The sequence below is a fragment of the Undibacterium sp. Ji42W genome, from assembly GCF_049340405.1.
Classification (GTDB): Bacteria; Pseudomonadota; Gammaproteobacteria; order Burkholderiales; family Burkholderiaceae_D; genus Undibacterium.
Genome location: NZ_JBMPOV010000016.1, coordinates 57672 through 115342 on the forward strand (window position 1 = coordinate 57672; position 57671 = coordinate 115342).

55 protein-coding genes, 1 tRNA gene and 1 other RNA gene (2 of these 57 cut by a window edge) are annotated in these 57671 nt (G+C 50.8%); 36 read left to right on the plus strand and 21 right to left on the minus strand.

Translation table 11 applies throughout. The features are described 5' to 3' along the window. The 10 genes from ACO0LG_RS26665 to ACO0LG_RS26710 all read left to right on the plus strand — a co-directional run. Positions 1-145: the 3' end of a PD-(D/E)XK nuclease family protein gene (locus tag ACO0LG_RS26665; RefSeq protein WP_423031162.1), read on the plus strand. The gene continues 2606 nt to the left of window position 1, outside the view; 145 of the gene's 2751 nt are visible here — the last part of the coding sequence; its start codon lies beyond the left edge, outside the window; its stop codon occupies positions 143-145. An 11-nt stretch (positions 146-156) separates the two neighbouring features. Then, entirely contained in the window at positions 157-3474 is a 3318-nt protein-coding gene (locus ACO0LG_RS26670; RefSeq protein ID WP_423031164.1) for a UvrD-helicase domain-containing protein, read from the plus strand. 57 nt (positions 3475-3531) lie between these two features. Beyond that, positions 3532-3750 (plus strand): DUF904 domain-containing protein, encoded by a 219-nt coding sequence (locus ACO0LG_RS26675; RefSeq protein ID WP_423031166.1) that lies wholly within the window; start codon positions 3532-3534, stop codon positions 3748-3750. Positions 3751-3761: 11 nt separating this feature from the next. Then, on the plus strand, positions 3762-4073 hold the full coding sequence (locus ACO0LG_RS26680; RefSeq protein ID WP_423031275.1) for a cell division protein ZapA: 312 nt from the start codon (positions 3762-3764) through the stop codon (positions 4071-4073). Positions 4074-4140: 67 nt separating this feature from the next. Then, positions 4141-4321, plus strand: a non-coding RNA gene (ssrS, locus tag ACO0LG_RS26685) — 6S RNA. Positions 4322-4456: 135 nt separating this feature from the next. Further along, positions 4457-4912, plus strand: coding sequence for an EVE domain-containing protein (locus ACO0LG_RS26690; RefSeq protein WP_423031168.1), 456 nt, complete (start codon positions 4457-4459; stop codon positions 4910-4912). Positions 4913-4914: 2 nt separating this feature from the next. After that, positions 4915-5916 (plus strand): DNA-binding protein YbiB, encoded by a 1002-nt coding sequence (gene ybiB / locus ACO0LG_RS26695; RefSeq protein ID WP_423031170.1) that lies wholly within the window; start codon positions 4915-4917, stop codon positions 5914-5916. Positions 5917-5926: 10 nt separating this feature from the next. Then, the gene (locus ACO0LG_RS26700; protein ID WP_423031172.1) at positions 5927-6463 is read left to right on the plus strand and encodes a hypothetical protein; all 537 of its coding nucleotides are present in this window, start codon (positions 5927-5929) and stop codon (positions 6461-6463) included. 100 nt (positions 6464-6563) lie between these two features. After that, the gene (locus tag ACO0LG_RS26705; protein ID WP_423031174.1) at positions 6564-7151 is read left to right on the plus strand and encodes a hypothetical protein; all 588 of its coding nucleotides are present in this window, start codon (positions 6564-6566) and stop codon (positions 7149-7151) included. A gap of 277 nt (positions 7152-7428) precedes the next feature. Beyond that, complete coding sequence (locus ACO0LG_RS26710) at positions 7429-7833, plus strand: hypothetical protein (protein WP_423031176.1); 405 nt, start codon at positions 7429-7431, stop codon at positions 7831-7833. Positions 7834-8106: 273 nt separating this feature from the next. Here ACO0LG_RS26710 and ACO0LG_RS26715 read toward each other — a convergent pair whose 3' ends face one another. The 3 genes from ACO0LG_RS26715 to ACO0LG_RS26725 form a co-directional block, all read right to left on the minus strand. Further along, on the minus strand, positions 8107-10377 hold the full coding sequence (locus tag ACO0LG_RS26715; protein WP_423031178.1) for a TonB-dependent receptor: 2271 nt from the start codon (positions 10375-10377) through the stop codon (positions 8107-8109). Positions 10378-11015: 638 nt separating this feature from the next. Continuing rightward, the gene (locus tag ACO0LG_RS26720; RefSeq protein ID WP_423031180.1) at positions 11016-11882 is read right to left on the minus strand and encodes an SDR family oxidoreductase; all 867 of its coding nucleotides are present in this window, start codon (positions 11880-11882) and stop codon (positions 11016-11018) included. A 49-nt stretch (positions 11883-11931) separates the two neighbouring features. Further along, positions 11932-12591: an O-methyltransferase gene (locus ACO0LG_RS26725; RefSeq protein WP_423031182.1), complete on the minus strand. Its 660-nt coding sequence runs from the start codon at positions 12589-12591 to the stop codon at positions 11932-11934. Positions 12592-12992: 401 nt separating this feature from the next. Here ACO0LG_RS26725 and ACO0LG_RS26730 point away from each other — a divergent pair, with 401 nt between their 5' ends. The 8 genes from ACO0LG_RS26730 to ACO0LG_RS26765 all read left to right on the plus strand — a co-directional run bounded on the left by ACO0LG_RS26730 (position 12993) and on the right by ACO0LG_RS26765 (position 22986). Further along, a complete protein-coding gene (locus ACO0LG_RS26730; protein ID WP_423031277.1) occupies positions 12993-13625 on the plus strand; it encodes a TetR family transcriptional regulator in 633 nt (210 codons plus the stop codon). A 77-nt stretch (positions 13626-13702) separates the two neighbouring features. Further along, positions 13703-14902, plus strand: a complete 1200-nt coding sequence (locus ACO0LG_RS26735) for an NAD(P)/FAD-dependent oxidoreductase (protein ID WP_423031184.1) — start codon at positions 13703-13705, stop codon at positions 14900-14902. A 283-nt stretch (positions 14903-15185) separates the two neighbouring features. Beyond that, on the plus strand, positions 15186-15398 hold the full coding sequence (gene rpsU, locus ACO0LG_RS26740; RefSeq protein ID WP_005877634.1) for a 30S ribosomal protein S21: 213 nt from the start codon (positions 15186-15188) through the stop codon (positions 15396-15398). A 231-nt stretch (positions 15399-15629) separates the two neighbouring features. After that, positions 15630-16076 carry a GatB/YqeY domain-containing protein gene (locus ACO0LG_RS26745; RefSeq protein WP_423031186.1) on the plus strand — a complete coding sequence of 149 codons (447 nt, stop codon included), beginning with the start codon at positions 15630-15632 and terminating at the stop codon, positions 16074-16076. Positions 16077-16119: 43 nt separating this feature from the next. Next, positions 16120-17913: a DNA primase gene (gene dnaG / locus ACO0LG_RS26750; RefSeq protein ID WP_423031188.1), complete on the plus strand. Its 1794-nt coding sequence runs from the start codon at positions 16120-16122 to the stop codon at positions 17911-17913. A 573-nt stretch (positions 17914-18486) separates the two neighbouring features. After that, on the plus strand, positions 18487-21243 hold the full coding sequence (gene rpoD, locus ACO0LG_RS26755) for an RNA polymerase sigma factor RpoD (protein WP_423031190.1): 2757 nt from the start codon (positions 18487-18489) through the stop codon (positions 21241-21243). 166 nt (positions 21244-21409) lie between these two features. Next, positions 21410-21486 (plus strand) — tRNA-Ile (locus tag ACO0LG_RS26760). Positions 21487-21492: 6 nt separating this feature from the next. Further along, entirely contained in the window at positions 21493-22986 is a 1494-nt protein-coding gene (locus ACO0LG_RS26765; RefSeq protein WP_423031192.1) for a DEAD/DEAH box helicase, read from the plus strand. A 248-nt stretch (positions 22987-23234) separates the two neighbouring features. Here ACO0LG_RS26765 and ACO0LG_RS26770 read toward each other — a convergent pair whose 3' ends face one another. Continuing rightward, positions 23235-24173, minus strand: coding sequence for an ornithine cyclodeaminase family protein (locus ACO0LG_RS26770; protein WP_423031194.1), 939 nt, complete (start codon positions 24171-24173; stop codon positions 23235-23237). A 386-nt stretch (positions 24174-24559) separates the two neighbouring features. Between ACO0LG_RS26770 and ACO0LG_RS26775 the strand changes: the two genes are divergently transcribed. Further along, positions 24560-24892 (plus strand): DUF3579 domain-containing protein, encoded by a 333-nt coding sequence (locus ACO0LG_RS26775; protein WP_423031196.1) that lies wholly within the window; start codon positions 24560-24562, stop codon positions 24890-24892. 40 nt (positions 24893-24932) lie between these two features. On the opposite strand, the gene ACO0LG_RS26780 is transcribed toward ACO0LG_RS26775, so the two are convergent. Continuing rightward, the gene (locus ACO0LG_RS26780) at positions 24933-25844 is read right to left on the minus strand and encodes a LysR family transcriptional regulator (RefSeq protein WP_423031198.1); all 912 of its coding nucleotides are present in this window, start codon (positions 25842-25844) and stop codon (positions 24933-24935) included. 101 nt (positions 25845-25945) lie between these two features. Here ACO0LG_RS26780 and ACO0LG_RS26785 point away from each other — a divergent pair, with 101 nt between their 5' ends. From ACO0LG_RS26785 to ACO0LG_RS26805, 5 genes are all read left to right on the plus strand, one after another. Next, on the plus strand, positions 25946-26677 hold the full coding sequence (locus tag ACO0LG_RS26785) for a histidine phosphatase family protein (RefSeq protein WP_423031200.1): 732 nt from the start codon (positions 25946-25948) through the stop codon (positions 26675-26677). A 29-nt stretch (positions 26678-26706) separates the two neighbouring features. Next, the gene (locus ACO0LG_RS26790) at positions 26707-27471 is read left to right on the plus strand and encodes an SDR family oxidoreductase (protein ID WP_423031202.1); all 765 of its coding nucleotides are present in this window, start codon (positions 26707-26709) and stop codon (positions 27469-27471) included. Positions 27472-27495: 24 nt separating this feature from the next. Beyond that, positions 27496-27945 carry a PaaI family thioesterase gene (locus ACO0LG_RS26795; RefSeq protein ID WP_423031204.1) on the plus strand — a complete coding sequence of 150 codons (450 nt, stop codon included), beginning with the start codon at positions 27496-27498 and terminating at the stop codon, positions 27943-27945. 58 nt (positions 27946-28003) lie between these two features. Next, a complete protein-coding gene (locus ACO0LG_RS26800; RefSeq protein WP_423031206.1) occupies positions 28004-29230 on the plus strand; it encodes an acyl-CoA dehydrogenase in 1227 nt (408 codons plus the stop codon). A gap of 136 nt (positions 29231-29366) precedes the next feature. After that, complete coding sequence (locus ACO0LG_RS26805) at positions 29367-31067, plus strand: long-chain-fatty-acid--CoA ligase (protein WP_423031208.1); 1701 nt, start codon at positions 29367-29369, stop codon at positions 31065-31067. Between the two features lie 84 nt (positions 31068-31151). On the opposite strand, the gene ACO0LG_RS26810 is transcribed toward ACO0LG_RS26805, so the two are convergent. The 5 genes from ACO0LG_RS26810 to ACO0LG_RS26830 form a co-directional block, all read right to left on the minus strand. After that, entirely contained in the window at positions 31152-31328 is a 177-nt protein-coding gene (locus ACO0LG_RS26810; RefSeq protein ID WP_423031210.1) for a hypothetical protein, read from the minus strand. 75 nt (positions 31329-31403) lie between these two features. Further along, entirely contained in the window at positions 31404-31856 is a 453-nt protein-coding gene (locus tag ACO0LG_RS26815; protein ID WP_423031212.1) for a hypothetical protein, read from the minus strand. 40 nt (positions 31857-31896) lie between these two features. Further along, on the minus strand, positions 31897-33357 hold the full coding sequence (locus ACO0LG_RS26820) for a TIGR01777 family oxidoreductase (RefSeq protein ID WP_423031214.1): 1461 nt from the start codon (positions 33355-33357) through the stop codon (positions 31897-31899). Beyond that, positions 33354-34001, minus strand: coding sequence for a DUF4166 domain-containing protein (locus tag ACO0LG_RS26825; RefSeq protein WP_423031216.1), 648 nt, complete (start codon positions 33999-34001; stop codon positions 33354-33356). Before ACO0LG_RS26825 ends, ACO0LG_RS26820 begins: the two co-directional genes overlap by 4 nt. Beyond that, entirely contained in the window at positions 33998-34468 is a 471-nt protein-coding gene (locus tag ACO0LG_RS26830; protein ID WP_423031218.1) for a cell division protein, read from the minus strand. Before ACO0LG_RS26830 ends, ACO0LG_RS26825 begins: the two co-directional genes overlap by 4 nt. Positions 34469-34620: 152 nt before the next feature. Here ACO0LG_RS26830 and ACO0LG_RS26835 point away from each other — a divergent pair, with 152 nt between their 5' ends. From ACO0LG_RS26835 to ACO0LG_RS26855, 5 genes are all read left to right on the plus strand, one after another. Beyond that, entirely contained in the window at positions 34621-35298 is a 678-nt protein-coding gene (locus tag ACO0LG_RS26835; protein ID WP_423031220.1) for a response regulator, read from the plus strand. Then, a complete protein-coding gene (locus ACO0LG_RS26840; protein WP_423031222.1) occupies positions 35295-36620 on the plus strand; it encodes an ATP-binding protein in 1326 nt (441 codons plus the stop codon). Before ACO0LG_RS26835 ends, ACO0LG_RS26840 begins: the two co-directional genes overlap by 4 nt. 178 nt (positions 36621-36798) lie before the next feature. Next, entirely contained in the window at positions 36799-37329 is a 531-nt protein-coding gene (pal, locus tag ACO0LG_RS26845) for a peptidoglycan-associated lipoprotein Pal (RefSeq protein ID WP_423031279.1), read from the plus strand. Between the two features lie 234 nt (positions 37330-37563). After that, on the plus strand, positions 37564-38343 hold the full coding sequence (locus ACO0LG_RS26850) for a serine hydrolase (RefSeq protein ID WP_423031224.1): 780 nt from the start codon (positions 37564-37566) through the stop codon (positions 38341-38343). A gap of 100 nt (positions 38344-38443) precedes the next feature. After that, on the plus strand, positions 38444-38785 hold the full coding sequence (locus ACO0LG_RS26855; protein WP_423031226.1) for an NIPSNAP family protein: 342 nt from the start codon (positions 38444-38446) through the stop codon (positions 38783-38785). 51 nt (positions 38786-38836) lie between these two features. Here the strand turns inward: ACO0LG_RS26855 and ACO0LG_RS26860 are convergent, their stop codons facing one another. After that, complete coding sequence (locus ACO0LG_RS26860; RefSeq protein WP_423031228.1) at positions 38837-39226, minus strand: winged helix-turn-helix transcriptional regulator; 390 nt, start codon at positions 39224-39226, stop codon at positions 38837-38839. A gap of 115 nt (positions 39227-39341) precedes the next feature. Here ACO0LG_RS26860 and ACO0LG_RS26865 point away from each other — a divergent pair, with 115 nt between their 5' ends. The 3 genes from ACO0LG_RS26865 to ACO0LG_RS26875 all read left to right on the plus strand — a co-directional run bounded on the left by ACO0LG_RS26865 (position 39342) and on the right by ACO0LG_RS26875 (position 42285). Further along, a complete protein-coding gene (locus ACO0LG_RS26865; RefSeq protein WP_423031230.1) occupies positions 39342-39875 on the plus strand; it encodes a nuclear transport factor 2 family protein in 534 nt (177 codons plus the stop codon). A gap of 49 nt (positions 39876-39924) precedes the next feature. Then, on the plus strand, positions 39925-40782 hold the full coding sequence (locus ACO0LG_RS26870; protein ID WP_423031232.1) for an SDR family oxidoreductase: 858 nt from the start codon (positions 39925-39927) through the stop codon (positions 40780-40782). A 207-nt stretch (positions 40783-40989) separates the two neighbouring features. After that, positions 40990-42285: an alpha/beta hydrolase family protein gene (locus ACO0LG_RS26875; RefSeq protein WP_423031234.1), complete on the plus strand. Its 1296-nt coding sequence runs from the start codon at positions 40990-40992 to the stop codon at positions 42283-42285. A gap of 92 nt (positions 42286-42377) precedes the next feature. Here ACO0LG_RS26875 and ACO0LG_RS26880 read toward each other — a convergent pair whose 3' ends face one another. The 9 genes from ACO0LG_RS26880 to ACO0LG_RS26920 all read right to left on the minus strand — a co-directional run bounded on the left by ACO0LG_RS26880 (position 42378) and on the right by ACO0LG_RS26920 (position 52028). Next, entirely contained in the window at positions 42378-42857 is a 480-nt protein-coding gene (locus ACO0LG_RS26880) for a NuoB/complex I 20 kDa subunit family protein (protein ID WP_423031237.1), read from the minus strand. Positions 42858-42905: 48 nt separating this feature from the next. After that, positions 42906-43784, minus strand: coding sequence for a helix-turn-helix domain-containing protein (locus ACO0LG_RS26885; RefSeq protein ID WP_423031239.1), 879 nt, complete (start codon positions 43782-43784; stop codon positions 42906-42908). A gap of 58 nt (positions 43785-43842) precedes the next feature. After that, positions 43843-44349: a hypothetical protein gene (locus ACO0LG_RS26890; RefSeq protein WP_423031241.1), complete on the minus strand. Its 507-nt coding sequence runs from the start codon at positions 44347-44349 to the stop codon at positions 43843-43845. A 160-nt stretch (positions 44350-44509) separates the two neighbouring features. Beyond that, positions 44510-45115: a response regulator transcription factor gene (locus ACO0LG_RS26895; RefSeq protein WP_423031243.1), complete on the minus strand. Its 606-nt coding sequence runs from the start codon at positions 45113-45115 to the stop codon at positions 44510-44512. Beyond that, a complete protein-coding gene (locus ACO0LG_RS26900; protein ID WP_423031245.1) occupies positions 45112-46227 on the minus strand; it encodes a sensor histidine kinase in 1116 nt (371 codons plus the stop codon). Before ACO0LG_RS26900 ends, ACO0LG_RS26895 begins: the two co-directional genes overlap by 4 nt. A gap of 37 nt (positions 46228-46264) precedes the next feature. After that, positions 46265-48085 (minus strand): CIA30 family protein, encoded by a 1821-nt coding sequence (locus ACO0LG_RS26905; protein ID WP_423031247.1) that lies wholly within the window; start codon positions 48083-48085, stop codon positions 46265-46267. Positions 48086-48290: 205 nt separating this feature from the next. After that, positions 48291-50147 (minus strand): signal peptide peptidase SppA, encoded by a 1857-nt coding sequence (sppA, locus tag ACO0LG_RS26910; RefSeq protein ID WP_423031249.1) that lies wholly within the window; start codon positions 50145-50147, stop codon positions 48291-48293. A gap of 31 nt (positions 50148-50178) precedes the next feature. Then, entirely contained in the window at positions 50179-51192 is a 1014-nt protein-coding gene (locus ACO0LG_RS26915; protein ID WP_423031251.1) for a S1/P1 nuclease, read from the minus strand. Positions 51193-51281: 89 nt separating this feature from the next. After that, positions 51282-52028 (minus strand): hypothetical protein, encoded by a 747-nt coding sequence (locus tag ACO0LG_RS26920; protein ID WP_423031253.1) that lies wholly within the window; start codon positions 52026-52028, stop codon positions 51282-51284. A gap of 217 nt (positions 52029-52245) precedes the next feature. Between ACO0LG_RS26920 and ACO0LG_RS26925 the strand changes: the two genes are divergently transcribed. The 4 genes from ACO0LG_RS26925 to ACO0LG_RS26940 all read left to right on the plus strand — a co-directional run bounded on the left by ACO0LG_RS26925 (position 52246) and on the right by ACO0LG_RS26940 (position 56412). Then, a complete protein-coding gene (locus ACO0LG_RS26925) occupies positions 52246-53922 on the plus strand; it encodes a peptide chain release factor 3 (RefSeq protein ID WP_423031255.1) in 1677 nt (558 codons plus the stop codon). A 285-nt stretch (positions 53923-54207) separates the two neighbouring features. After that, positions 54208-54522: a hypothetical protein gene (locus ACO0LG_RS26930; RefSeq protein ID WP_423031257.1), complete on the plus strand. Its 315-nt coding sequence runs from the start codon at positions 54208-54210 to the stop codon at positions 54520-54522. A gap of 280 nt (positions 54523-54802) precedes the next feature. Next, positions 54803-55609 carry a transporter substrate-binding domain-containing protein gene (locus ACO0LG_RS26935; RefSeq protein WP_423031259.1) on the plus strand — a complete coding sequence of 269 codons (807 nt, stop codon included), beginning with the start codon at positions 54803-54805 and terminating at the stop codon, positions 55607-55609. 143 nt (positions 55610-55752) lie between these two features. Continuing rightward, the gene (locus ACO0LG_RS26940; protein ID WP_423031261.1) at positions 55753-56412 is read left to right on the plus strand and encodes an amino acid ABC transporter permease; all 660 of its coding nucleotides are present in this window, start codon (positions 55753-55755) and stop codon (positions 56410-56412) included. A gap of 19 nt (positions 56413-56431) precedes the next feature. Here the strand turns inward: ACO0LG_RS26940 and ACO0LG_RS26945 are convergent, their stop codons facing one another. Next, positions 56432-57671, minus strand: the 3' portion of a protein-coding gene (locus ACO0LG_RS26945; protein WP_423031263.1) for a M48 family metallopeptidase. The gene runs 218 nt beyond the window's last position; only the last 1240 of its 1458 coding nucleotides appear in the window; the start codon falls outside the window, past its right edge; the stop codon is at positions 56432-56434.

A 57671-nucleotide genomic window follows, 5' to 3' on the forward strand; every position in this document is an offset into this window, starting at 1 on the left:
TGACCGCTGGGTTTCAGAGCTGGCGCTGGCGATTAAAACCAGCATGTCCGCGATACAGCAAGGCTCTGGTTTGCCAGCCCATGGTGTAGAAGCAAATTGCCAGTATTGTGAAATGCGTGGCCTGTGCCGCAAGGGTGCATGGTGATGACAGAGTCCATGCAATATCCTCAACAATACTCACAGGCCTATGAAGTCAATGGCCAGGCTGTCAGCCATGCGCACTTTACGGCAACTGCCTGTGACCCCCGTCATAGCGTCGTCGTCGAAGCCTGTGCCGGTAGTGGCAAGACCTGGTTGCTGGTCTCGCGCATGTTGCGGCTCTTGCTGGCAGGTGCTGAACCGGCAGAATTATTGGCGATTACCTTTACCCGCAAGGCTGCGCAAGAGATGCGTGAACGCCTCATGGATTTGCTGCATGAACTGGCGCTGGCAGATATCGCTCATGTGCGGCAATTGCTGACTGAGCGCGGCATTGCAGAAGCAGATTTGCAGAGTGTCGTGCCGCTGGCGCGTGGCTTGTACGAAAAGGTCTTGTCCAGCCCGCAGTCATTATCACTTGACACCTTCCATAGCTGGTTTGGCCGTTTGATACAACTGGCACCGCTGGCATCTGGCGTTCCGCATGGCTTTACGCTAGTCGAGGCCAGTGGGGACATACAGCGCGAAGCCTATGGCCAGCTCATGCAGATGCTGGCACAGGAAGAACATGCCCACATCAAAGAGTCACTGCTATTCCTGTATCAGGAAATTGGCGATTTCAATGCACGCGAAATGCTGGACGCCTTCCTCGACAAGCGTGCAGAGTGGTGGGCCAGTAACCAGCAAATTGAACTGGGTGGCCCGCTGGACTGGTTGCGTGATTTATGCGGTGCAGACCTGTATCAGGATGCTCGGCTCAGCATTTGGGAAGACGTCCAGCTATACCAGCGCATTGCCCACATGGCCCTGGTATTGGGCCAGGGATCAAAGAATAACCAGACTAATGCCAGCAAGATAGAGCAAGGCCTGACGGACGGCCCCAGCCTGGAGGCTTTTGCCATGATTTGTGATGGCTTCATCAATGGGCAAGGCAATAGCCGCTCGCACAATGTCAAAGTCAAGGCGCTGATTGCATCCATAGAAAAGCACCTGGGCCCGGACCAGATCAATGCCTTTGAAGATGAATGCGAAGCGATAGTACAGGCGCTCAATCAACTGCAAAAACGTAGCGCCGAAAAAATGGTCATGCAAGTCAATGAGGCTCTGTTTTCTGTCGGCACGGCCTATCTTGAATGCTATCAAAGCCTGAAGGCAGACCAGCGGGTATTTGATTTTGCTGACCTGGAATGGCAGGCATATAGACTGCTCAGTAATGAAGAATATGCAGCTTACCTGCATAGCCGTCTTGATGCGCGTTACAAGCATATCTTGCTGGATGAATTTCAGGATACCAATCCCCTGCAATGGGGCATAGTACAAGCCTGGCTGGAAGCTTATGGTGACGATGCTGCCAAGCCTAGCGTGTTTGTGGTGGGCGACCCTAAACAATCTATCTATCGTTTTCGCCGAGCCGAGCCCAGAGTTTTTACTGCTGCGCAAAATATGCTGGCAGGACAGGGCGCACGGGTTTTGCGTACCAATCAGACACGCAGGAACGCGCCAGCAATTGTTGATGTGCTTAATGTCAGCATGCATGGTAATCCGCTGTTTCATGCGCAGACAACGGCTTCTGATGCCGATGGTGTGGTCTGGCGTTTGCCATTGATAGGTGTGAAGGTATCCGATGCGACTGAGGAGATAAGCGAAGAAGAAGCTGCACCTGCACGTTTTCCTCTGCGTAATCCGCTGACGACTCCACTGGAAGAAGTAGAAAACCAGCAACGCTATGAAGAAGGCAGGCAAGTCGCACAAGTTTTGCTGGGCATACGCGCCGGGCAGGGCGCAGACAGCTTTCACTGGAGTGATGTGATGTTGCTGGTTAAGCGGCGCACGCATTTATCTGCCTATGAAAAAGCCTTGCGCGAAGCAGGCATCCCCTTTGTATCCAGTCGCCGTGGTGGCTTGCTGGATGCGCTGGAAGTGCTGGATTTGATCGCACTATTAAATTTCCTGATGACGCCGGGTGACAGCCGTGCATTGGCGCATGTGTTAAAGTCCCCCATCATGGCGGTCAGTGATGACGATCTCATTGCGCTGGCTATGCGTGATGAAGCGACATGGTGGAAGCGTTTGCAAGCTTTAGGTTTGGCCTCGGAGCAGGATGGGTCTTATCCATTTCTGCAACGCGCTGCAAAACTGTTGCAACAATGGATGGAAGCGTCTTATTATTTACCTGTGCATGATTTGCTCGACCGCATCCTGCATCAGGGCGAAGTCTTGCAGCGTTATGCACAAACGTCTTCTGTCGCACAGCGTAGCCAGGTCATGGGCAATATCCATAGTTTTACTGAATTGGCTTTAAATCTGGATGCCGGGCGTTACCCGAGCCTGCCAAAGTTCATCGCTGCCCTGGGTGCCTTGCGCCGCGGCGGTGATGGTGATGCACCTGATGAATCGGCAGTTGATAGTGCGGCTGATGCCGTACGCATATTGACCATTCATAGCGCCAAGGGGCTGGAAGCAAAGATCGTCGTCATGCTTGATGCTAATCATAGTGAGTCGATGAAGGACAGGATAGGCGTCTTGTGTCAGTGGTCTTTGCAAGCAGGTGAGGAAAGGCACTTTTCTGTATTCGGTAAAAAAGACCAGCGTGGTGCAGCGCGTGACCGTTTTTTTGCCCAGGAAGAAGCCCAGGCCGCGCAAGAGAACTGGAATCTCTTGTATGTAGCGATTACCCGTGCCAAGCAGGTATTGATACTTAGCGGTGTGCAAAATGGGAAAAAGCAGCTTATCCCCAGTTGGTATGGGTATCTGGACCATGTAGAAGAAAAATTGCCAGATGCTGCTCATATCGAGAATGAGGTACAGCAGAACCAGTCATTCAGCATGGCGGTTTTCGAACCACCTGCCTTGCCTGCTGAAGAGATCATGCTTGAAGTAAGCAGTGATGAACAACTGGAAGGCATAGCCCTGCATACCCTGATGGAGCGTTTGAGTAATAACGCAAAGACCTGGCCGCTTGCAGTGCCAGATACCGAGACTATTGCAGCCTGGCTGCCCTGTTCCAGCACCATGGCGGCGGCTATACGCAAACAGGCTGAGTGTATATGCAGTAATTCTGCATTGCAGAAATTTTATGATCCAGCCGCATATGCATATGCGCGCAATGAAATGGATGTGCTGGTTGATAAAAAATTATTGCGCCTGGACAGGGTTGTGGTTTTTTCGCAGGAAGTCTGGGTACTGGATTACAAACGTCAGCTTTTACCCGGGCAAGAGGCGGGCTATCGCCAGCAACTGCTGGAGTATGTCCTGGCCTTAAAGCAGGTATTTTCTGATAAAACTGTCCATGCTGCACTTATTTTGAGTGATGGCCGCTTGATAGACCTGCTGTGACAGAAAATTTACTCGTATAATTAACGACTGCGCCGTATACCCCTAAACTGAGACATGATGATTTCCGAATTCGAATTGCTGACTGAAAAAGTGAAGCAGCTTGCCGTATTGGCACACACCTTGCGAAGTGAAAACGCCAGGTTGCGTAATGACGTGGTGTCGCTGGCGACACAAAATACAGACTTGCAGCAACGCATGCACCAGGCCCATGACCGTGTCTCTGCCTTGCTGGCACAGTTACCGGCAGAAGCATTGACCGACAAGGAAGCAGCATGAGTGAAGTAAAAGTGATACAGGTCGACGTCAATATCATGGGGCAAAGCTACAAACTCAGTTGCCGCGAGGGTGAGGACCGTGCCCTGCGCGAGGCTGCTGCCTATCTTGATGGCAAGATGTCTGCCATACGCGATGCGTCAAAAGTCAAGGGCACAGACAGGATCGCAGTCATGGCAGCACTGAGTATGACGACAGAGTTATTGGCGACCAAATCACCGGAGGGGCCTTTATCTGGTTTGTCTCTTGCAGAAGTAAAGCAAAAGATCTATGAGATGCATGAAATCATGGATGATGCATTGACGCCACAAGAAAAACTATTTTGATCCGCGACCTTATTATTTAATTTAATCAAAAAAAGTGGCGACGCGCAGTCATTTCGGGGTACACTTTAGATCCCTGCCGTGTTCGCCAATGTCATATATTCCTTGAACCATTTTAGTGCATAGGCCGTGGAACATTATTCGATGGGTGTGAGCGTCGCTAGTCCGATGAACCCGAAATTGAATTGACCGTGGCCAACTTGAACCGCTCAGGTTCAGGATGCCGGCATAGCGGCATCGGTGGGGACTTATTCTGAACGGCTGTCATTTTTATGGCGGCCGTTTTTTTATGGTTGATCAATCCACGATGCTTATCGTGCTCACGTCTTGGTGTCGTAGCGACATAAATGTGCGACAATTTCTTTTTGACTTTGCAGGTGTTCACCATGGCATATTGGTTGATGAAGTCTGAACCAGATGAGATCAGTATCGACGATGTACTGGCCTTGCCCAGCATTCCCTGGTTTGGCGTGCGCAATTACCAGGCGCGTAATTTCATGCGTGATGGCATGAAGGTAGGCGATGGCGTCCTGTTTTACCATTCCAGTTGCGCTGAACCTGGCATAGCTGGTTTGGCAGAAGTAGCCAGCACTGCTTACCCGGATCATACCCAGTTTGAAAAAGACAGTAAATACTTTGATCCCAAAGCTACCCAGGAAACGCCGCGCTGGATGATGGTGGATGTCAAGGCCAAGCGCAAGACCCGCTTGCTCAGTTTGGCAGAACTCCGGACTTACCCTGAACTCGCAGATATGACGGTTTTGCAAAAAGGCAGCCGCCTGTCGATTACACCAGTCAAGCCAGATGAGTGGCGCTTTATACAGAAACTGTTGAAGGAATAGGTTTGAAATTTACTCCGTTCACTGCAAATTCTGCGACATGCTCGACTGAGCCTCTGGCAGCAGCTAAATTCATCAAGGAAATAGGGCGTGGCAAAGATGGTGCGCGCAGCCTGACGCAGGCAGACGCCGCGATGTTGTATACCGCCATGCTAGCCGGGCGGGTTTCTGACCTGGAGTTGGGCGGCATCTTGCTGTCCATGCGTATCAAGGGTGAATCCATAGAAGAAATTTCGGGTTTCCTGCAAGCCGCGCAACCTTATATCTTGCCTTTGCAGGCGGCTGCTGACAGTCAATATGCACCGGTAGTCATACCCACTTATAACGGTGCCCGCAAGAAAGCCAATCTGACACCCTTGCTGGCCTTGTTGCTGGCTCGGCGTGATGTACCTGTCTTGGTACATGGTGTGCGCACAGATGCTGGGCGTGTTGCTACGGCAGAGATATTCCAGGCGCTGGGCTTGCCAATGGTGACCACACCAGAGCAGGCGCTGGAACAGATGCAGCAAAAGCAGCCTGCCTTTATGCCCATCGACGCTTTATCGCCCGCAATGGCGCATTTGCTGAGCCTGCGCCGTATTCTCGGCGTGCGCAATTCTACTCATACCCTGGTCAAGCTCTTGCAACCTTTTGCCGTGCCTGCCTTGCGCCTGAGTTCTTACACCCATCCTGAATATCTGATGATGTTGCAAGATTATTTTACCCGCTGCGCACCGGCTGAAGCAGGGGATGTGTTTCTCATGCGTGGTACCGAAGGAGAGGCCGTTGCCAGCACGGGTCGTGCCCAGCAGATAGACTGGTTTCATGCAGGCCAGGGCACTACCCTGGTACCTGCGCAGCAAGAACCTTTGGCTGAGGTGCCAGCAGTACCTGACAGTATAGATGCGGCTACGACTGCTGCGTGGATCAGATCAGTGCTGGCGGGTGATATTGCCGTACCTGAGAATATTGCCGCTCAGGTTGAGCATTGCGTCAGCGTTGCCCAGCGTTTGCAACAACAAAGCTAAGGCTGAATCCATGATGGAAACTGGTTTGGCAGAAATTAATCCCAGTGTGCGCGATGATCCGCGTCTGGATAAGGTATTGAATTTTCTTGGCAAGATAGGTATTGCGGTTATTGAGCGCGAGCTGCAACACGCCACGTTTTTGCCCGGCCTTGATCTGGGACCTGGCTGCATTTATGTCGATTATGGCAAACTCAAATATCCCGGCGATATGGTGCATGAAGCGGGGCACCTGGCAGTAACACCATCTGCCAATCGTGTACTCATAGGCAGTGATCAGCAAGACAAGGACTGGCCACCACAGGGTGAAGAAATCGCCGCGATTTTATGGTCACTGGCAGTGGCAAGAGAACTTGATTTACCACTGGATTTTGTGTTTCATCCGAATGGTTACAAGGATGATTCCAGCTGGTTGATAGAGACTTTTGAATCAGGTAATTTTATTGGCCTGCCGTTTCTGGAATGGGCGGGTCTGAGTTTGGGGGCGGTGCGGGCGGAGAAAGAAGGTAAGCCTGCTTTTCCCCGCATGCTCAAGTGGATGCGGGAGTAGCTCTGATATAAGCGTGCAGGCGCGCACATGGCATTGAACGACGAAGTCGGGATCGGTTTGCAAATACATATAAATAAATGTAAATTTTATGGGGATGAGAATGAAGGCTTCGGTGCTAACGATTGTTTTTTCCGCTGCAGTGCTGGCGTGTGGTGTGAGTTATGCTGCTGACTGTGTGTCGATCAAGTCTCAAAAAGAGCGCTTAAAGTGTTTCGATGCTTCAGCCAAACAAGCTGACATAGACTCCCCAAAAAAGAAAGAGTTGGACGAGAAGGCTGATCCGGACAAGCTTGAGTCAGCGCGGCTATCCCAAAAAAAACTGGACAACGAAAAAGCAAACAAGGCGGCGACTGAGAGCTTTGTCAATAGCCGTATAGTGAGTCTGTCGATTGTGACCTTGAGTTGGAAGAATTTCATGTCTAACCCTGGCGATGTGGATGAGAGGCTGAAGACGGTCGAATGGGCCAAGCAAGAGACATTCAATGAATATGACAAATTGCTTGCCATGGAAGAGTATAGCCCCATGCTAAGGGGGAAAATCAAGGACTTGGTCGCTTCGTGGTTGCAGGCGGTGGAGGATGCGCGGCCCACTTCAAGTGATAGTGTGCGTAGCCACAGTGCGCGAGTGGATGTGGCGGTTAGCCTGTTTCAGGCACAGGTTGACCGTTTAAAGCTTGATATCAGATGACTCGCTTCCTTGCTCTCATGATGACTGTGCTCGCCATTGAAGCATTCGCTGCGCAAGCCCGCAGCTCAACCGTCAAGCGTGCCTTCCAGCGCTAGAATCCGTGCCCCAGTACCGGCAAGACATTCTTGCTTTGGGAGCGTGAGTAATGCGATTGTTCTTTTTACGGACTGGCAATTGCGTTGATCGTATGTGGTGCGACGTTTGGAAGAATCGTTTCACTTGCTGACCGGTGGCCCTATTTTGAGGCCATGAGAACAACCAGCCCCATTGTTTTTGTGTGATGGGTGCGCTGCTTGCTGTGGTTTATCCAGAGGTCGTAAAGTCAGGTTTTCGCAGAGTTAAAGATGATGATGTAGGGGCAGCAGGAAATGTAGAAAAGATCGTTTCGCCGCTGGCGCATTCTGCTGTTCTGATAATTGTGTTGGTCGCACTTGGCCCACTATTTTCATCGATAAAGACTTTCTTTCCGTATGATGTAATTCTTAAGACGTTGCAATCGACATCAGTTGTTATAGCTCTGGGCATTATGTTTGGGTTGCTGTGTACGCTTTCCCTGTGGCAGATTTATATTTTAATTCGCGTCTTGCTGCCGTTAGATGTTTTGCAAATAAACACCCAGTCTAGGCAGCTTAGAGAAAAAGCAAGGGCTGGATTGCGACCCGTTAAAACGATGGATAAATAGAGTTGTTCTTTTGTCGCTTGTGGCGCAAAGTCATGAGCCGAACAAACTTCACCAGAGGCGGCGACATGCTGCCCGCGTCCGGTATTACAATTGAAAACGCAATGGACAGCTAAACCAGCTAGGTTTACTTTTGAACTGTTTATGCCCCTTGGATTCGCTCACGGAAGGTGGCAGTGGGTAGCCATCCTTCCCGCCATAACCGTATCTGTTTTAACGTGCCACCCATAAAAAAACGCCGGATCACTCCGGCGTTTTTATCAGCTTAACAAGCTATCAGAAGTTAGCCTTAAACTGTACGCCGTAGTTGCGTGGTTCGTTCAGGATACCTGTCAGGTTGTTGAAGTCGATGGCGGCGATGACTTGTTGCTTGTTGGTGATGTTGCGACCATAAGCAGCGAGTTCATATTTGCCGTCAGCCCACATATAAGCCAGGCGCAGGCCGCCTTCCAGCATGGATTTGGCTTTGTATTCCTTGGCTTCATACAAAAACATATTGTAGGAATCTTTGTAAGACCAGTCTGTGCTGGCGTACAAAGTGCCTTCGCCGATTTGCGTGGAATAACGCAGCGAGAAGTTGCCTACCCATTTAGGTGCGCGTGGCAGTGGGTTTCCACCGATCAGCACAGTACCGGCAACTGGGCCTGCAGGGTTGGTGACTGTACAGCCGTTACCGCATGGCGCGACGAACAGTTTGCCATCTCTGATTTCTGTATCGTTATAGCTGACACCTACTGTGGTTTTCCAGTTGCGGTTCAGGTTGGCTTGCAATTCCATCTCAAAGCCTTGGCCAACAGCCTTGTCTGCATTGACCAGTTTGTTCTGGTTCACGCCACCGCTACCCGCAGTCAACTGCAAGTCTTTGGCTGTGTACTGGAATACTGTCGCGCTGATACGTGCTGTGTTATCCAGGATGTCTTTCTTGATACCGGCTTCGAAAGACAGGGTTTTTTCTGAATTGGCAACAGAGATGCTGTCACCAAATAAAACGCGGCCCTGGATACTTGGTGCACGGTAGCCAGTAGCGATACGGGCAAACACGGATGTTGCTTTATCCAGTGTGTAGTTCGCCCCCAGATCCCAACTGATGTTGGTGGCAGATGGGTTGGCTCTGAACAACGGTGTGCCAGGCGTGCCCAGGGCTGTGCCTGGTGTCCAGGTACGTTGTGCATCAAAGTCTTTTTTATCGCTGGTATAACGCAAGCCGCCGCGCAGTTTGAATTGCTCAGTGACTGCATAGTTCACAGTACCGAAGGCTGCCCAGGATTTTGCACTTTGATGTTGAACTGCATAACCGTCTTGTGGATTACCTGGTGCCAGGGAATTGAAGTCGAAGCTGTCAACTTGCAGTTCTTCACTGAAGTAATACAAGCCAGCTATCCATTGCAGTGCGTCTTTAGTATTGGATTCAACGCGGAACTCTTGTGTGATCTGCTTCAGGCTAGGCAAGCCATCTGCTGTTTCGGATGGGAATGGGATAAAGCCCGGCCCCATGGAAGAAGCGAACGACGCACCATAACCGCCGTCAACGTCAGCGCGGCTATAGAATTTTGCCTTGTCATACGCAGTGATGGAATGCAGGCTGATGCCTGGCATATCCCAACGCAAACGGACGCTGCCACCGGAAGATTGCAGTTTCTGGCTGTTCAACCCATCCGTAGGGTAACTGGCATAGTCAAAGCCTGGAACAATATTGTTCGTTCCTTTTTGGATTATATTGGCGCGGAACAATGTGGCATTGCCAGACATGTCGCGGCCATGCAAATTCACCAGAGCACTGAAGTCGCCATTTTTATACGAGAATTGCAAGCGTGCTGCATCGTCACGGTAACCCTCGAGATTTTTCTCACCAGTGGAACGTGGATTGGTCACGCGGTCATCGCGTGTCTGAGATTGTGCCGAGAAGCGCATTGCCCAGTCTTGATTCAACGGGACATTGATGGCACCTTCCAGATTGATCGCTTTGTAATTACCAAAGCCGATATTGCCGTAACCTTCAAAACGACGGGTAGGTTTGGCAGAATCAAACTTCAATACACCAGCGGGCGAGTTGCGGCCGAACAGCGTGCCTTGAGGGCCACGCAGAATTTCTACCTGGTCTACGTCAAATACCGGAAAACCTTTCAACATGGGGCTTTCTTGTACGACGTCGTCATACACCAGGCCAACCGGCTGGGATGCATTCAGATCGAAATCAGTATTGCCCAGACCGCGGATATAGAAGCGTGGGAAAGAACGGCCAAAGTCGGATTCAACGTTCAAACTAGGTACGCGTGCTGCCAGGAAGCGAATATCCTGGCCACTGGCGTTGTAAGTATCGAGTGCTTCGCCTTTGATGGCAGAAATGGACATCGGTACTTCCTTGATGTTTTCTGCACGGCGGTTAGCTGTAACGATAACGGTTTCCAGTTGTGTGCCGTCATTTTTGGCAGCAGGCGTAGCATCCTGAGCCCAGGCAGCTTGCATGGGGAAGGCCGCAGCGACCGCCAGAGCGATCACGCTCAGGCTGACTCCCTTGTGCCATTGCTGAGAAATAGTTTTGCGCATGTTAAGTTCCCAAATTGATGTTAATCGGTGATGTTCTGAAATGGTGCACTTGCACCATCCCTGAAATGGGGCGTGGTGAAATAGATAATTTCGCTACGCGCACCACCGCAAACGTTTGCGTAATCGTTTGCGTGGCGGCAAATCCGTTATCTCTCTAGCCAGCAAACAAGTCAAGAATTACTTAAATCCAAATAAGGAAATACGGTTTTTGCTGCAGGAATGTTGCTAATTTCAAACAATATCGTTGCTTGGCAGAATTCTTGTTTAACCGATTTTTATGCCTGAAAATGGGGCGTTGAAAAAGCTAGCTTTGCCAAGTGGACTTGTGGCGCCCAAGAAATGCCATGAAAATTTTCATGACATAGTCCTTGGTTGAAAAAACTGGTCTGGTCATGTGCCAAGTTCCTGGACATAAAATGAGCTGGAGCAGGAACGTATGTCTTGCGCCGGAACATCCAATACAAGTCTGCTATTGGCGCTCACCTATATGGCATATTGCATGTATGTGTTGAATTGGGCAGGCGACTGAGACGATGGGTAACCCCATCAATAAGGACTACCCGATGGGGTGTAAAGAAAAAAACCTGGCATCCATAAATGCCAAGGCCGGGTGAAAAAATAGTGCGTTTCATGCTTAGTCAGGCAGCGTAGTAGCCCGCTTGATCCAGGTCTACGAGCAGGGGGGGGCCTTCAGGTTTCCAGCCTAGCAGTTCTCTCGTCCTCAAACTCGTGGCAGCCATGTCCGTCCCTGCCATTTTTGCGAACCAGCCAAAGTGATCCGCTTCCCGCGATTCTACTGGCAAGCCCAGGTGGCGGCCTATCATTTCGGCGATCGCCTTGAAGGGAATACTCTCATCAGCGATTGCATGATAGGCCAACTCGGTCACACCTTGTTCCAGCGCGAGACGGTAGATGCGCGCAGCATCTTGCCGGTGCACGCCAGACCAGCAGTTCTGACCATCGCCAAGATAGGCTGATACTCCCCTTTCCTTTGCCAGGCGTATCAGCAGGGGGACGAAGCCATAATCACCAAGGCCGTGAACCGATGGTGCCAGCCGCACGGTCGCCGCGCGTATGCCTCGTTCAGACAAGGCGCGGGCGGTTGGTTCGGATTTGCGTGGAGAGCCAGGATTGGGCAGGTCCAGTTCGCTTGCTCCGCGTGCCATGCCCAGCAAGCCCGAGGTCACAATCAATGGACGATCAGATCCTTCCAGTGCGCTTCCCAAGGCTTCTATGACAAGACGGTCTTGCTCGCAATTCTCGATGAATTTTGAAAAGTCATGATTGAACGCGGTGTGAATGACGGCGTCAGCCTTGTCTGCAGCCTCACGCATGGTATCAAGATCTTCCTGCCTGGCGAGCAAGACTTTTGCTCCAGTTGCAGCGAATGCCGTCGCCTTTTCGGCAGAGCGGGCAAGTCCAGTTACCAGGTGACCTGCGTTGATCAATTCCTGAACTACGGCAGAGCCTACCCAGCCAGTGGCTCCAGTAACAAATACGTGCATACTATTTTCCTTAAATTTAATTGTGATTTGTTTGAGGGCTTGTGAGAATTCAGCCCAGCCACATCGATACTTCTACATCGTCGCCAAATGGCAGAGACAGATAGCCGCTACCTGGCGCACGTATCTGCGCGAGATAATCAGGGCTGTAATCCGCGTTGTCAGCGATGATCAGCGCGCCTGGGCGCAAGTGCTTTTCAATCAGCATCAGGACATCGCTATAGAGCGCCTTAGCACCGTCGAGTAATAACAGGTCAATGGATGCAGGAAGACCTGTTGCCAGCGTCTGCAATGCATCGCCTTCACGTATCTCGACCAGATCAGCCAGGCCTCCTTCATCCAGGTGTTTTTGCGCTTGCACCACCTTCGATGGCTCAAACTCGCTGCTGATCAGGCGGCCGCCACCGTTATCACGCAATGCGGCTGCCAGGTGCAGGGTGGAAATGCCGAAGGAGGTGCCAAATTCAACGATGTTGCGGGCATTGCTGCTGCGCGCCAGCAAGTAGAGCAGTACACCAGTTTCACGCGAGACTGGCAGCCAGAGGTCCTTCAGCAAACTATAAAAATCCAGGTACTCGGTTTTGCTGTGCATAAGGCGCTCGCGTTCTTCGCGCGAAATGCTGGCAATGGCCGGGCTGGTCGCAGCATCGGCTTGCTTGAACAGACGGTCGAGCAAAGCCGCCAGCGTGGTAGAAGTAAGTGTTGTTGTCATAGATGTTTTCGATTCGAATGTGAATGCCACCTGCCATGCAGGTGATTAAAAATAAAACGCGATTAATTCGTCGCATTGGTGAAAAATGATACGGGCAATGATTCACCTTGACTAATCGCATTGGGCCTCGCGTTTTTTCACGGACTTCGTTAATGGATAAGTCTTTGATTCACTATGAGAATGTGTGTGTCAGATCGCGAAAATTGGAATCTTGAATGACATGTCATCAGATCAAAGCTCAGGTTTTGCTTTGGCGTGAAATTGCTTTCATTGCAATGATTCAGGCGAGTTGCAAGCTGATTGAGGGATGACACAGCTTAGGTTAAGATGTGACGGATTCATCGCATTACCACAGGATGGATTTCCCGTTTCCTTGCTCTCTTTCTATGGTTTCTTACACGATGACCACCCGCCGCCGACCTCAGGTTTCCACCCGCAAGCAACCACAACAGGTGCGCTCTGCCGGGTTGGTAGCGGCAATCCTGGAGGCGGCCGTTCAGGTGTTGGCGCAAGAAGGCGTGACGCGTTTTACTACGGCCAGAGTGGCAGAGCGGGCAGGGGTCAGCATAGGCTCGGTTTATCAATATTTCCCGAACAAGGCCGCGATTCTGTTTCGGCTGCAAACCGATGAGTGGCAACAGACTTCCGAGATGTTGCGCCGCATTCTTGAAGACGCCAGCAAGCCACCGCTTGAACGCCTGCGCACACTGGTTCATGCTTTCATACGCTCGGAATGCGAGGAAGCAGAAACGCGTCTTGCGCTCAGTGATGCCGCACCGCTCTACCGTGACGCGCCTGAGGCGCAGGAGGTAAAGGCGTCCGCAGACTGTACTATCGACTTATTTATGGCAGAAGTACTGCCGGGGGCATCTGCGGCCACGCGCACGCTTGCTGGTGATTTGGTCACCACGACCCTGAGTGCAGTAGGCAGCAGTTTTTCTAGCACCCGACGCACTCAGGCAGAGATCAAAATCTATGCCGATGCCATGGCGGATATGTTTTGTGCCTATCTCAAGGGTATTCAGCAAGATTGAGCCGGACTGTGGATTCATTGCGCCTGCCATAAGCTACAATCTCGCTTGAATTTTTGAAAGTACCGAAAGTAAATACCATGAGTAATCAATTTGACCTTGCCGTGATAGGCGCAGGCGCAGCCGGAATGATGTGTGCTGCTGTTGCAAGCCAGCGTGGCAAGCGCGTGGTATTGATTGACCATGCCACCCGCCTGGCAGAAAAAATCCGTATCTCAGGTGGCGGGCGATGTAATTTCACTAACCTGCATGCAGGGCCTAACAATTTTCTTTCCGAGAACCCGCATTTTTGTAAAAGTGCCTTGTCGCGCTATACGCCGCAAGATTTCCTGTCCCTGATGAAGCGTTATCAGATTGCCTGGCATGAGAAGCATAAAGGGCAATTGTTTTGCGACGACAGCGCTGAAGATATCATCCGTATGCTCAAGGCTGAATGTGATGCAGGTAAAGTTGACTGGCGCATGGGATGCAAGGTTGATGATGTGCAAAAACAGGAGCAGGGCGGTTTTCTGTTGCAAACCAGCGCGGGTGTAATTCGCGCAGCGCAAGTGGTGATTGCTTGCGGAGGCTTGTCTATCCCAAAAATTGGCGCGACTGATTTTGCCCATAAAGTGGCGCGTCAATTTGGCTTGAAAATCATAGAGCCACGTCCTGCTCTCGTGCCTTTGACTTTTGATGCCAAAGCCTGGGAGCCTTTCGTGCCCTTGTCTGGTATTTCACTGGAAGTAGATATAGAGACGGGTGAGAAAAAATCCCGCACGGTATTCCGTGAAGATTTGCTGTTCACCCACCGTGGCTTGTCCGGCCCGGCAGTATTACAGATATCCAGTTTTTGGGAGCCGGGCAAGGCCATGCGCATCAATCTCTTGCCAGAAGTCGATGTGGCAGAAGACCTGGTTGGCAATAAATCCACGATCAAAAAGAATCTTGCCAATCATTTATCGCAATACCTGCCTGCACGGCTGGTTGATGGGCTATTGACTGCACATGGTTTTGTGGGGGACGCCAGAGTGGCTGATATGCAGGATAAGCGCTTGCGTCTGCTAGGTGAGAAACTGAATCGATGGGAGCTGATACCTGATGGTTCTGAAGGTTACCGCAAGGCTGAGGTCACCCGTGGCGGTGTTGATACGCGCGAGCTATCTCAGCAAAGCATGATGGCAAACAAAGTGCATGGCCTGTATTTTATTGGTGAGGCAGTTGATGTGACGGGGTGGCTGGGTGGCTATAATTTCCAGTGGGCCTGGGCCTCGGGTACTGCCGCTGGGCTGGCGATATAAATGTGGTAAGCGCGGTGTTGTCAGGGCGTTGTATTTTTGCCTGTTATAATACCCGATAGCAGTATGCTGAATTGCATCTCATTTTTTACTCTGTAAGGAATGATATTTAGAGGCATACCCCTGTAAATATCGAAATTTCCAGGTAAATGTAGGTGGGGATTTGTTGATTTTGTTGCGCCTTGCACAGGTTTTTGCGCAAGATTTAATCATCTTTCTTCCATTAATTTAATTTTCCTGTTAATATCTCGGTCTTCCTATAAATCTTTCCATGGTTTGAACTTACATGACCACAATTCGCCTTAAAGAAAACGAGCCGTTCGAAGTTGCCATGCGCCGCTTCAAGCGCACTATCGAAAAGACCGGTCTGTTGACCGAATTGCGCGCTCGCGAGTTCTACGAGAAGCCAACAGCAGAACGCAAACGTAAGTTGGCTGCCGCTGTTAAGCGTCACTACAAACGTATTCGTAGTCAGCAATTGCCTAAGAAGATGTACTAATCCAGTTATTGTGTCTGGCAATTTGCCGGGTACATAGCTGCCAGTTCATTAAAGCTTGGGTTTGCATGCCCGCTCCGGTCAGCCGCAGCGGGCTTTGTTGTCTTTGTCTCGGGCATTGTATGTGCCATTTTGCATATGTCTGGATTGATTGCAAGATTGAAGTGTGAGATTGATACCTAATTCCTGTGCAAATTTGCGCGGAATTCATTTGAATAATTTCAGGAGTACGCTATGGGTTTGAAAGAACAAATCACCGATGACATGAAGGCTGCCATGCGCGCCAAAGAAGCAGTCAAGCTGGGTACTATCCGCTTGCTGACGGCTGCCATGAAGCAAAAAGAAGTGGATGAGCGCGTAGAGCTGGACGATGGCATGGTATTGGCCATCATAGAAAAAATGCTCAAGCAGCGTAAAGATTCCATCACCCAGTTTGAGGCGGGTGGCCGCCAGGACCTGGCTGATATAGAAAAAGCTGAACTGGCTGTCTTGTCTGTCTACATGCCAGCAGCGATGTCGGATGAAGAAGTGCAGGCCGCCGTGGCTGCTGCAGTGGCAGAAACTGGCGCAGCTGGCCCGCAAGACATGCGTAAAGTGATCGACGTATTGAAGGCAAAGCTGGCTGGCCGTGCCGATATGGGCAAAGTCTCAGGTTTGGTCAAGGCGGCATTGTCCAAGTAATTCGCCTTAGACTTTTGCTTTATTCTTTTGCTGGCGTCCTGCTTTGATACCACAAAGTTTTATACAGGATTTACTGGCCCGCGTTGACATTGTCGACGTGGTGGGTAAATACGTGCAGCTCAAAAAAGGTGGCGCAAACTACATGGGTTTGTGTCCCTTCCATAACGAAAAATCCCCAAGTTTTACCGTTAGCCCGACCAAGCAGTTTTATCACTGTTTTGGCTGCGGTGCGCATGGCAGTTCCATCGGATTCCTGATGGAATATTCCGGCCTCAGTTATGTTGATGCCATCCGCGACCTGGCACAAAACAATGGCATGATCGTGCCGGAAGAAGACCGGCTCTTGCCTGCGCAGCGTGCCGAAGTTACGGCAAAAAGCCTGGCCTTGTCCGAAGTCATGACCAAGGCCGGCGAATACTATAAACAGCAATTACGTACCGCTCCGCAAGCCATCGCTTATTTAAAAAAACGTGGCCTGACTGGTGAAATAGCGGCACGTTTTGGCCTGGGTTTTTCGCCGGATGCCTGGGATGGTTTGCGCAGTGTTTTCACGGATTACAATGTGCCCGCCCTGGTCGAGGCAGGTCTTGTCATTGATAAAAGCGAGGAAGAGGGTGGTGGTCGCAAGCGTTATGACCGCTTTCGTGACCGTGTCATGTTCCCGATACGGAATACCAAGGGCCAGATCATTGGTTTTGGTGGGCGTATCATGGAGCAAGGCGAACCCAAGTATTTGAACTCGCCAGAAACCCCGCTGTTCCAAAAAGGCCTGGAATTATATGGCCTGTTTGAAGCGCGCCAGGCTATCCGTGAAGCCGGTTATGTGCTTGTCACCGAGGGCTATATGGATGTGGTCGCGCTTGCGCAAATGGGCTTTCCGCAAGCGGTGGCAACCTTAGGTACGGCTTGTACGCCTACTCATGTGCAAAAGCTCTTGCGTCAGACTGATCATGTCATCTTCAGTTTTGATGGCGATAGCGCTGGCCGCCGTGCGGCAAGACGTGCGCTTGATGCTTGTTTGCCGCATGCCAATGATGATAAGGTCATCAAGTTTTTGTTCCTGCCTAAAGAGCACGACCCGGATAGTTATATCCGTGAATTTGGTACAGATGCTTTTGAGCAGGAAGTGCACGATGCCATGCCGCTGTCGCAATTCTTCATGCGCGAAATGATAGGCGATAATGATTTGACGACGGCAGAAGGGCGTGCCCGTACTCAGTTTGATGCCAAGCCTTTGTTGCAGGCAATGGAATCTTCCGGCATGCGTTTGCAACTGGTGCGCAATCTGGCACAGGTCACCCAAACCAGTCCGGCTGAAATTGAAACCATGTTTGAACTTAGCCAGCCTGTTGCCCGTATCAAGCTGGCACCGCCCAGGAGCAAGCGCAATGCGCCGGTTGGACTTGAGTTGCAAATCATGCGCATCCTGGTCGCGCATCCTTCATTGGCAATGATGCTCGATGAAACGGTGCTGGCAGACGCTGCGGCGCTGGCACCCGATGGTGCCAACATGCTGCGCAGCCTGGTGTTTACGGCGCAAAGCATGGGGGAAAATGCCCAGTTTGCTGCATTGGCCGAGCAATTGCGCTCCCTTGGTTCTGATTTTGATACACTGATCGCCGAGATGGCTGAGCAGGCTGAAACAGATATTGATATTGTCAGACTGGAATTGGCAGGTGCTTTGCGCCAAATGCGGCATCAGGTATTGAAACTGGAGATGGAAGGTTTGGCAGCACGCGGTTTGCGTGAACCAGAGGATATCGCCCGCTACCGCGAAATCACACAGTTGCAGGATCAACTCAGGAAGCAGGCAGCTGCAGAGGCTGCAGCACGTTAAATTGATGACAATCCCAGGTGCGGTGTTGTTCTATCGGTGAATTGTCATTTTATACAAGGTTTGTCAGGCCCGTGATAGATGGTGCGAGTTTAGTGTGCAGCCCTTGTTATTTCATGTTTTGGCTATATTTCACATAAAGAAAGCGGGATACTGGCCAAATTATTTGTATTTTGCCAAATAATTGGATGACTTTGTTTTAAGTGAAGTTGGTTTTTTGCCTCTTTTTTCTTCAGTATCTGCCTATTTTTTATTCACTTAGTTGATATATGCACAGTCTTAGGCTGGAGTAAAGTACGCTCGCATGGTATAATTAAAGGCTTTCGATTCAAGGTCTTAGGTTGTTTCATTCTGGGCGAAGCCTTTGGTATTTGCGCAGGATGTGTTGTTTAGGTGAGCGTAATGCTCCTCCGAGTAACCCAAAACACTGGCGCTGAGACTCGGGAAGTCTGCAACAAACTAGAGTTTGCACTGCGATGCCGATCGCAAGATCTGCTGGCAGCGCATTTTCTTTTTTGTGATGTACCCACAGGCGACTTCCTCAGTTCCGGATGGTTTGATTCAATGGCTAGCGCAATGAAGAAACCCGCGAAAACCCTGAAGTCCACTACGGTAACAAAAGCCGTGGCAACCGCGCCCAAGAAAGCGCCAGCCACTGCGACGAGCATATCGGTAAAAACCGCTGCAAGTGCCGGTACCAAGGCAAAAGTAGCCGTACAGGCTGCTGCACGGAGTACGAGTAGTAAGGCCGTTAGCATAGGTAAAACAGGCAAAACGGCGGAGCAAAAAGGGGTTGCGAAAGACGTTAAAGCGCCTAAAGTGATAAAGACACCATTGGCAGCCGAGACAGTTCAGGCGAAACAGGCAACAAGTAAAGCAGTATTGAAGGCGGCAACAAAAGCCAAAGACACGGATGCACAATCCGCGTCTGCGACAAAAACGGCTGGTAAGGAAGTGAGCGGCAAGAATGCGACACCACCGGTAAAAAAAGGGACCCAGCCAGCAGAAGCGGCCGAATCCCAGCTCAGTGGAAAAACCAGGAGTGCATCTGCAGCCCGGCCAGAACCAGTATCCGTATCATCGAAAGCTTCTGTGACAATTAACAAAACCGATTCAAAGACAGTGACTAAGCCAACCAAGAATTCAGCGAAAGCTGCACCAGAGGTGCAGGAAATCAAAACCGGTTCTGCGCCTACCGTAAGCCAGACGACCGATGCTGCGGTGCTTGCCGCAATCGACACCTCCGGCTATGTATTGCCTGGGGTGAAGGTGCCTGGTCGCCGTGGCCGTAAGCCGAAAGAATATCAGCCTGAGAATGAAGAAATCGCCGCGCTCAATGCAGTAGAGCGCGCCGAGATGAAAGCCATCGACAAGGCCAAGGCAAAAGACCGCAAGGCCAAGGAAAAGGCTTTGCTCAAGGATGCCTTCTCTTCTGATCCTGAAGCGACAGAAGAAGAACTTGAGCGCCGTCGCCAGAAGTTGAAAACCCTGATCAAGCTGGGTAAGGACCGTGGCTACCTGACGTTCGCAGAAATCAACGATCACTTGCCAGAGAACGTTGTTGACCCTGAAGCCATCGAAGGCATCATCGGTACCTTCAACGACATGGGCGTGGCCGTGTATGAACAGGCACCTGATGCTGAAACCCTGTTGTTGTCGGATAACGTCGTCACTGTCACGACCGATGATGATGAAGTTGAAGCCGCTGCTGAAGCTGCGCTGTCCACGGTTGACTCTGATTTTGGTCGCACCACTGACCCAGTGCGCATGTATATGCGCGAAATGGGTTCGGTTGAGTTGCTGACGCGCGAAGGCGAAATCGTCATTGCGAAGAAAATCGAAGAAGGCCTGAAAGACATGATACAGGCGATTTCTGCCTGTCCAACCACGATTGCAGAAATCCTGGCTGCGGCTGATCGTATCGCCGCCGATGAAATCAAGATCGATGAAATCGTCGATGGCTTGGTTGATCCGAATGCGGATGAGCAGGCTGCGCCTGTAGTAGTGGTTGCAGAAGAGTCATCTGAAGAGGAAGAAGAGGAAGAAGAGGAAGAAGAGGAAGAGGAAGACGATGATGGCGGTGCCGCTGGCGCAGCTGCAATCTCTGCTGAGCAACTCGAACAACTGAAACGTGATGCCCTGGCAAAATTCGAAATCATTTCGACGAATTTTGACAAGATGCGCAAGTCTTATGAAAAAGAGGGCTACAACTCCAAGACTTACGTCAAAGCACAAGAAGCCATTTCCAGTGAATTGCTGGGCATACGCTTTACTGCAAAAGTCGTTGAGAAATTGTGCGACACCTTGCGTGGCCAGGTCGATGAAGTGCGTCATGTAGAGAAGCAGATACTCGAAGTTGTCGTCAATCGTTGCGGTATGCCGCGTTCTCACTTCATCAAAGTTTTCCCTGGTAATGAGACTAATCTGAGCTGGGTTGAAGGTGAAGTGAATTCCGGTCATTCCTACAGTGCTGTGCTGGGCCGTAATATTCCTTCAGTGCAGCAACTGCAGCAAAAACTGATCGACCTGCAATCTCGTGTTGTCTTGCCTTTGCCTGATCTGCGCAACATCAACAAAAAGATGTCTGCTGGTGAAATGAAGGCGCGCAAAGCCAAGCGTGAAATGACCGAGGCCAACTTGCGCCTGGTGATTTCCATCGCCAAGAAATATACGAATCGTGGTTTGCAATTCCTGGATCTGATCCAGGAAGGCAATATTGGTTTGATGAAGGCAGTTGATAAATTTGAATACCGTCGTGGTTATAAATTCTCGACTTATGCGACATGGTGGATACGTCAGGCCATTACCCGTTCTATCGCCGATCAGGCACGCACTATCCGTATTCCTGTGCATATGATAGAAACGATTAATAAAATGAATCGTATCTCGCGTCAGATTTTGCAAGAGACAGGTGTCGAGCCTGATCCTGCAACACTGGCGATCAAGATGGAAATGCCGGAAGATAAAATTCGCAAGATCATGAAGATTGCGAAAGAGCCGATTTCCATGGAGACACCGATAGGCGATGATGATGATTCCCATTTGGGCGACTTCATCGAAGACAATCACACATTGGCGCCAGCCGATGCTGCCCTGCATGCATCGATGCGCAATGTAGTAAAAGACGTGCTCGACTCTTTGACGCCGCGCGAAGCAAAAGTATTGCGCATGCGTTTCGGCGTTGAAATGTCCACGGATCATACCCTCGAAGAAGTAGGTAAACAATTTGACGTGACCAGGGAACGTATTCGCCAGATAGAGGCCAAGGCTTTGCGAAAATTACGCCATCCATCACGCTCGGATAAGCTCAAGAGCTTCCTCGAAGGTAATTAATGTTATATAATGGGCGTCGGTTTTCCGGTGCCCATTGAAATTGTTGTGCTGAAATTTGGCGCAATTTTTGCAGGCGGCGGCATCTGGCTTTACCTGCAAAACCTGAAGTATTTTTCCACACTGGATTAACCTCAGATTAAAGCAGGCAGAGCTTGCAGAAAGAATTGGGCCCATAGCTCAGTTGGTTAGAGCAGCGGACTCATAATCCGTTGGTCGCAGGTTCAAGTCCTGCTGGGCCCACCAACTACCATGACTGATATCAAGTCCCCAGCTATACCTACCACTGAGCAAACTACACCAGATGTGAAGTTTGCCGATTTCGGCCTGGCGCCAGAAATCTTGCGCGCCCTGACAGATCAGGGTTATGTTCATCCAACGCCGATTCAGGAGCAGGCTATCCCGGTTGTCTTGCAAGGCCGTGACGTGATGGGTGCAGCCCAGACCGGCACAGGCAAGACTGCAGGTTTTTCTTTGCCTATCATCCAGTTGCTGCTAGCCCATGCAAGCACTAGTGCTTCACCGGCACGGCACCCCGTGCGTGCGCTGATTTTGACGCCGACTCGTGAACTGGCTGACCAGGTTGCAGAAAACGTTAAAGCTTATTCCCGTCATACACCTTTGCGTTCTACCGTTGTATTTGGTGGCATGGATATGGCTCCGCAGACGGCAATCTTGCGCAGCGGCGTAGAGATTGTGATTGCTACGCCTGGCCGTTTGCTCGACCATGTGCAACAAAAAACCGTTAACCTGTCGCAGGTCCAGATACTCGTCATGGATGAGGCTGACCGCATGCTGGACATGGGCTTCTTGCCTGACCTGCAGCGCATCATCAATCTGTTACCCCAGAAGCGTCAGAACCTGATGTTCTCCGCGACCTTCTCGCAAGAGATCAAAAAACTGGCCTCCAGTTTCCTGACTAATCCGCAAACCATAGAAGTGGCACGCAGCAATGCTACTGCTGATAATGTCACGCAGATTTTGTACAAGGTATCGACAGAAGAAAAACGTGATGCCGTGTCTTTCATCATCCGTGAACGTGGCCTGAAGCAAGTTATCGTGTTTTCCAACACCAAGATAGGTGCTTCACGCCTGGCGGTGCATCTGGTCAAGCAGGGCGTAAAAGCATCTGCCATTCATGGTGACAAGTCACAACAAGAACGTATGGCCGCGCTGGAAGCCTTCAAGCAAGGTGAAGTCGAAGTGCTGGTGGCGACTGATGTTGCTGCCCGTGGCCTCGACATTGCCGAGCTGCCTTGTGTCATCAATTTTGATTTGCCGTATAACGCCGAAGACTATGTCCACCGTATAGGCCGTACTGGCCGTGCTGGTGCCAAAGGCGATGCGATCTCCCTGCATACGGATCAGGATGAGCGTCTGTTGATCGACATAGAAAAAATGATCAAGCAAAAAATCGTGCGCCTGAATCTGGCCGGTTTTGTGGCGACATCCGTACATCAGTCAGAACACCGTGCACCGCGTGAGCGTGGTGAGCAAGGTGAGCGTCCTGGTCGTGACCGCGCTGACCGTGCTGACCGGGGCGAAAGAAGTGAGCGCCCTGCGCGTAGCTATCAACCACCAAAGGAGAAAGTCGATCCGTGGTTCCTCAAGCCTTACGAACCTAGTTCTGGTGCCAGTTCAACCAGCAATAATACGACAGCTTCCATGGCATCACCATCGAATAGCAGCACGGCAACAAAGCCACAAAAACGTGCGGCTTTGTTGGGTGGGTTTCCTAAAAACTAAAGTTTGGCAAGGCAAAGAAGATAAATTGCCGGGTATATGCGTGATTTCAAAGGCTGGGCGTCGCCACGCTTCACCCGCGCTGTAGGTTGGGCCGGGCCTCGCCAGACTACGAGCTACCAGCCCAACACTGGGCCTCAATAACGTATGCGGCACGTAACGTCTATTGCTGGCTGATGGCCCTTAGCCTGGCAACGCCCGACCAACGCTACAATGCGTAGCCAGGGTCAGGGCGCAGCCTGCATCCATCATCACTTCCTCCACACCAGATTCGCTGCACACAAATCCTCAATTGCCGTACCCACTGACTTGAACAAAGTGATCTCGGCATTGCTTTTGCGCCCCAGGTGCTTATCGGCGCAAAGCTCTGCCAGCTCCGCAACGATCGCTGATTTTGCCAGACTGCCATTCGCCAGCGTTTGTGTGATGTCTCCTGCCTCAGCCAGGGCACCTGCATAAGTATCGACAAACACGGTGGCCCTGCTCATCAACTCATCATCCACTTCACGCATATCTGGCTTGAATCCGCCTACCAGATCAAGATGTGTTCCTGCTTTGACATAGTCGCTCAACACGACTGGTGTCTTGCTGGTGGTCGCACAGCAAATGATGTCGGCTTCATGGCATGCTGCTGCCAGGTCTTCCCTGATATGTACTCTGATATGTGCAGGGAACTCCGTATGCTCGCGTATTATTTTTGCTGCACCTGCTGACTTGTCAACAGACCTGCCCCAGATGCTGATATCAGTAATCGCCCTGGTCTGGCAATGTGCAATCGCGATATGGGGTGCCAGGCTGCCGTTGCCAACCAACAGCAAATGCCGTGCATCGTGCCGGGATGCATAAGAAGACGCAAGGGCAGAGGCCGCAGCGGTGCGTCGCAAAGTCAATTCTTCACCATCCATTAAAGCGAGCGGTGTGCCTGTTTTGGTATCAAATAAAACAAAGACTGCTTGCACGGTTGGCATATCTGTATTCTTTGGTGCTACCGTCACCAGCTTCACACCTAGTTGTCCCTGCGGCTGCCAGACTGGCATCAGCAGCAAGCTTGAGCTGTCTCTATCCGACAGGCTGTGCGCATGCCGTTTTGGCGCAATGACTTCTTGCGTAAATGCCAGGCGTAATGCGGGTATCAGTTTTGCATAGGGCAGGGCGATGCTGACTTGTTCTTTTGTGAAATAAGGGATCATATTGTGTAATCGGAAGCTTGCTATGAATGGATACGCTTTTTTTATTGTAAGGGCATATGCATTTTGCATTCAATGATGTAGTGCCTGAATACGGCAGATGCATCAATTTTTATTAAACGCCAACTCTCTTCCTGTCGATGACGCTTTGCGGAGAAATGCAGTGCTTGTCAATCAGGCAAAGCCTTGCGCTGACTTTTCTTTACTCTCTCTCAAAATGCACTATAGTGGCTCAATAAGATTGCATGCTATGCATGAAAGCCAGATATATCAGCGACGCCAGTTTCGATTCAAGTCTTCTATAAGATATAATATGGAAGTATATTGAAAGCTTGCTGTCACATAATGATGTTAAGCTTAATTCACTCTTGCTTTTGCAAGCCGAGCACATGGCCGATTCCAAAGAAACGCAACAAGTACGCGAGTTTTTCATCCAGGGTATAACCAGCGATGGAAAACAATTTCGCCCCAGCGATTGGGCAGAGCGCCTATGCGGAGCCATGTCCTGTTTTAGCCCCGATGGCGGCAGGAATTCACATTTGCAGTATTCACCGTATGTGCGCCCCATTTTGTTGAATGGCGTGCGTTCTGTTGTGGTGAATGAAGCCATACGTGAAATTGAACCTCTGGCTTATCATTTTGTCGTCAGTTTTGCCAAAGATAACGATTTGCAAATTATCGATGCGTGTCTGTTGCCAGATGAGCCTAAATCCGGCAAATAAATTCCATTCCATCTGAGCGGTACGTAACACCAGACTGGTATCACACAGTCTGGTTCTGAAACGCCTCTATTACTTGCTGTCGCAACCAACGATTGGCGGGATCATTTTCCACATTCTGGTGCCAGTACAAATACACATCCCATGAAGGCATGACTGCGGGTAGCGGCAATATCTGATTGTTGAATTGTTCATTCGCAATGCGCGCGTAACCTTCCGGCATGGTCAACAATAAATTGGTCTGGCTGACTACCCGGCAAGCAGCGAAATAATGCTGGCAGCGCAGGCGTATGCATCTTTGCAAGCCCAGTCGGCTCAGTTCAAAATCTTCCAGACCCATGCCTTTGCGGCGAGAGCTGGCCAAAATGTGTTCAGCTTGCATATACGTATCCAGATCGAGCTTGCCCTGTATGACGGGGTGATCATGTCTTGCCAGCACGACGGTATTGCCTTGTACTACCTTCTGGCGGTGTATCTCATTTGGCAAAGGCAGCAACATGTCAATCGCCAGATCCAGGCTGCCTGCCGCCAGTTCGCTGACCAGTTCCCGCCTTTCCACCTGTATCGCCGCCAGATTGATTTGTGGTGCCTGCCGGGTAATGCTTTCCATCAGTGGCGGCAGGGCAGTCGATTCCAATACATCACGCAAAGCCAGGTTGAACTGTTTGGTCGCCAGTGCCGGGTCAAACTTGTCATTCTCGGTCAGGGTTACTTCCAGCCCTCGCAGGGCTTGTCGCACCGGCTCTATGATGCTGCGCGCCAGTGGGGTCGACACCATGGCCTGCCCCTGACGTACAAACAGCGGGTCATTGAACAATTGCCGCAGACGGTTCAGCGCATGACTGATGGCTGGCTGGGTCAGGTTCAGTTGCTGGCTGGCGCGGGTCACGCTGCCCTCGGTATAGATGGCGACGAAGACCGTGAACAGGTTTAAATCGACACGAGATAAATGCATAAAATTAATTAATTCGGATAATAACTATTCATTTGATCAATTATAGACTCAGGCTTACACTTTGTTCATCAATTTGTAAGTGATTTATCAAAGAGGAAGTAATGGCAGCTTTATATCTGGTCAGGCACGGGCAGGCTTCATTCGGTAGCCAGAACTATGACCAATTGTCTGAGCTCGGCGAACAGCAGGCACGCCATCTGGGTAACTGGTGGGCAGGGCGGGATATGCAGGTATCAAGGGTTGTCACTGGTGTCCTGAAAAGACATCAGCAGACTGCGCAATCTTGTTTGTCAGAAATGCTGCAACAAGATGTTGCTGCGCTGGATATGTCTGCCTGGCATTGCGATGCCGGTTTCAATGAGTATAACCACCATGAAGTGCTGGCGCGCCATGTGCCAGCCTTTGATGACCCGGCTGCCGTCAAGCATTTCCTCATGAATACGCCGAATGGCAAGCAAGCCTTCCAGGATATTTTTGCACAGGCCATCAGCCGCTGGATGTCAGGTGAGCATGATGCCGAGTATGTAGAAAGCTGGAATGCATTTCGCCAGCGCTGCGTCACCGCCATGCAAAAGCAACTGACGGTTACGGATGATGCCAAAAACATCGTCGTGTTCACTTCTGGCGGTACGATCTCAGCCTTATGCCAGCATGTACTGGGTTTCCCTGATCCACGCTTTGCGGAACTCAACTGGTCGCTGGTGAATAGCGCGGTCACACGTTTTCATTTGCAACCAACAGCAGAGGGCGTATTGCGTCCTGCATTGGCTTACCTGAATAACTTTTCACATCTTGAAGTGTTGAATAATCCCAAAGTCATTACCTACGTTTAAAGAAATAATAGAAACCAGAGAGACTATAGATGACAACAATGTTTGATTTGACTGGCAAGGTAGCACTGGTCACTGGCGCAAGCCGTGGTATCGGTGAGGCAGTCGCCAAAACCCTGGCTGCCAACGGTGCTTACGTCATCGTTTCCAGTCGCAAGGCCGCATCCTGCGAAGCCGTGGTGGCTGCGATTATTGCTGCCGGTGGCAAGGCTGAAGCACGCGCCTGCCATATAGGTGAAATGGCGCAGATCGATGCCCTGTTTGCAGACATCACCGCAGCCCACGGCAAACTCGATATCCTGGTCAACAATGCCGCCACTAACCCGCACTTCGGGCATATCACGGAAACCGATGTCGGCGCCTTCCAAAAGACGGTGGATGTCAATATACGGGGCTATTTCTTCATGTCTTCAGCCGGTGCCAAGCTGATGGCAAAACATGGTGGTGGCAGTATCATCAATGTGGCATCCGTCAATGGTGTGGTGCCTGGCGCCATGCAGGGTATTTATTCCATCACCAAGGCAGCCGTCATCGCCATGACCAAATCCTTCGCATTGGAATGCGCAGCCATGGGTGTACGCGTGAATGCCTTGCTGCCAGGCGCGACCGATACCAAGTTTGCCTCGGCCCTGTTCCACAATCCCGTCATCCTCGAAAGAGCATTGACCCGCATACCCTTGAAACGTATTGCCGAACCGGATGAAATGGCGGGCACGGTCTTGTACCTGGCATCGAATGCATCAAGTTATACGACTGGTGCCTGCATCAATGTTGATGGTGGTTATCTGGTCAGTTAATACGGCAAATAACAAGGCGCGATCATGAAACCGGCATTTGTGGCAAGCAACCCAGATTACGCAGTGCAACTGAAGAATATGGTCTTGGCAATGCCGATGGCGCAATGGCTGGGCATACAGTTTGTGAAGGTGGGGCCCGGCGAAGTGGCATTGGAGATTGCCTATCGTGAAGAACTCAGTTTCGTACCCGGGAAGATGCAGGCGACGGCTATCTTTGCTGCCGCAGATTTTGCTGGCATCTCTGCCGGTGGTACCCTGTTACCGGCAGGCTGGATCAACGCGAGCATCGATTGTAATTTGAAGATAGTCGCACCAGCCGATGGTGAAAAATTGCTGGCACGCGGACGTGTGGTGTCGCATGGGAAGTTATTGACAGTCAGCGCGGCAGAGGTTTTTTCTGTACGCAATGGCGAAGAAGTTTTATGCGCAACAGCCTTGCTGACTGCGCGCAATATTGAACTGCAAAGAAAGTAAAGCGGACATAGTCATGTCCATTTGAGCAAGCTGAAAAAATGAGGAAAAAGGAATCATCATGGATTTTCAATACAGTCCCAAAGTCAAAGATTTGCAGACGCGCCTGATCGCCTTCATGGACGAACACGTCTATGCAAATGAAAAGACTTTCTTTGGCGAGATTGCTGCCAACCGCAAGGCGGGCAATGCCTGGATACCAACCAAGGTCGTTGAGCAATTGAAGGCTAAGGCGCGCGATGCCGGCTTGTGGAATCTCTTCCTGCCAGAGTCTGCCCATGGCGCAGGTTTGACCAATCTGGAATACGCTCCGCTGTGCGAGATCATGGGCCGCGCGGTCTGGGCGCCCGAAGTATTCAATTGCTCGGCACCTGATACCGGCAATATGGAAGTGTTTGCACGCTATGGCACGCCTGAGCATCAGGAACAATGGCTTAAACCTTTGTTGCGTGGTGAAATCCGTTCCTGCTTTGCCATGACAGAACCGGCAGTGGCATCGTCTGACGCCACCAATATTGAATCATCCATCGTCCGTGATGGCGATGAGTATGTCATCAATGGCCGCAAATGGTGGTCTTCCGGTGCCAATGATCCGCGTTGCAAAGTGTTTATCTTCATGGGCAAGAGTGATCCTGACAATGCTGACCGCCACAAGCAGCAATCGATGATCATCGTGCCGCGTGATACACCGGGCGTGACTATCCTGCGCGCCTTGCCAGTATTCGGTTATGACGATGCACCGCATGGGCATGGCGAAGTGTTGTTTGAGAACGTGCGTGTACCAGCATCGAATATTTTGCTGGGCGAAGGTCGCGGTTTTGAAATTGCCCAAGGTCGCCTTGGACCTGGCCGCATCCATCACTGCATGCGTTTGATTGGTTTGGCAGAACGTGCACTGGAAGACATGTGCAAGCGCTCGTTGACACGCGTGGCCTTTGGCAAACGGGTCGCAGAGCAGGGTGTGACGCTGGAACGTATTGCCAATGCCCGCATCCTGATCGACCAGGCCCGCTTCCTGGTCTTGAATGCCGCACAGATGATGGATACGGTAGGCAACAAGGCAGCCGCCAAAGAAATCGCCATGATCAAAGTGGCAGCGCCAACCATGGCTTGCCAGGTTATCGACTGGGCCATACAGGCGCATGGTGGTGGTGGTGTATCTGATGATTTTGGTCTCGCATACTCGTATGCCCAAGCCCGTACCTTGCGCCTGGCAGATGGTCCAGATGAAGTCCACAGGAATCAGATCGGCAAGATGGAGTTGAAGAAATATACGGAGAAAAAATAACTATTTACTGCTTCATGAGTTTGATGGAACGGTTTTAACAGGTAGCTCTTTCTTCTTTGGAGGACAGAGCTTTTCCTGCGTTAACTTCCGAGTTGGCTGACATTTTCAATTATTCTTATAACGAGAGAGACAAAAAATGCGCGATACACCCTGGATCAAATCTTACCCCGCAGGCGTATGCTGGGACGCCGACCTGCCCATCAGCAGCGTGCCACAATTGCTGCATGACGCTGTTGCCAAATGGCCAGACTTGCCCGCACTGGAATTCATGGGTAAAAAGACCAGCTATGCAGCATTGCAAAAACTCGTGAACCAGGCTACCAAAGGTTTCCAGCAACTGGGTGTCAAGCCTGGCGTGCATGTGGGCCTGTATCTGCCAAACACACCGCATTACGTCATCAGCTTTTTCGCCATTTTGCAGGCCGGTGGCACGGTGGTCAATTACTCACCGCTGGATGCCGAGAAAGTGCTGGAGCATAAAATCTCTGACAGCCATACCGACATACTGGTGACGCTGGACATGGTCATGCTGTACCCGCAAATGGCCAAGATGCTAGGGCATACCCGCCTGCAAAAACTCATCATCGGCAATATCCCGGAAATGACGCCTTATCCGGATGCCGTCAGGGCGAACCTGGACAAGGCAGGCCAGCTCATTGCCATTCCCGACAATGCACAACATCTGCTGTTTGCAAAACTGCTGGACAATGATGGCGATTACGCGCCCATTGCGGCAATCGACCCCAAAGAAGCCATCGCTACCCTGCAATATACAGGTGGTACCACAGGTTTGCCCAAGGGCGCCATGCTCACGCATGGCAACCTCACCGCGGCGTGCAGCCAGATCATGGAAACCACCAATATCGAGCCGCGTGTGCTGCAAGAGGGCAAAGAAAAACTGTTGGCCGTGCTGCCGCTATTTCACATATATGCATTGACGGTGGACATGCTGTTCGGCATACGCCTGGGTGCAGAAATTGTCTTGCATACCCGCTTTGATGCTGATGCCGTGGTGAAGGATCTGGCGAACAAGAAGATCACAGTATTCCCCGGCGTACCCACCATGTACACCGCCATCATCAATCATCCCCAGATCAAGGAGTTTGATCTGAGCGCTTTGAAATTCTGCAACTCTGGTGGTGCGCCTTTACCGGCAGAAGTGCTGCAACAATTCCAGGCATTGACTGGCTGCACCCTGCTTGAAGGCTGGGGTATGACCGAGACTTCCCCTACCGGCACTTTTACGCCGCTGGGTGGCGTACGCAAGTCAGGGTCCTGCGGTTTACCAACGCCGGGTATCAGCTTCAAGTTTGTCAGCATCGATGACCCGCGTCAGGAAGTGGCACCGGGCGAACGCGGTGAAATCTGTGTCGCCGGCGCGAATATCATGAAAGGCTACTGGAACAAGCCTGAGGCGACCCGTGACGCATTTACTGCTGACGGTTATTTCCGCACTGGCGATGTCGGTTATATGGATGCGGACGGGTTTGTGTATATCGTTGACCGCACCAAGGACATGATTTTGTCAGGTGGCTACAACGTCTATCCACGCAATATTGAAGAAGCGATTTATGAACACCCGGCCGTGGCCGAAGTTAGCGTCATCGGCATCCCCGATGCTTATCGTGGTCAGGCAGCCAAGGCTTTTATCAAACTCAAGGCAGGTCAGTCCGCTTTCAGCTTCGATGAATTGAAAGACTTCCTCAAGGATAGACTGGGCAAGCATGAAATGCCGCAAGCCATGGATATTCGCGCAGAGTTACCTAAAACCCCGGTAGGAAAGTTGTCCAAAAAAGAATTGTATGAGGAAGAAGCGAAAAAAAGGTCTGCTGCCTGACTGGCCTTATTTATTCTGATCAAAAGTTTTTGCGCGTTTCTGCGGCTTTCTGGTTCCCTCCAGGAAGGCCGCAGTTTTTTTATTTTATTTCTTCTTGCCAGCTACATTTGCCTTGAGCTGAGTTTGCAAAGTCAGTAAATCTTTCTCGCTATGCTCAACAACAATAGTGCTGGTGTCAGTAACCTGGGTCTGGCTGCTGACTTGTAGTTCGGGCACGGCTTTTCTTGGCCTTACAGGCTGGGGATGACGCAGGAAAAACATGGCTAGCTCCTTGACTTTACATAGCCAGATTGCGACTTAATCTCAGATTTCAAGTGAGGGTATTGTGTATGACAGCTAAACGCTTCGCCGGCTTTCCATTAACGGGTCATGAGGTTTGCAATTACCTCCAGTTCTGACGCAGTATATTTTTCCCAGGTCCGTCATCAATTTTGTAGTGACAGTATAGGGGCTGCCAAGTACAGAACGAAAGCAGTGCAAATGTGCTTTATATTCAGGGTGAAAATCAATTTCTATTGTTGCTGCCTTTAGCTGGTCTTCTGGAATACCTTGCTTGTTCATGATTGCACGCAACTTCACCTTATAGTCATGCATGACAGCATTGAACTCTGCGCTTTGCGGTGTGCAGATGATATTTAGCAAATCCAGAGTAAGCAAAGAAATAGTATGTTCATGCGCAAAGCGGCAAAGCTTGCCGATGGCCCAATAGCCTTCAATAGCATTATTGCGGCTGTTAAAGCTATCCGCAATTCCTGCTGCTATCGATTTGAGTTGTTTTCTGCGCGGCATAGGTATCTTTGCATCTTATTTTGTATCTTAGCCAGTTTGCTTAGACCAGGTTTATCAGTGCACTACGCAAATCTGGATAATCAAAAACAAAACCGCCTTCCAATAATTTTGTCGGCACCACGCGCTGGCCTTCCAGTAATAAATCAGCTTGCTCACCCAGCATCAGGCGCATAGGCCAGCCCGGTGTAGGGAAAAGGCTGGGACGATGCAAGACATTGGCGGCGATAGTGCTGAACTGTTTTTGCGTTACCACTTCGGGTGCAGTGAAATTATAAGCACTGTCTAGTGGCAGGCTTGCTTCATGCTGCCACAAATGGGCAATGCCTCGCAGCACATCATGCACATGTATCCATGATTGCCATTGCTTGCCAGTACCCAGCGCGCCACCCAGCCCCAGCTTGATGGGCAGGAGCATCATGCCCAGTGCGCCTTGCTGGCCCAGCACAACGCCGAAACGCATCTTGGCGACCTTGACATCGTAAGTGCAGGCAGTCTGGTTGGCTTGTTCCCATTCCTGACATAGTTCTGACATGAAGATGGCTTGCGGCGCTGCGCTTTCGGTTAATTCCCTGTCATCGCCCGGTGCCTGTATGCCGTAATAACCAATGGCTGAGGCTGCCAGCAAGAGCCTGGGTTTGCTTTCTGCTCTACTGATCCACGCAGTGATGTCTTTTGTCAAACCAGTACGACTGAGGCGCAATTCTGCCTTGCGTTTTTCTGACCAGCGCCAGCCAAGTATGCGCGCGCCAGCCAGGTTGATGAGGACATCTATACGGTGATTCGCAGGTAACTCTTGCATGGATGTAATAACCCTGGCCTTGCCATCAAACTTCCAGCTTGCCTGTTTTGGATTGCGGCTGAGTATCGTCACTTGCTGTCCATCGGCCAGCAAGGCCTTGACCAGCAAGCTGCCGATAAAGCCGGTGGCGCCGGTGACCAAAACCTGCTCTGATTTGTCGCTGAAATGTACCATGCTTGCCTGCCTTTCTTTAATTGCGATTTTACGGAGGTGCAGTGCCGCCAGCCCATCACGTATGCCAGATGCGCCAACGCCCACACCACACAAGGCCAGCAATACACTGAGCCAACCCTGTGGCTGCCATAGCATTTGTGTAGGAGCCGCAAACCACTCAGGTGTATTTAATATCAGCAAGGTGATAAAGGCACCACCATTGATGGCGAGTACGGTATGCGTCACGCGTTCAGTGGCTGGCAAAAGGCGGGTCTGGTCTTCAATCACAAAGTCCCACAAGGTTAAAACGATCTCGACGCCAAACACCAGCAACAACACGATGGCCCAAGCACCATGCCATGCCCATGCCGACAAACCAACGAAGAGCAAGCTGTAGATAATGGCGCGGGTCGCATGTATGCCCAGTTCTGTGCGGGCGCTGGCGCGCTGTGGCAATGCTTCGGTCAGTTCGTGGTGGTACAGGGTATCGAAAGCGCCGAGCAAGCCTTGCGCGGCCATCAATTGCAGGGCAATTAAATGGGTGCTCATGATGCTACCTCAGGATGAATTTCCTTGAAAACGCCGACCTGGGTAAAGGTGCGGCCAAATAAGGCATGTTTGATTTCTATGCGGATATTGAATTGCTCAGGATTGTCATTGCGATGGCAAAGATAAGTTTTGCCAGGCGTGAAAATACCGGGTAGGGGTATGCGGTAGCCCAGCACGTCCCAAAAATAACCATCGCTGGTGAAGTAGAGATTACCCTCATGTACATGCAAGATCAGTTTCATACCAAGGCCCATGCCTACATACTCTAGCACTTCACCTTTTTCACTTTCCTGCATGTAAGATGTGAATTGTATTGGCGGCCTGTTGTGCAGGCGGTATATCCTCTGCTTGAAAATCGAAGGGCAATCTGGTTTGGAGTACACCATGATATCGACAGGGAAGTGATGATCAGTATAAGGGATCAAGGCCCCGGCGATCATCGGTCTGGTCAGGTGACCCAGGAGTTTGCCTATTCTTGAACAGCTTAATTCGCTAAGCACACCTGTGTAATAGAGTGGCTTGTCCGGCTCAGGATTCTTGGCAAACCTGGCCTGGATATCCGGGTGCAGTTTAAGCCATTCCTTGCCCAGGATTTTCCTGAATAATTCACCTTCAGACGGAATGGGTTTGCTATCTGGGTTCATGCGCTTCTTTCAGTATTTTCAGTATTCTTTGCATCCATTTTCCACAAGATGAACAAGGGCGGGATTATACTCAGCACAGCGAATGCATCTATCCAGACATTGATCAGCATGTTCGCCTGCATGGAAATCAGCATGTCCTGCGGTGCCCATACCAGTATACCTATCATCAGCCAAAGCCAGGCAAAGCGGCTGCGATGCTGGTTGCCCAGATAAATCAATGCGCCCATCCACAAACCCACAGTTTGCACGGTAGCGCCAAACAGGCTCATCCACCAGACTTGCATATTGCGCGCCGCATCAGGTGCAGCTTGAGGCCAGAAATGGCTCTCAATGAGTTGGTGATAAATCTCGACCAGGCCAGTGGCGCTGATCCACGGCAGCAAGATACCGATCAAGAAATGAGCGAAGGCGGCGGCGTATAGCCAGCGTACCAGCCATTTGCGAAATGAAGACTGTTTTTGTAGCATGATTTTCCTTTATTTCTTTAATTTCTGTCGTTACAGAAATTAAAGATTAAATGGCGACGCCTGTCAAGTGATTTGCGGCATATCTTTTGCCTCAGGCCATGGCGTACAATCATGCTGCCCTCATCTTTTCACACATCAATCACATACAAAACATGAAAGTACTGCTCGTTGAAGACGACCCCATGATAGGTGAAAACATTCAGATCGCCCTTGAAAGTGAAGCCAATCTTGTTGACTGGCTCAGCAACGGCGAAGCAGCGGAGGCAGCGCTGCAGTTCCATAGCTATGACGTGTTATTGCTGGACCTGAGCCTGCCGCAACGAGATGGCATGGACATTTTAAAAGCCCTGCGCAAGCGCGGTGATGCCTTGCCTGTGCTGGTCATGACGGCGCGCGATGCCGTGCCTGACCGTGTACGCGGTCTGCATGCCGGCGCAGACGATTACCTCGTCAAGCCTTTTGATCTGGATGAATTGATCGCCCGCATGCATGCCCTGGTAAGGCGCTCCCATGGTCGTACTGACACTTCCTATATGTGCGGCGACGTCGTCGTCAATACCACGACGCGGCAAGTATTTAGTGGCGCAGAACAAGTCATACTGTCTTCGCGTGAATGGACGATACTTGATGCCCTGGTAGCGCGGCCTGGCGCCATACTCTCGCGCAGCCGTCTCGAAGACCAGTTGTTTGGGGCCACTTCAGAGATAGAAAGCAATGCGGTCGAAGTGTATATCCATGGCCTGCGAAAAAAGCTGGGACAAAAATTCATCGTGAATGTGCGTGGCGTTGGCTATATGGTTGAAAAAAACGTGATTGAAAAAAACGCATGAAATCTTTGCGTCTGCAAATGATGCTCCTGTTTGGCATCGCCATTCTGGCTGCCGCAGCCTTACAATTTGCCAGCTCGCTGCATGCCGCCATTGGTGAAGCCAACAAACTGTTTGATTACCATATGCAGCAAATGGCACTGGCCTTGCAGGACGGTGATTTTGACCAGGTCGATTGGCATAATCTGCCAGGTACAGAAATGGATGATTTTGATTTTGTCGTGCAAGTCTGGTCAGAAGACGGGGCCAGGGTCTATCAGTCACGCCAGCACCGCAGCCTGCCCAAACAAGCTGCTCTTGGTTATTCAACAGTGACGCTGGAAAACGGTGACTGGCGCGTGTATGCCGCAGAAGAAAACAAGCGCGTCATCCAGGTGGCGCAAAAAGTGGGTTCACGCAGGGATAGGGCCATATCCTTTGCGCTGAGTACCCTGTGGCCGGTGATACCGGTCTCTTTGCTTTTGTTTTGCGCGGTCTGGTGGGGTATTAATTCAGTGCTGGCACCTCTTAACCGCATAGGCAGCGAGCTGGCCAACCGCAATGCCAATTCTACTGATCCCGTATCCTCTGACGGTGTACCCAAAGAAGTGTCGCTGCTGGTGACGGAATTGAATTCCCTGCTGAGTCGCATGGGCTTGGCGATACAGTCACAACAGCGCTTTGTGGCAGACGCCGCGCATGAACTCAGGTCGCCGATCACCGCTTTGCGCTTGCAGGTGCAAAATCTGGGCAGGGTCAAGGATGAAAAAAGTCACGAGCAAGCCATCAATCGCCTGTTAGGTGGCGTTGATCGTGCTTCTCGCTTGGTCGAACAATTGCTGGCGCTGGCAAGGCAAGATCCGACTTCACAAGCCAGCCTGAGCTTTCATCGCATCACTCTGAACTCCTGTATAGAGCAAGCTGTCAGCGATGTCATGCCGTTTGCGCAATCCAGGAAAATCACCATCAATGCGGAAATGGGTAAGCTAGTTGAGCTACAGGGAGACGGCGAAAGCCTGCGCATCATGATACGCAACCTGCTCGACAATGCCGTGCGCTATATACAGGACGAGGGCGGGGTGCAGATCAGTCTCAGCAGTGACAAAGAGGCTTTGCGGCTTCGCATACAGGACACTGGCGACGGCATCGCACCAGAAGAACGTGAGCGTATCTTTGACCGTTTTTATCGCGTCGCTGGTACGAATAAAAGCGGTAGTGGATTGGGGCTGGCGATTGCCAAGGCCATTGCTGACCGCCATCATGCCACTATCAGCCTGGCTGATGCTGCCCTGGGTGGGCTGGAGGTAATTATCTTGTTTCCAGCTTCGCATACCCAACCAGACTGACAAACGCGCATATTTTTGACAAAAATCCCTGTTTGATTGGTATCGACGCTATTTTTTAAGATTCGCCTAAGTTTCCTGAGGCAAGATGGCGTTGCTTCATACTACCTGGTAGCCTCCCGCTTATGCGCCAGGACTGAATCGACTAATTAAAAATTTAGAGGGTATTTATATGCGTGCAATCAACAATATCAAAAACGTTGCCGGTCTGGTGGCAGTAGCTGTTTTATTGGCAGCTTGCAGTACACCGATCAAACCGCCTGAGCAAACACCACCGCCTCCTCCTTCAGGAAAAAAAGAAGAGCCTGTCGTTTCGAAAGACCGTGATGTCGCGCCTGTAATCGCAAGAGATGAGTTGAATGACCCTAATAGCCCACTAGCAAAGCGCAGCGTTTATTTTGACTTTGATCAGTATGTGGTTAAAACCGAATATAGTGGTACGGTTAACGCTCACTCTAAATATCTGAGCGCCAATAAAGGCAAGAAAATCCTGATTCAGGGTAATACCGACGAACGTGGTGGCCGTGAATACAATCTGGCGCTGGGCCAGAAACGTGCAGAAGCCGTGCGTAAATCTCTATCTTTGCTGGGTGTGCCAGAATCACAAATGGAAGCAGTTTCTCTGGGTAAAGAAAAACCAAAAGCCACAGGTAGCGATGAAGCTGCATGGGCAGAAAACCGCCGTGCAGATATCATCTACACTGGCAAGTAATTTTCAGCATTGAGTAAATTGGCTTGCATACGGCTGGCAAAATTTGCCGACTGTATGCAAGCTGGTTTTTCTCTATAATGTTGACGCAAGCTTGTTATGCTTAGCTCTATCTCAATGCCTTAGCAATTTTGCGTCAGCCTTATTTGTTTAATCCCGTGACAGAATCGATGTGCCCCGATGTTGAAGCCCAAGTTGTTAGTTGTCCTGATGTTGTACTGTGGCAGTCTATCTGCCATGCAATTGAGTGCTCAGAATGCCATCGTTGTTGATGAGCGCAATGGCCAGGTTTTGCTGGAAAAAAATGCTGATGAGGTAGTACCCATTGCCTCGCTGACCAAGCTCATGACAGCCATGGTGCTGCTCGATAGCAAAGCCAATATGGATCAAAAAATCTCCATAGAAGAAGAGGATAAAGATCAGCTCAAGCATAGCCGCTCCCATGTCCCGATAGGTTCCAGCCTCACGCGCAGGGAAGCCTTGCAACTTGCCCTGATGTCTTCTGATAACCGTGCCGCCGCAGCGCTGTCCCGCACTTATCCTGGTGGTCAGGGTGCATTCATGGTCGCCGTCAAATCAAAACTGCTTGCTCTAGGTATGGGGCACACCGTCATTCACGAAGCGACTGGCTTGTCGCCAGAAAACACCTCGACAGCCGCTGACCTGGTGAAGATGGCGCAAGCTGCATCACGTTATCCAGAAATTGCTGACATCACGACCGACAGTGAAGACAGCGTCACTCTCAAAAATGGGCTGAGCCGTGAATTCCACAACACCAATCGCCTGATCGGTAAAAAAGGCTGGGACATCCTGCTGTCGAAAACCGGGTTCACCAATGAAGCGGGTGCCTGCCTTATCATGCGAGTGAAGCTGGCAGGTAAGCAAGCCACCATGATCTTGTTGAATGCGCGAGCCGGCTCGGCACGCTGGACGGACGCCCTGAATATAGGAAAATTGCTGGGCTATAAGGAAGAAATCAAGGCAAAGATAAGTAGAAGGCATAGACGCCATCGCTGACCTTGTCGCACTCATGTCAGCGCGCTTGTCCGATGATAAGTGGATGCCAGCAGCTTGTGCTAGCATGACTATTCTTCAATGACACCTGACAGGCAAAACCATGACCCGTTTAGTCGAAATCCGCACGTATCGCCTCAAACCCGGCGTTGCCGACGTCTTCCATCAGGCTGTGCATACGCTGGCTGTACCCATGTTGAAAAGCAGGAATATGGATGTGGTCGCCTATGGGCATTCTGATCATGAAGAAGCGACATATTACCTGATACGTTCTTACGCCAGTCGTGCCGCTTTGGAAGCAGAACAAGACGCCTTCTATGGCTCCAGTGAATGGAAAAATGGCCCAAGAGCAGACGTGGTCGATCGCATCGAGACCTATATGAATACCCTGGTCTGGTTGTCGGATGACGGTGTCGATAGCATGCGTGAGCTCAACAAGGCTTAATTAGAGACATCAGCGGCATCAGGCATTGTCCGGGTTTATTGAAATCAGGTTTTACGCAGCTTCATTATCCTGATCAAAAGTCTGTCTTGATAATTTAATTTTTTCAAAATTCTTTTCCGCCCAACTCACCAGTGCACCCATAGGTACCATGACCGAAGCACCGAGTGCGGTCAGTTCATATTCCACGCTGGGCGGTTTGGTCGGGAACACTTTACGACTCAGTAAACCATCCCTTTCCAGATCGCGCAAAGACTGTGTCAGCATGCGCTTGGAAATATCAGGCACTTGCTTATGTAGCTGACTAAAGCGCAAAGGGCCTGCTTGCAGCGTCAGCAAGATCAGCGGCGTCCATTTGGTGCTGATATGGTTGAGCACATTCCTGACCGGGCACATGCCAGGATCAAAATCCGATGCCATCCCCACCATTTTAGATGGGTTCACTTTGGGTAACCTTGGCACGAAAAACTGCCTCCTTACAATTTTTAGACATAGTCTCTATTATAGACCTTGATTCGATCGCTAATACAAGTATATCGAAGCTAGGAGAGACTTTGTCATGAAAAAACAGATATACAGATTCAAGAAAAACCAGGTTTTGGGAGCAATGATGGCACTTACGCTAGCTACATTGTCCATTATCTTGACACCTAACAGCTACGCCCAAGAGCCGGTTGTCGGAGCAGACAATGCAGAAGCATTGTTTAGCAGTAGCGATGCCAAGCTGCATGCCAACAAGCAGGTGGCCTATCACATCGTCAAAGACTTGCTGGAGGCGGGGCATTGGGAACTGGCAGACAAATACCTGTCCAGACGCTACTTGCAGCATAACCCGTATGCCTTGTCTGGGCTCGATGGCGTGGTGAAGTATTTTGTCGACATCAGAAAAGTCCAGGCCATACCCATACCGGAAAAAATGACAAAACCTGTTGTTGCTGTCATTGCTGAAGGTGACCTGGTAACGGTCATGTATCCCTTGCCAGTCAGGGACAAGACCACCAAGCAGCTTTTATACACCACCACCTGGTTTGATACCTGGCGAATAGTGGATGGAAAGGCAGATGAACATTGGGATTCTGCACTTAAAAATTGAGAGATCTTGATGAATGCTGGTGAGTGTCAATTTAACAGGAGAAATAAATATGATCGCAGTGACAGGTGCAAGTGGGCAATTGGGACGTCTGGTGACAAAGGCTTTGTTGGGTACAGTCCCAGCTAATCAAGTCGTTGCCGTCGTCAGGGATGTCAGCAAGGCTGAGGATTTGCGCGCCAGCAGTGTACAGGTTCGCCAGGGCGACTACAGCCATCCACAGACGTTAGCTGTTGCCTTGCAAGGGGTGAAAAAGCTCTTGCTGGTTTCTTCCAGTGAAGTCGGTCAAAGGCTGGAACAACACAAAAATGTGGTTCAGGCAGCGAAGAATGCAGGCGTAGAATTAATTGCCTACACCAGCATCCTGCATGCAGATACTTCACCACTTTTGCTCGCGCAGGAGCATATAGCGACAGAACAACTGATACGCGACAGCGGCCTGCCTTTCGTTTTCTTGCGCAATGCCTGGTATATAGAAAACTATTTTCCTGCTGTAGGTACAGCGCTTCAAACTGGCAAGGTATTTGGGGCAGCAGGCGACGGTAAATTCTCAGCCGCTTCGCGTGCTGACTTTGCAATAGCCGCAGCAGCGGTACTGACAGGCCGCGATCATGCTGGCAAGACCTATGAACTTGCAGGCGATCAGGCATTCACTCTCGCAGAGTTGGCTGCAACTCTGGCTGAGCTGTCGGGCAAGCCTGTTGCTTATGCAAATGTTGCCGAGACAGAATACAAGGATATGCTCGTTTCTTTCGGTTTGCCAGAAGGCTTCGCCCATATCCTTGCACAATCAGATACAGGCGCTGCACAAGGTGGTTTGTTTGAAGCCAGTGGTCAACTTGGCAAGCTGATCCAGCGGCCAACGGCGACTTTGCATTCTGTGCTGCAAGCGCATCTGGCAACGTTATAAACGACTTGTCAGCATAAGCCAAACCAAGCCAAACTAGACCAGTAAAGCTGCTGCGCGCAGTTTTACTGGCTCTCCTTCACGCTACATTTATTCCAAACCCTCTGATCAGGGTTTGAGTCATCGAATTCCCGTGTTCATCGGATTGCAAGGTCTGGCAACGACGATATCGCATAGCATCTACGGCATTAATTACCCACGGAGAAATGCGTGAAAATATTATCGTCTACCTTGTTTGCTACATGCGCTCTGGCATGTCCTATCTTATTTGCGCAGGCTACGGATGTGCCTGATGTATTGAAGTCAGGCCTTTTTACATCAGCCTTGTGTGAGACGGGTATTTTTCAAAAAGACAAACAGGCATTTGTTGTCGTGACCAAAGCAGACAAAGGATTTAACTATACCCTCAGTGACGGAATTGTCGGCAATACGCTGGACTCTGGGACTACGCTGATATGTGGAAAGAATGCAGTCCTCATTCGAGGAAATGAGGTTTGGAGCAAGCTGGCTATTTCCGAATTGAACACGCGATTTGAATCCAATGGCCTCATGCTCGCAGGCCGCCTGATGGAACCGCCAGATGCAGGAAAAAATACATCTCTGGTCGTCTATGCACATGGCTCAGAGGGGACTGGCTGGATAGACCGTGCAGGTGATCCTTATCAAATGGTCGGGCGGGGCATTTCGGTTTTTGTCTATGACAAACGCGGCACCGGACTTTCACAAGGGGAATATACACAAAACTTCCCTCGCCTGGCCGATGACCTGGTAGCAGCTTCGCATGAAGCCAAGCGATTGGCAGCGGGCCGCTACGGTCGTTTTGGTCTCATAGGCTTGAGCCAGGGTGGGTGGATAGTGCCACTCGCGGCAGCGCGGGCCAGGGCAGAGTTTCTTGGGATTGGCTTTGGCCTGGCGGTTGATATTACGGGGCAGGATGCGGAGCAAGTCAGCAAAGAGTTACGCGATCACGGGTATGGCGACGACATACTTGCCAAAGCCAGTAAGGTCACAGATGTGACGGCAAAAATAGCAAGATCTGATTTGAAAGAAGGGTTTGATGAGCTTGCTGATATCCAGAAGCAGTTTGGCAAAGAAGCCTGGTTCACAAGTATAAAGGGAGGATACTCAGGCGTGTTCCTGAGCATGTCCGTAGATGATCTGCGCCGTAATGGCGTACCAAGATTCGACAAGCTGAATATTGACTGGTCGCTTGATCCCATGCAGGTCTTGAGCAAAGTTGATGTGCCACAGATGTGGGTATTCGCGGATGAAGACCGCCAGGCTCCGGGTGCTGTGAGTTTGGAACGGCTCTCGAATCTTCGCCGCCAGGGCAGTAATATCACGATTTACCGCTTCCCCGATACCGGTCACGGTATGTGGGAATATGCAGAAGCAAAAGATGGCACGCGCAAGCAGACACGTATTACGCCAGGTTTTTACGATTTGATGGCGGACTGGGCAAAAGGCAAGCTTGACGGCAGCTATGGGAAGGCATATCGCAGATAAACGCTTATGGATATGCTTCCCTGTGTCTATGTCAAAGAGCTGGTAATGGCAATATCTGTGCAACGAGTTCAGGCTGCTATTGCCTTTATTTACTAACGGGCAAAGCTATTGCTGCGCTTGATCTTATTTTGTAACTGCAGCAGGCCATAAATCAGCGCCTCTGCCGTAGGTGGGCAACCCGGGATGTAGATATCGACAGGAATGATACGGTCGCAGCCGCGCACGACGGAATAAGAGTAATGGTAGTAACCCCCTCCATTGGCGCAAGAACCCATGGAAATCACATAGCGTGGCTCGGCCATCTGGTCATAGACTTTGCGCAAGGCCGGGGCCATTTTATTGGTGAGGGTGCCGGCAACGATCATCAAATCTGCATGGCGCGGGCTTGCACGGGGCATGAAACCAAAGCGGTCCATGTCATAGCGGGCGCTGGCAGCCTGCATCATTTCGACTGCGCAGCAGGCGAGGCCAAAGGACAGGTACCACATACTGTTGCTCTGTACCTTGTTCATCAGATCATTGACGTTGGTGAGGATGTATGAATCCTGAAACAAACCTGTTTGCTCTTCCATGATGAGGGTTCCCTGCTTGCCTTGTATGAGATACCCCCGATTATGGATTTAAGCGATAAGCTGGTCTTGTACTGAAACGACATCGATTTCATCTGGCGGGATGAACATCTTGCCTATATCAGTTTCATTAAAACGGAAGGCCCAGAGCGCTGGGTCTTGTGCTGCAAGCCCACGCATGAGATGGGCTGGTGTATGGCCGGTAAAGCGGGCAAAGTCACGGTTCATGTGTGCCTGGTCAGCGTAACCAAAGCTGATGGCACATTCAGCCCAGGTAGGGGCTGGCAAGCTGCCCAGCATGACTCGCATCAGTGACGCGCCGTAACGCAAGTGCTGTTTGTAACTGCGCAAACTCAGGCCAAAGCTGGCCAGGAAACGCCTCTCAAACTGCCTTGTCCCCAAGCCCAGTTTGTCGGCCAACTCATTTGCGGGTTTGCTGATCCAGTGACGTGGCATCGCCAGCGGGGCGATGCGCGGTTTTTGCAGCAAACGTAAGCGTAGCAACATGCCTTGCACCACTTCCAATTTGGCAGCAGTGTCGCTAGCGGCATGGAGTTTATCTTCCAGCTCATGGTAGCTGGATGGTGGCAGTACATCGGCGAGATCAATGACAGCATCACTGAATTCATCAACCGGATACCCAAGGATAGCGCTGAGCATGCCCGGGCGGAACGCAGCTGAAATAAATCGCGAACCGGCTTGAGCTTTGCCACGGTAGCGATGGCGGCTGGGGCCAACGATAGCCAGAGGAGGCAATGCTTTCCCGTCCTCCATTTCAACCGCACCATGCGTGACAACAATCAGCATAGGTAATGGGCTGGCAGGTACCGTGTACCAGCAGTCTGGAATATCCTTGACGAGAAAATGCATGCAGACATCCGCCAGCAATGGATGTGGGGCGAGGCTGACATGGGATAAATAATCTTGCAATTTAGGCTAACTCTGATTGCGGAAGAATTGGCGCTATTGTAGCCTGTTTGCAAGAAGCTTATTTGCTTCTGACTGCTTGCTCCTCTGTCTGGTCCTGCGGCAGATAGCATGTGGCTGGCAGTGTCCCGGGCTTTATTTTGTAAAGATAAGGTCCTGTCGAGGTTTGCGCATCAGGTTTGAGTTTGATGGTCTTGAAATAGCGTCTTCTCAAGTCGGCATTGGCACGCAGATTCAGCGGAATATCTTCCAGGAGCAACAGTGGATTGGCAGCAATGAGTGCAAAATCTTCGCCCGGGCGGTATTTGGAAAAAGCAAAGCCCAGGCGTTTTACATATACCGGGAACATGCTCTTGCTTTCTTCCATACCGCAAGCCAGCAAGACTGCAATGGCCTGGTGTTGGGCGGATGCCTTCCATTTGCTACTTTCGTAATAATACAAACCGGCATCGTCATAGTTTTCGACAGTGCGCCAGCTGCTTGTGGGCAAATAGCGGCTGAGCTTGAGTGCGGCGGCATTCAGTTGCAGTGCTTTTTTCTGATCATGATTCTTTTCAAATGCACTCATGGCGGCTTCGCGTAGTTTGTCAGACCTCGCTTCAAGCGAGGAATGCTGAGCATAGGAAAGCAGGGGAAGGCTACATACCCAAAAAATAATTACTTTCCTCATCATCTTCCTCCTTTTTAGTCCTGCATTTTGTCGTTCCAATTATAGGCTGCCTGTGACTTTACAACCAGCCTTGATCTCTTGCCAAGCGATAGGCATCCACACGGTTTTTTGCATGCAGTTTACTGATTGCTTCCGAGAGATAATTGCGTACCGTGCCTTCCGATAAATGCATGATTTTGGCAATTTCTGTACTGCTTGAGCCTGAGCCGGCAAGCCGTAAAACCTGGCGTTCACGCTCGCTCAACGGGTCTTGTTCGCCGCCCCAGCTTTCCATGGCCAGTTCGGGTGCGATAGCACGGCCACCGCCATGCACCGTTCGTATGGCTGCTGCCAGTGTATCGGCAGGTGCATCCTTGAGCATATAGCCCCGTACACCACTGGCCATGGCACGGCGCAGGTAGCCACTGCGGGCAAAGGTGGTCAGCACGATGACTTTGCTGCTGAGCTTTTTCTCGGCAATTGCTGCTGCCAGTTCCAGCCCTGTCATGAGTGGCATTTCTATATCGGTAACGAGTATGTCTGGCTGTTCTTTTTCGCACAAGGCCAACGCTTCCTGGCCGTTTTTTGCCCGAGCAATGACTTCCAGGTCGTCTTCCAGGCCAAGCAAGGCAGCCAGTGCGCCAGATACCAGGGCCTGGTCTTCGGCGATAATAATGCGTATCATTTCTTTTCTTTCAAGGGCAAAGATAATTCCAGATGCAAGCCTGTGGCGTCTGGTGAAGCCTGTACTTGCAGGCTTCCACCCAGGGACAGTACACGTTCACTCATGCCGTTCAAACCACTACCTTTGCGTACTGCACCAGTTTGTCCGGCGAGGCCATTGTCGCTGATTTTCAAGACCACATGTGCATCATGCTGATAAAGCCTGATGTGGCATTGGGTGGCCTGGGCATGCCGTATGATATTCGTGATGGCTTCACGCAATGCCAGTGCCAAGACATTTTCTTGTGCCGAGGGTATGGTGAATTGCTCAATCTCGCTGAGCAGGGTAACTTCAGCTGCGTCCAGGGTTTTTTTTGCAGACTGCAGTTCATACCCCAAGCCGGTGGCGCGATAGCCAATGACGGCGGCCCGCACTTCTGCCAATGCTTGCCGGGCGGTCTGCTCTATGTCATTGATTTCTTTTTTGCAGGCCTCGGGATTTCTGTCAAGCAGTTTGCCGGCAAGTTCAGCTTTCAGGGTAATCACTGACAGGGTATGACCAAGCAAATCGTGCAGGTCCCTGGCTATGCGTTCGCGCTCAGAGATGGCGGCCAGGTATTCGACTTCTTCCTGCTTCTTGAGCAGGCTTTCATTGCTGCGTGTCAGACGCTCGCTAATGATGGCACCGACTCCGCTGGGGATACTGAAGATGAGTGCCGGTATCCAGAAATAAGATTCCAGCCGCATCAGCACACTGGCGATAACGATGATAATGCCGATTGCGCTTAATGTGATGTAAGCCCTGCGTGTATCAGGAAGGCGCGAACACATGGTGGCGGCAAATATGCAAAAAGTGGATCCACCATAATTGTAAGGTGCCCAGATAATGCCAAAGCTGCAAATCAACGCCATGCACGCATAAATGCGCCATTCAGAACACCAGAAGCTATAAAAATAAAAAGGCAGGAATACCAGGAAGCTTAATGCGAGATAAACCAATTCCGTGGTGGATGGGGCTATGTATAAATACTTCCAGCCAAAAATCGCAAAAGAAAGTAGCCAGAAATACGGTGCTTTGCCATAGCGTGCAGGCACCCAGGAGAAAGATAGTCTTGACAGTAATGATGTAGTCACGGCTTTGCCTTGAGTGTGTACTTAAACAAATGCAGCATTATTCCTTCAAAAGGCGGATGTCGGCAATTTCAAAATGATATTCACCAGTTTGCGGCCCGGCATTGAAGGCGAGGATAGTGATGATGCTGGGGTCCATCCCCTTGAATTTAGTGAAGGGAATAGAGATTTCCTGCCAGTCTGCCGTAGTTTTGAAACTGACTGAGACGGGGATAAAGCTGCCCTGCATGCTGATTCCTACGCTATAGTCTTTGCCATCACCCTTGACACGGAATTTCAAGGTGGTGGCATTGCCAAGATTGACTGCTTCCATGGGTGTATTGCCTGGGAAAAAAGCTACCCCAGCCCAGGGATAAGCAAAGCCGGGGTTGATACTGCCGGCGACCGAGAGCGCATTCGCAGGTACGTCGCCATCCTTGCCAGACTCAAGGAATTTCAGTGCGACTGTGGATTTGCCACTCATGGGGGCGTCATTGGATGGATACCAGCCAGCACCAAAAGGGCTGGCCAGTTTGTCTTTGCTGAACAGGCCTATGCGTCCATCTGCAGGAATTTCTACCAGCAGGTTTTTTTGTATGCTTTGTTTGGTGACTTCCTGCAGTTTTTGTTCACGCTGTGCGGTAACCCTTTCGCCATCTTTCCATACATCGACAATATTGCGTGTATTGAGAATATCCTTGTCCGGTTCACCATCAACCAGTAAGAGATCAGCTTTGTAACCCTTGGCGATGCGGCCACGGTCTTTCAGACTGAAGGTAGTGGCTGGTACCGATGTGGCTGACGCCAGTGCCGCCGTGGGGCTCAGGCCCGCCTCGACCAGTGCAGCGAGTTCATGATGCAGGCTGATGCCATACTGAGTGCCGGAATTACCGGCATCGGTACCGGCCAGGACAGGAATGCCTGCGGCATGCATGGCCGCTGTTACCTTTCTTGGGGCCCTGAGCAAATCAGCATCAGGCTTGTGGCCATACGGTGTATTCAACGGCTGCATTTGCGATTTGCTGAGCAGGCCAGTCATGCGCTTATCAGACAATACATCCTGTTCTTTCAGGCCAGCGATACTCTCCAGTACTGCAAAAGTCGGCATGACAAAAGCATGCTTGCTTTTTGCGCTGTTGATTAATGAACGTAAATCCTGCTCACTGATTTGCCTGTCGGTGAACAGATGCACCAGTCCATCTGCATCTGCATCCAGCGCATCCTGTGCTTCTTTCAGGGTGCCTATATGGACAACAGCGAGCTTGTTACGCAAGTGCGCAGCCTTGACCAGTGCCTTGACGGTGGCATTGTCCAGGCTGTTGAAGGGATGTTTTTCACTGCCATGCTCTATGACGATCTTGATAAAGTGTGAGCCTTCGGCGATACGGGCATCCACCCAGGCCTGTGCTTCTTCAGGTTTGGTCAGGGTAGGGATGGGCATACCATATTCTGTACCATGGCCACCTGGCGCAGTGGCGAGCATGCCGGCAGAGATGATGTCTGCACGGTCGCGGTTCTCGCCCTTGCGCATTTTTTCATTGATGGCCTTGAGCATGTCCACATTGCTGAACATGTCGATCTGCGTGGTCACACCGTACAGGAGTGGCAGTTCCTGGTCCTGGAATGCATGTACATGGGCATCGATCAGGCCTGGCAACAAGGTGCGGCCTTTTCCATTGACGATGGTGGTATCGGCGGCAGGTTTGCCGGTGAAATGGCTATCCAGGATTTTGCCATCGACGATGAGCACATTTTTATCAATCTGGATTTTCTGGCCATCAAATACGCGCACATGTTCAATCAAAAAACTTGCAGCATTTGCTGGGAAGTGAATAGTGCCAGCGCAAACAGCCAGTGCCAGGGCGAGAGAGGTTTTATGCATGTAATGACTCCTTGTTAGTTATGTTCTTATTTTGCCTTGCCAGACACAGTTGCAACAGAGGAAAATGCCATCAGTTTGAGGTGACATTTGTCATATCGGTCTTGGTAATCTTTGATCTTTTATGTCTGATCTTTGAACGTCAATGTTTTGTGGACAAAAAAAATCCCGCAGCATGCGGGACTTTTTATCCTTTGCCCAGATGGCACTAAGGTGATGTGCAAAGACAATGTGTTAATGCAGTGAAGCCTTTGCCTTCTTTATTGACTTCTGACAGCCAGCTCAGGTCGTTCAGCACCTGGCTTGCAGCCGCTGGTGGCAAGCCTGTAGGTACGGCAGCAAGTTTGAAGTTGTCTTGCAATACCTTTGCGAGCTTGGCATCAAAGATACTCAAAATGCGGTCTATCTTGGACGGCTCGCGTTCTATATAGCTGATGCGGTAATCAGCACCCAGCTTGGCACGGGTCGATGCGGATTTCAATGCATCACCAAAATTACCTATGGTATCAACCAGGCCTCTTTCCTTAGCCTGTATGCCTGTCCAGACACGGCCCTGGGCAACTTCATTGATTTTCTCTGGCGTTGTTTTACGGGCTGCCGCTGCCTTGGAGGTGAACTCAGCATAAGTGTGATCGATGCTGGCCTGCAAGATTTGGGCAAAACGCGCATTGAAAGGACGCAGGGGGTTGAATGGATCGGCCAGCCAGGTGGTCGGTGAGCCAGCAGTGTGTACCCCCAGTTTGTCAGCCGCCTTGTCAGCAGACGGCAAAATCGCGATAACGCCAATGGAGCCGGTAATGGTGGCTTCATCTGCAATCACTTCGTCAGCTGCCATCGAAATCCAGTAGCCGCCGGATGCGGCAACGTCACCCATGGAGACCACAACGGGTTTGCCTGCCTTGCGCGTCAGTTCCAGTTCGCGACGTATCAGTTCAGAACCAAAGGCACTGCCTCCAGGAGAGTCTACCCGCAGCACAACAGCTTTGATGCTGTCGTCTTCCCTGGCTTTGCGTATCATTTGTGAAGTTGATAAACCACCGATGGAACCGGGAGGCGCTGTTCCTTCGCTGATTTCACCTGCTGCAACGATGACACCGACGGCATCACCAAAGGCCTTGGTCTTGACCCTGGCCAGGTAATCGTCAAAAGAAATCTGACGGAAGGTTTTGATCTGTTCGTCCCTGGCACCGCGCTTGAGCATCAGTTCACGCAATTCATCACGGGTTTTCAACCCATCAACGAGCTTGGTATTGATCGCCAGTTTGGCGAGGTCGCCACCAGCATCGGTCAGCAATTTACCGAGGTCATTAATGCCGCGCATGATGTCGCCTGCTGGCAATTTGCGGGCTTTTTCTACGTCGGTGGTATAGGTTTTCCACAGGCCATTGTATAAAAAAGCTTCAGCTTCTGCCGCTTCTTTGGATGGGCCGTTGGCGACATAGGGTTCACCAAAACTCTTGAAGTTACCAGCCTTGAGCACATTGACGGTGACACCAACTTTGTCGAGCGCATCGCGGTAGTAATTGCGGTATTTACCAAAGCCCGTGATCGACACGGTCCCCATGGGATGCAGATAGACTTCATTCGCATGCGAAGCCAGATAGTACTGACGCTGGTCAAAGCTGGAACCCCAGGCAACAACGGTTTTGCCGCTGGCCTTGAAGCGGTCTAGTGCTGTTGCCACTTCACGCAGGGTGGCAAGACCCGCGCCACCCATTTCATCGAGCAGCAAGACGGCGCTGCTGACTTGCGGGTCTTTGCTGGCCTGGTCCAGCACTGCCAGCACATCGCGCAATTGCGTGGTTCTCTTGGTGTCGCCCCTGGCTTCTGCCAGCAAGGCTTCGCGCGGGCTGCTGTCATGTTGCTCTACCAGCGTCCCTTTCAGATTCAGGATCAGGGCAGTTTTGCTTTCTATTTTTTTCACCCCGCTACTGAGAAGATTGACGATGATCATGATAAGGATAGCCAGGATCAGCAGGTTGAAAAATACCCTGCGGCTGAAATCAAGCGCATTCCAGAGATATTTGAAACCTTGTCCTGCCCAGCGTAGCGGAGTGAAAGCCATAAAAATTTCCTCATGTGACGGTAAGACTGAATTATTCAGGCCAGATGGTTTTTAACAACTGGGCCAGATGGGCACCGGCACGCGCCAGCGCATCTTCTTTCATATTCAGCATGGTTTTTTCATATTCAAGCGGTAAAGCGATAGACCAGTTATTTCCTCTTTGGTTCGGTGTGCTTTTACTGAACTGGGTGCCCGCAAACAAAACCCTCGCATCACGGATGGCATCATTGGCCCACAAGACTGGCAATTCTTCAATGGTGCCATTAGTTGGTACCACCGCTTTTGCCTTTTTGGTCAGCGCATCATTCATGCGGCCACGCTTGAATTGCTGTGGCAGATCGTCCCACAACGAATGCAGATTGCCACATGGGCATTGCAGCGCATTGCCACCTACGGTATTGCTGCCACGGTCATACTGGCCTTCATCAGGGTTGACGATCTTACCATCCGCATTCAGGAACACAGATCCTACATGCAGCGGTTGGTGCAAGTCACCAACATAGTGAGTCAATAACATCAGGGCTTCCTGCTTGTCCTTGAAATTGAAAGGGGCAGGCTGAGGTTTGCCTTGCAATACCATGACCGCGGCGCGTATCGCATACACCACATCATGATCACTGGTGCCTACGTAGCCCAACTTGTATTGGTCATGTTGCAAGGCTACGTCGGCATAGTGATATTGCTTGTGGCAATTCTCTTCGTCAGAAGCCGGGTTGCAATTGGTGTTGTTGCGCTTTACATAGTCAGCCATGGCGGCAATGCCTGCTGCCGTTTCGAAGGAAGCACATTCCGGATAACGGCCTGTAGACGTATACGCAAAATCCTTGTCCGGCGCTATACCCTTGACACAATCACCCCATACGGCAATTTTTTCCAGTGTGTTGTCTCCCAGCAGGGCCTTGACCTGGGCGCCAGCCTTGCTGCCTGCCAGCAGGTTTTCGGCAACGGCACCTACCGTCTGGTGTCCATCTGCGCCCCAGGCAAAGCCCAGTTGAGGCAAGCTGGCCAGCGCCAGCATGAAAGCGGATATCAGTAGCTTTTTCATAGAAATATCAGATAAGGAGTAATCAATACCAAAGATGGTAAGCTGCAAAGATGACGAGGATATAGCAAACTGATTAAATTGTGTGTAGATCAGAAAGCATATTGCAGACGCATGCTGAACACGCCCGCATGGCGGGTATTGAGTTTGCCCACGACATACGACGCTTCATATTTGATGGCTTGCTTGCTGTCCGGCGTATTCCCCAGGCCGAAGCTGCCAGAAATCATGGGGCCGGCACGGTGAGATTGCAATGCTCTTGCCGACCAATTATCCCAGTCACCCAGCTCACCAAAACCTTGCAGGCCAAGTTCCAGTTCAGACCGGAAGCGGTATTTGCCCTGCCACTGGTACTTCATTTGCATGTGGCTGGCGGGCGTGGCGCGGTAAGTTTTTTCCAGAAATACATTGGTATTTACCTGTATGCGGCCAAATTCAGTCTGCATGGCGGGGCCAAATTCAAAGTCGACGCCACGGCTGCTGTCGGTATTTTTGTTCAGGCTGGTATGCAGCGCCAGATCAACGGGATATTGTCCATGAGTCAGCAAGAAGTCGTTTTGCCAGGCCCAGGCGCTATTTGCCAGCGAGCTTGCACCACGTTTTGCCCAACTTGCATACACTTCGGTATACCAGGTCTTGTTGGGCATGTAGCTGATACCCAGTTCAGGTACGGTGGAGGTCGCACGGTTTTCGGGGAATGAAGACCAGGATTTGAAATCAATGGTCTTTTCACCCTCATTTTCATAGATACTGACCAGATAATAACCAGAACCTGCCTGTGCAGACATGGACATGAATGCGCAGAGAGAAAATGTTGCCGTAAGAGCAAATTTCTTCATGGTGAACTAAGTTGTTGTAGATATCGTCATGCCCACATCATGGCATTGTCATGGGAAAGTGCAAGAAAATCTCTGGGGAAATTGTTATTTCCTTCATTTTTCTTGGAACGGGTGGCAAATTGCACAGGTGCTGGCAGCGCTTGCATTCGACTTCGTCCCCAATACCAGCTAAACTTGCGTGTTTTTCTTCCATTTTTGCGGCATCAGCATGAACACCATGAATACATCCCCAGACGATAGCGCTGAATCCGGCCACGAGTCAGTCTCAGAGACAACTACGTCCAGTGCGGCATCGAAAGACCTGATCAGCCGCGAAGTGGCACGCCGCCGTACCTTCGGCATTATTTCCCATCCGGATGCGGGTAAAACCACGCTGACTGAAAAGCTTCTGATGTTCTCGGGCGCGATTCAACTGGCTGGTACGGTCAAGGCGCGCAAGAGCGGCCGCCATGCGACTTCTGACTGGATGGAAATCGAAAAGCAGCGCGGCATTTCGGTAGCATCTTCTGTCATGCAGTTTGAATACCGCGACCATGTGGTCAACCTGCTCGATACCCCTGGTCACCAGGACTTTTCTGAAGATACCTACCGCGTGCTGACGGCAGTCGATTCTGCCTTGATGGTGATCGATGCAGCGAAGGGTGTGGAAGAACAGACCATCAAGTTGCTGAATGTTTGCCGCATGCGCAATACGCCCATCATCACCTTCGTCAACAAGATGGACCGCGAAACCCGCGACCCGCTGGAGTTGCTCGATGAGCTGGAATCGGTACTGAAGATAAAGTGCGCACCAGTGACCTGGCCTATCGGGATGGGCAAGACTTTCCGCGGTGTGTATCACATCCTGAAAGACGAGATTTTGCTGTTTACGCCAGGTAGCGAACGTGCTGACCAGGAGTTCGAAGTCATCAAGGGCATCAATAATCCACGTCTGGTAGAGATGTTCCCGCTGGAAATTGAACAGCTGAAGATGGAAGTCGAACTGGTGCATGGTGCTTCGCACCCATTCAGTCTGGAAGACTTTTTGGCTGGTGTGCAAACGCCAGTATTCTTTGGCTCTGCCATCAACAACTTTGGCGTTCGTGAAATTTTGAACGCCTTGCTGGACTGGGCACCGGCACCGCGTGAACGTGATGCCACCATACGTTCAGTCGAGCCCAAGGAAGTGCCATTCTCTGGCTTTATTTTCAAAATCCAGGCAAACATGGATCCGGCTCACCGCGACCGTATTGCCTTCCTGCGCGTGTGTTCAGGCCGTTTTGAGCGCGGCATGAAGCTCAAACACTTGCGCCTGAATCGTGAGATCAAAGTGTCTTCTGTTGTCACCTTCATGGCATCGTCGCGTGAACAGGTAGAAGAGGCTTACGCTGGCGACATTATTGGTTTGCCCAACCACGGCAATATGCAGATAGGTGACAGCTTCTCTGAAGGTGAGTTGCTGCAATTTACGGGCATCCCTTATTTTGCACCGGACTTTTTCCGCACGGCACGTATTTTGAATCCGCTGAAGATCAAGCAATTGCAAAAGGGCTTGCAGCAATTGGGTGAAGAAGGGGCGGTGCAGGTATTCAAACCCGTTGTCAGTAGTGACCTGGTGCTGGGTGCGGTTGGTGTCCTGCAGTTTGAAGTGGTCGCGAGCCGCCTTAAAAATGAATACGGTGTTGACGCCGTGTTCGAAGGCACCAGCATCAGCAGCGCTCGCTGGATCAGTTGCGAAGACAAAAAAATGCTGGCTGATTTTGAGCGTTCCAGCGCGGGTGGCAATATTGCTTATGATGCGGCAGGCAATATGGCTTACCTGGCGACATCCGGCGTGAATTTGAAGCTGACGCAAGAGCGTTGGCCTGGCGTGACCTTCCATGCAACGCGTGAACATGCAGCGAAATTGAGCTAAATTTAAAGCTTGACTGAGCAAATAAGCGGCTGATAGGGCGAAAAGCTTCTGTCAGCCGCTTTGCTATTGGGCGCAATAAAATCCCACTTGAATGCATATTTAAATTTGCTAACATGTTGATTTAAGACGATTTTTTTGCAGGACATTGTGACATATAGCTGTCATACTAAAGGCGCAAGATAAAGTATCAGGCAAACGTGTACCATATTGGTAATCCGAAAAGCTAGCATTGCTTATTCCAGTTTCTTCCCGATTTTCTTTGCAACTTTGATGAGGAGCGTGATCATGGCATTATTTTTTATTGAAGCCGTCCGTTTTGATGACAGTGGGCAACGTATCGCCAAGGTGCGTTGGGGCAAAAGTAAAGGGGGGCAAGTCATGCCACCTGCCACGGTAGATGATCCGCAAGAGGCGGATGTCCAGGCGGTATTGGATACGATCGCCAATGGTGACGAAGTCTTGCCCAAATTTCACAGCGAAAACGGCATCATACTTGGACCTAAAGTTGTCGACATACAATATGACGACGGCATGCACGGCCTGGGCACGGTCGGTGATGATGCGCCTGGTCACAGCCTGAGCGATTTACCCTCCTTCTGAGCAGCCTGGCACGCCTTTATCCTGTTTGGAGTGTCTTAACAGTGCGGTCAGGGGCGTGTCTTTCAATTTCCAGCTTTCATTCTTCAACTTTTCAATCCTTCCACGTTTTTCGCATATACACTGTCGCGGTATATGCAAATAAGAAATACTTCGTTGTCCTAATGTAGTCAGACTCCATATCATATGCAGGTCGCCGGATAAATCTTTCTGTCCGGCATGTTTTAGTGTGGATATCTTCAGTCATCAATAACGAAGGTATCAAAAACTTCTCAGGGATATGATGAAAACTTCGACAAAAAAAACAATTTCTACTTTACTGGCCAGTGTCATCCTGACTGGTGCGTCTTTGACTGCTACTGCGGCTGACCTGCTTGATACTGTCAAAACACGCGGCACCTTGAAAATTGCGCTGGAAGGTACTTACCCTCCATTCAATTTTAAAGACACCAAAACCAATGAACTGGCTGGCTTTGACGTTGATGTTGCCAAATTACTTGCGGCTAAACTGGGTGTTAAACCAGAATTCGTGACTTCTGAATGGAGCGGCATACTGGCAGGTTTGTCTGCTGGCAAGTTCGATGTCATTGTCAATCAGGTTGGCGTTACTGCCAAGCGCCAGGAGACTTTTGATTTCTCTGACCCATATACTGTCTCCAGCGCCCAGCTCATCGTCAAAAAAGATGAGAAGCGAGAATTTAAAAGCCTGGAAGACCTGAAAGGCAAAAAACTTGGTGTTGGCCAGGGCAGCAATTATGAAGAACGCGCCAAGGCTGTGGCTGGTGTTGAAGTCAAGAGTTACCCAGGCGCACCTGAGTACCTGCAAGATCTGGCAGCTGGCCGTGTTGACGCCGCATTGAATGACAGCCTGATGGTTGCCTACCTCGTCAAGACCAGCAATCTGCCTATCAAGGCAGGCGCACCTATCGGTGAAATTGCAAAAAATGGTATTCCCTTCCAAAAGAATAACCCCAAGTTTGCCGCTGCTCTGAATGCTGCCTTGGCTGGCATCATCAAAGACGGCAGTTTTGCCAAAGCATCCAATAAATGGTTTGGTAAGGATGTCAGCAAGGCACCTGCGGCACAATAAACGACAAACAAGCTGAAATTAAGTCGGCAATACTATCTGATATGGATTGTCGGCTGATTACGCATGTATGATGAAGTGGATGCAATCCATTTGATGTCACTACTATCCCCGTTATCACGGGGATATTTCTTTTTAAAGTCGCCATGGAAATTCTAGAATTGCTGCAAATGGCAGCACCGGTCATGTTGAAGGGCGTTGCTTATACCTTATTGTTTGCCATCGGTGCCATGGTAGGTGGTTTGATCCTCGGGTTCTTGCTGGCAGTTGCACGGATATTGCCAAGCAAATTGATCAGTACTCCGGCGTCAGTCTATGTCAGTCTGATACGCGGTACGCCATTGCTGGTACAGATTTTTGTCATCTATTATGGCCTGCCCAGCATCGGTATAGAATTTTCGGCGACATCTGCGGGCATACTGGCATTGAGCCTGAATGCTGGTGCTTACCTGTCAGAGAGTATACGCGGCGCGATAGTGGGTGTCAGCCGTGGCCAGTGGTCTGCCAGCTACAGCTTGGGGTTGAATTATGGACAGACCCTGTGCTATATCGTCGTGCCACAAGCCATGCGTGTGGCCGTACCATCAATGAGCAATACCCTGATCAGCCTGATCAAGGATACCTCCCTGGTATCCGTTATCACGGTAACAGAGTTGATGCTGGCGACCAAGGAAGTCATCGCCACCAGCTTTCGTCCCTTGCCCCTGTATATCGCCGCCGCTGCAGTCTATTGGGCTCTCAGCCTGTGTTTTGAAGTCGTACAAAGGCGACTGGAAAAACGCCTTCAAAAAGCCCACCAGGTTTGATGTTTTTGTATAAATTAAGCTAAGCTGAACGTGCAGCCTCGGCCTGCAAGCCATTTAGATAGCTCGCAGTCAGCTTGGATTGCAAGGCAGCCTGTAATAATTCGGAAGGAATGACCCTGACATCAGCACGCATCATGGTCAAGGCCTGTCCGGGTACCAGGCTTGCTGTATAGCCATAATGAGTCAGGCAGGCAGTGATCCAGGCCTCCATGATTTCCAGCACATAAAAACGCTTGCCCATAGGCGACAGAAAGCTGATGCCTTCTGGCCGGAGCCGACCCCATAGTCCATTTGGATCAGTGGCCATCTTTACCAATTCATTCAGTGGAAGCGCTTGTGGGTCCATCCAGCTACCGGCAAATCTTTGCTTGTTTTGCTCCTGCAATATTTCTTTAGCATAACGGTCCCAGTCGCAGTGCTGGAGTTCTTCTTTATCAAACAGGGCATACCAGGCATTCTCGGTTTCTGCTTCTCCCCCAAGTAAATGCAGGCATTGGGACAAGGGCGGGAAGCCGGGTTTGGCACCCGGGACAACCGCTGCCACGCGTTCTTCCATACTGGGATGTGTATCAAATTCTGAGGTGGTATGTGATTCGGCATAGGTAATCGCAGCTTGTATGTCAGCCCGCTTTACTCCGGGTTTGCAAAAGCGCCGGAAGCCTTCAAAAATAGGCATGCGCGCGCCTCGATTCAATGCAGGCCCAAGTTCATAATCAAGATAGCTGGACCACATCGGCGAAATCAAATGTACTTTTTCCAGCGCGCTGCGGGTGGCTACCGGGCCAAATTTTTGGGCTGCCAGCGCGTCAGCAGCAAATTCCTGTTCACGCGACACTGCCGCAGATAATTTCAAAAACCATTTGCCGTAATAGCGGAACAAGACATCCAGGAAAAACATGGAGTCATCCAGGTCAGTGACGGTATACGCAATGGAAGTGCGGGTACGGTATACCCACGGCCCCAGTGCCAAATCGCCAGCCACAAAGTGACCAAATTCATGGGCGATGACTGAACCCAGTTCAGCTTCTGACAAAGTACCCAGCAAGGGCAAGCCCAGACCGACTTCAAGTTCCTTCACCTTACCGCGCCAATTCTTTTTACCGCTGATGAAGGCTGATGCAGCACCGATCAGATGGATGTTGACAGGCGCATCTACCTTGAGTTCCCTGGCGATGCGTTCCACCATGGCATACAAGGGCCCCGCGGTTTCTCGTGATAAAGGTTTGACGGTATCGCCACTCTTTTTTTCTTTTCGACGG

What these genes read in the sequence shown, in the direction of transcription:
- ACO0LG_RS26920 (WP_423031253.1), bottom strand. Translation starts at nt 52,028, where the DNA reads ATGAAGAAATTTGCTCTTACGGCAACATTTTCTCTCTGCGCATTCATG.
- ACO0LG_RS26735 (WP_423031184.1), top strand. Translation starts at nt 13,703, where the DNA reads ATGAGTAATCAATTTGACCTTGCCGTGATAGGCGCAGGCGCAGCCGGA.
- ACO0LG_RS26940 (WP_423031261.1), top strand. Translation starts at nt 55,753, where the DNA reads ATGGAAATTCTAGAATTGCTGCAAATGGCAGCACCGGTCATGTTGAAG.
- ACO0LG_RS26930 (WP_423031257.1), top strand. Translation starts at nt 54,208, where the DNA reads ATGGCATTATTTTTTATTGAAGCCGTCCGTTTTGATGACAGTGGGCAA.
- ACO0LG_RS26790 (WP_423031202.1), top strand. Translation starts at nt 26,707, where the DNA reads ATGACAACAATGTTTGATTTGACTGGCAAGGTAGCACTGGTCACTGGC.
- ACO0LG_RS26935 (WP_423031259.1), top strand. Translation starts at nt 54,803, where the DNA reads ATGAAAACTTCGACAAAAAAAACAATTTCTACTTTACTGGCCAGTGTC.
- ACO0LG_RS26780 (WP_423031198.1), bottom strand. Translation starts at nt 25,844, where the DNA reads ATGCATTTATCTCGTGTCGATTTAAACCTGTTCACGGTCTTCGTCGCC.
- ACO0LG_RS26675 (WP_423031166.1), top strand. Translation starts at nt 3,532, where the DNA reads ATGATTTCCGAATTCGAATTGCTGACTGAAAAAGTGAAGCAGCTTGCC.
- ACO0LG_RS26895 (WP_423031243.1), bottom strand. Translation starts at nt 45,115, where the DNA reads ATGATACGCATTATTATCGCCGAAGACCAGGCCCTGGTATCTGGCGCA.
- ACO0LG_RS26700 (WP_423031172.1), top strand. Translation starts at nt 5,927, where the DNA reads ATGATGGAAACTGGTTTGGCAGAAATTAATCCCAGTGTGCGCGATGAT.
- ACO0LG_RS26770 (WP_423031194.1), bottom strand. Translation starts at nt 24,173, where the DNA reads ATGATCCCTTATTTCACAAAAGAACAAGTCAGCATCGCCCTGCCCTAT.
- ACO0LG_RS26820 (WP_423031214.1), bottom strand. Translation starts at nt 33,357, where the DNA reads ATGAGCACCCATTTAATTGCCCTGCAATTGATGGCCGCGCAAGGCTTG.
- ACO0LG_RS26745 (WP_423031186.1), top strand. Translation starts at nt 15,630, where the DNA reads ATGGGTTTGAAAGAACAAATCACCGATGACATGAAGGCTGCCATGCGC.
- ACO0LG_RS26715 (WP_423031178.1), bottom strand. Translation starts at nt 10,377, where the DNA reads ATGCGCAAAACTATTTCTCAGCAATGGCACAAGGGAGTCAGCCTGAGC.
- ACO0LG_RS26800 (WP_423031206.1), top strand. Translation starts at nt 28,004, where the DNA reads ATGGATTTTCAATACAGTCCCAAAGTCAAAGATTTGCAGACGCGCCTG.
- ACO0LG_RS26880 (WP_423031237.1), bottom strand. Translation starts at nt 42,857, where the DNA reads ATGGAAGAGCAAACAGGTTTGTTTCAGGATTCATACATCCTCACCAAC.
- ACO0LG_RS26690 (WP_423031168.1), top strand. Translation starts at nt 4,457, where the DNA reads ATGGCATATTGGTTGATGAAGTCTGAACCAGATGAGATCAGTATCGAC.
- ACO0LG_RS26765 (WP_423031192.1), top strand. Translation starts at nt 21,493, where the DNA reads ATGACTGATATCAAGTCCCCAGCTATACCTACCACTGAGCAAACTACA.
- ACO0LG_RS26840 (WP_423031222.1), top strand. Translation starts at nt 35,295, where the DNA reads ATGAAATCTTTGCGTCTGCAAATGATGCTCCTGTTTGGCATCGCCATT.
- ACO0LG_RS26670 (WP_423031164.1), top strand. Translation starts at nt 157, where the DNA reads ATGCAATATCCTCAACAATACTCACAGGCCTATGAAGTCAATGGCCAG.
- ACO0LG_RS26925 (WP_423031255.1), top strand. Translation starts at nt 52,246, where the DNA reads ATGAATACATCCCCAGACGATAGCGCTGAATCCGGCCACGAGTCAGTC.
- rpoD (WP_423031190.1), top strand. Translation starts at nt 18,487, where the DNA reads ATGAAGAAACCCGCGAAAACCCTGAAGTCCACTACGGTAACAAAAGCC.
- ACO0LG_RS26795 (WP_423031204.1), top strand. Translation starts at nt 27,496, where the DNA reads ATGAAACCGGCATTTGTGGCAAGCAACCCAGATTACGCAGTGCAACTG.
- rpsU (WP_005877634.1), top strand. Translation starts at nt 15,186, where the DNA reads ATGACCACAATTCGCCTTAAAGAAAACGAGCCGTTCGAAGTTGCCATG.
- ACO0LG_RS26825 (WP_423031216.1), bottom strand. Translation starts at nt 34,001, where the DNA reads ATGAACCCAGATAGCAAACCCATTCCGTCTGAAGGTGAATTATTCAGG.
- ACO0LG_RS26725 (WP_423031182.1), bottom strand. Translation starts at nt 12,591, where the DNA reads ATGACAACAACACTTACTTCTACCACGCTGGCGGCTTTGCTCGACCGT.
- ACO0LG_RS26775 (WP_423031196.1), top strand. Translation starts at nt 24,560, where the DNA reads ATGGCCGATTCCAAAGAAACGCAACAAGTACGCGAGTTTTTCATCCAG.
- ACO0LG_RS26805 (WP_423031208.1), top strand. Translation starts at nt 29,367, where the DNA reads ATGCGCGATACACCCTGGATCAAATCTTACCCCGCAGGCGTATGCTGG.
- ACO0LG_RS26870 (WP_423031232.1), top strand. Translation starts at nt 39,925, where the DNA reads ATGATCGCAGTGACAGGTGCAAGTGGGCAATTGGGACGTCTGGTGACA.
- ACO0LG_RS26855 (WP_423031226.1), top strand. Translation starts at nt 38,444, where the DNA reads ATGACCCGTTTAGTCGAAATCCGCACGTATCGCCTCAAACCCGGCGTT.
- ACO0LG_RS26915 (WP_423031251.1), bottom strand. Translation starts at nt 51,192, where the DNA reads ATGAAAAAGCTACTGATATCCGCTTTCATGCTGGCGCTGGCCAGCTTG.
- sppA (WP_423031249.1), bottom strand. Translation starts at nt 50,147, where the DNA reads ATGGCTTTCACTCCGCTACGCTGGGCAGGACAAGGTTTCAAATATCTC.
- ACO0LG_RS26815 (WP_423031212.1), bottom strand. Translation starts at nt 31,856, where the DNA reads ATGCCGCGCAGAAAACAACTCAAATCGATAGCAGCAGGAATTGCGGAT.
- ACO0LG_RS26785 (WP_423031200.1), top strand. Translation starts at nt 25,946, where the DNA reads ATGGCAGCTTTATATCTGGTCAGGCACGGGCAGGCTTCATTCGGTAGC.
- ACO0LG_RS26905 (WP_423031247.1), bottom strand. Translation starts at nt 48,085, where the DNA reads ATGCATAAAACCTCTCTCGCCCTGGCACTGGCTGTTTGCGCTGGCACT.
- ACO0LG_RS26865 (WP_423031230.1), top strand. Translation starts at nt 39,342, where the DNA reads ATGAAAAAACAGATATACAGATTCAAGAAAAACCAGGTTTTGGGAGCA.
- ACO0LG_RS26890 (WP_423031241.1), bottom strand. Translation starts at nt 44,349, where the DNA reads ATGAGTGCATTTGAAAAGAATCATGATCAGAAAAAAGCACTGCAACTG.
- ACO0LG_RS26835 (WP_423031220.1), top strand. Translation starts at nt 34,621, where the DNA reads ATGAAAGTACTGCTCGTTGAAGACGACCCCATGATAGGTGAAAACATT.
- ACO0LG_RS26810 (WP_423031210.1), bottom strand. Translation starts at nt 31,328, where the DNA reads ATGTTTTTCCTGCGTCATCCCCAGCCTGTAAGGCCAAGAAAAGCCGTG.
- ACO0LG_RS26730 (WP_423031277.1), top strand. Translation starts at nt 12,993, where the DNA reads ATGACCACCCGCCGCCGACCTCAGGTTTCCACCCGCAAGCAACCACAA.
- ACO0LG_RS26705 (WP_423031174.1), top strand. Translation starts at nt 6,564, where the DNA reads ATGAAGGCTTCGGTGCTAACGATTGTTTTTTCCGCTGCAGTGCTGGCG.
- ACO0LG_RS26720 (WP_423031180.1), bottom strand. Translation starts at nt 11,882, where the DNA reads ATGCACGTATTTGTTACTGGAGCCACTGGCTGGGTAGGCTCTGCCGTA.
- ACO0LG_RS26830 (WP_423031218.1), bottom strand. Translation starts at nt 34,468, where the DNA reads ATGCTACAAAAACAGTCTTCATTTCGCAAATGGCTGGTACGCTGGCTA.
- ACO0LG_RS26850 (WP_423031224.1), top strand. Translation starts at nt 37,564, where the DNA reads ATGCAATTGAGTGCTCAGAATGCCATCGTTGTTGATGAGCGCAATGGC.